The sequence below is a fragment of the Gillisella terrae genome, from assembly GCF_004801395.1.
Taxonomy (GTDB): Bacteria; Pseudomonadota; Alphaproteobacteria; order Rhizobiales; family Rhizobiaceae; genus Allorhizobium; species Allorhizobium terrae.
In genome coordinates this window covers 1-57,671 of sequence record NZ_SSOA01000005.1, presented here as the reverse complement: position 1 = coordinate 57,671, position 57,671 = coordinate 1, and the positions used below count along the sequence as shown (strand labels likewise).

General features: G+C 56.0%; 41 protein-coding genes, 2 pseudogenes and 1 riboswitch (1 of these 44 running past the window's edge). Of the genes and pseudogenes, 20 read left to right on the top strand and 23 right to left on the bottom strand.

Going from position 1 to position 57,671, the window contains the following annotated elements:
• The 7 genes from E6C51_RS11770 to E6C51_RS11740 all read left to right on the top strand — a co-directional run.
• On the top strand, positions 1 to 155 hold the 3' end of the coding sequence (locus tag E6C51_RS11770) for an ANTAR domain-containing response regulator (protein ID WP_190236080.1). 436 nt of this gene lie to the left of the window's left edge; 155 of the gene's 591 nt are visible here — the last part of the coding sequence; its start codon lies off the left edge, out of view; it ends in the stop codon at positions 153 to 155.
• A 39-nt stretch (positions 156 to 194) separates the two neighbouring features.
• Complete coding sequence (locus E6C51_RS11765) at positions 195 to 1,088, top strand: proline iminopeptidase-family hydrolase (protein ID WP_190236079.1); 894 nt, start codon at positions 195 to 197, stop codon at positions 1,086 to 1,088.
• A gap of 55 nt (positions 1,089 to 1,143) precedes the next feature.
• Complete coding sequence (locus tag E6C51_RS11760; RefSeq protein WP_190236078.1) at positions 1,144 to 2,841, top strand: ABC transporter substrate-binding protein; 1,698 nt, start codon at positions 1,144 to 1,146, stop codon at positions 2,839 to 2,841.
• Between the two features lie 237 nt (positions 2,842 to 3,078).
• Positions 3,079 to 4,116 (top strand): ABC transporter permease, encoded by a 1,038-nt coding sequence (locus E6C51_RS11755; protein WP_190236077.1) that lies wholly within the window; start codon positions 3,079 to 3,081, stop codon positions 4,114 to 4,116.
• A 10-nt stretch (positions 4,117 to 4,126) separates the two neighbouring features.
• Complete coding sequence (locus E6C51_RS11750) at positions 4,127 to 5,098, top strand: ABC transporter permease (protein WP_190236076.1); 972 nt, start codon at positions 4,127 to 4,129, stop codon at positions 5,096 to 5,098.
• 3 nt (positions 5,099 to 5,101) lie between these two features.
• The gene (locus E6C51_RS11745; protein WP_190236075.1) at positions 5,102 to 6,127 is read left to right on the top strand and encodes an ABC transporter ATP-binding protein; all 1,026 of its coding nucleotides are present in this window, start codon (positions 5,102 to 5,104) and stop codon (positions 6,125 to 6,127) included.
• Positions 6,124 to 7,116: an ABC transporter ATP-binding protein gene (locus E6C51_RS11740; protein ID WP_146935418.1), complete on the top strand. Its 993-nt coding sequence runs from the start codon at positions 6,124 to 6,126 to the stop codon at positions 7,114 to 7,116. The genes E6C51_RS11745 and E6C51_RS11740 overlap by 4 nt, the downstream gene beginning before the upstream one ends.
• A 372-nt stretch (positions 7,117 to 7,488) precedes the next feature.
• On the opposite strand, the gene E6C51_RS11735 is transcribed toward E6C51_RS11740, so the two are convergent.
• Positions 7,489 to 9,102: a sulfatase-like hydrolase/transferase gene (locus tag E6C51_RS11735; protein WP_190236074.1), complete on the bottom strand. Its 1,614-nt coding sequence runs from the start codon at positions 9,100 to 9,102 to the stop codon at positions 7,489 to 7,491.
• Between the two features lie 62 nt (positions 9,103 to 9,164).
• Between E6C51_RS11735 and E6C51_RS11730 the strand changes: the two genes are divergently transcribed.
• Entirely contained in the window at positions 9,165 to 10,091 is a 927-nt protein-coding gene (locus E6C51_RS11730) for a lysylphosphatidylglycerol synthase transmembrane domain-containing protein (protein WP_230987231.1), read from the top strand.
• Between the two features lie 53 nt (positions 10,092 to 10,144).
• On the opposite strand, the gene E6C51_RS11725 is transcribed toward E6C51_RS11730, so the two are convergent.
• Positions 10,145 to 10,888: a CDP-alcohol phosphatidyltransferase family protein gene (locus tag E6C51_RS11725; RefSeq protein WP_190236072.1), complete on the bottom strand. Its 744-nt coding sequence runs from the start codon at positions 10,886 to 10,888 to the stop codon at positions 10,145 to 10,147.
• A gap of 406 nt (positions 10,889 to 11,294) precedes the next feature.
• On the opposite strand from E6C51_RS11725, the gene E6C51_RS11720 reads away from it, so the two are divergent.
• From E6C51_RS11720 to E6C51_RS11705, 4 genes are read left to right on the top strand one after another with little or no spacing between them, the layout of a single operon-like run.
• On the top strand, positions 11,295 to 12,326 hold the full coding sequence (locus E6C51_RS11720; protein ID WP_230987229.1) for a zinc-dependent alcohol dehydrogenase: 1,032 nt from the start codon (positions 11,295 to 11,297) through the stop codon (positions 12,324 to 12,326).
• Between the two features lie 12 nt (positions 12,327 to 12,338).
• Positions 12,339 to 12,737: a 6-pyruvoyl trahydropterin synthase family protein gene (locus E6C51_RS11715; RefSeq protein ID WP_190236071.1), complete on the top strand. Its 399-nt coding sequence runs from the start codon at positions 12,339 to 12,341 to the stop codon at positions 12,735 to 12,737.
• A complete protein-coding gene (locus E6C51_RS11710; RefSeq protein ID WP_190236070.1) occupies positions 12,734 to 13,786 on the top strand; it encodes a glycosyltransferase family 4 protein in 1,053 nt (350 codons plus the stop codon). Before E6C51_RS11715 ends, E6C51_RS11710 begins: the two co-directional genes overlap by 4 nt.
• Positions 13,783 to 14,592 carry a class I SAM-dependent methyltransferase gene (locus E6C51_RS11705; protein ID WP_190236069.1) on the top strand — a complete coding sequence of 270 codons (810 nt, stop codon included), beginning with the start codon at positions 13,783 to 13,785 and terminating at the stop codon, positions 14,590 to 14,592. The genes E6C51_RS11710 and E6C51_RS11705 overlap by 4 nt, the downstream gene beginning before the upstream one ends.
• On the opposite strand, the gene E6C51_RS11700 is transcribed toward E6C51_RS11705, so the two are convergent.
• The 16 genes and pseudogenes from E6C51_RS11700 to E6C51_RS11625 form a co-directional block, all read right to left on the bottom strand.
• Positions 14,533 to 15,354, bottom strand: coding sequence for a RibD family protein (locus tag E6C51_RS11700; protein ID WP_190236193.1), 822 nt, complete (start codon positions 15,352 to 15,354; stop codon positions 14,533 to 14,535). The genes E6C51_RS11705 and E6C51_RS11700 overlap by 60 nt on opposite strands.
• Positions 15,355 to 15,361: 7 nt before the next feature.
• Positions 15,362 to 15,898 (bottom strand): cytochrome b, encoded by a 537-nt coding sequence (locus tag E6C51_RS11695; RefSeq protein ID WP_407920805.1) that lies wholly within the window; start codon positions 15,896 to 15,898, stop codon positions 15,362 to 15,364.
• Between the two features lie 158 nt (positions 15,899 to 16,056).
• On the bottom strand, positions 16,057 to 19,131 hold the full coding sequence (locus tag E6C51_RS11690; RefSeq protein ID WP_190236067.1) for an AAA family ATPase: 3,075 nt from the start codon (positions 19,129 to 19,131) through the stop codon (positions 16,057 to 16,059).
• On the bottom strand, positions 19,128 to 20,276 hold the full coding sequence (locus E6C51_RS11685) for an exonuclease SbcCD subunit D (RefSeq protein WP_230987227.1): 1,149 nt from the start codon (positions 20,274 to 20,276) through the stop codon (positions 19,128 to 19,130). The genes E6C51_RS11690 and E6C51_RS11685 overlap by 4 nt, the downstream gene beginning before the upstream one ends.
• 155 nt (positions 20,277 to 20,431) lie before the next feature.
• Entirely contained in the window at positions 20,432 to 21,676 is a 1,245-nt protein-coding gene (gene repC, locus E6C51_RS11680) for a plasmid replication protein RepC (protein ID WP_190236066.1), read from the bottom strand.
• A 153-nt stretch (positions 21,677 to 21,829) separates the two neighbouring features.
• Entirely contained in the window at positions 21,830 to 22,816 is a 987-nt protein-coding gene (gene repB / locus E6C51_RS11675; protein WP_190236065.1) for a plasmid partitioning protein RepB, read from the bottom strand.
• Positions 22,813 to 23,982: a plasmid partitioning protein RepA gene (gene repA, locus E6C51_RS11670; protein ID WP_146938029.1), complete on the bottom strand. Its 1,170-nt coding sequence runs from the start codon at positions 23,980 to 23,982 to the stop codon at positions 22,813 to 22,815. The genes repB and repA overlap by 4 nt, the downstream gene beginning before the upstream one ends.
• A 298-nt stretch (positions 23,983 to 24,280) precedes the next feature.
• A pseudogene (locus tag E6C51_RS11665) lies at positions 24,281 to 24,807 on the bottom strand (IS6 family transposase).
• A gap of 105 nt (positions 24,808 to 24,912) precedes the next feature.
• Complete coding sequence (atzF, locus tag E6C51_RS11660; protein ID WP_190236064.1) at positions 24,913 to 26,715, bottom strand: allophanate hydrolase; 1,803 nt, start codon at positions 26,713 to 26,715, stop codon at positions 24,913 to 24,915.
• Positions 26,715 to 30,251, bottom strand: a complete 3,537-nt coding sequence (gene uca, locus E6C51_RS11655) for an urea carboxylase (protein ID WP_190236063.1) — start codon at positions 30,249 to 30,251, stop codon at positions 26,715 to 26,717. Before uca ends, atzF begins: the two co-directional genes overlap by 1 nt.
• Positions 30,252 to 30,254: 3 nt before the next feature.
• Complete coding sequence (locus E6C51_RS11650; protein ID WP_190236062.1) at positions 30,255 to 30,905, bottom strand: urea amidolyase associated protein UAAP2; 651 nt, start codon at positions 30,903 to 30,905, stop codon at positions 30,255 to 30,257.
• 12 nt (positions 30,906 to 30,917) lie between these two features.
• Complete coding sequence (locus tag E6C51_RS11645) at positions 30,918 to 31,736, bottom strand: urea amidolyase associated protein UAAP1 (protein ID WP_190236061.1); 819 nt, start codon at positions 31,734 to 31,736, stop codon at positions 30,918 to 30,920.
• Between the two features lie 39 nt (positions 31,737 to 31,775).
• Positions 31,776 to 32,561 (bottom strand): ABC transporter ATP-binding protein, encoded by a 786-nt coding sequence (locus tag E6C51_RS11640; RefSeq protein ID WP_190236060.1) that lies wholly within the window; start codon positions 32,559 to 32,561, stop codon positions 31,776 to 31,778.
• Complete coding sequence (locus tag E6C51_RS11635; RefSeq protein ID WP_190236059.1) at positions 32,558 to 33,376, bottom strand: ABC transporter permease; 819 nt, start codon at positions 33,374 to 33,376, stop codon at positions 32,558 to 32,560. Before E6C51_RS11635 ends, E6C51_RS11640 begins: the two co-directional genes overlap by 4 nt.
• A 66-nt stretch (positions 33,377 to 33,442) precedes the next feature.
• Complete coding sequence (locus tag E6C51_RS11630) at positions 33,443 to 34,516, bottom strand: putative urea ABC transporter substrate-binding protein (RefSeq protein WP_146938009.1); 1,074 nt, start codon at positions 34,514 to 34,516, stop codon at positions 33,443 to 33,445.
• A gap of 72 nt (positions 34,517 to 34,588) precedes the next feature.
• Positions 34,589 to 34,698, bottom strand: a riboswitch (guanidine-I (ykkC/yxkD leader).
• Positions 34,699 to 35,262: 564 nt separating this feature from the next.
• Positions 35,263 to 35,976, bottom strand: coding sequence for a GntR family transcriptional regulator (locus tag E6C51_RS11625; protein ID WP_190236058.1), 714 nt, complete (start codon positions 35,974 to 35,976; stop codon positions 35,263 to 35,265).
• 125 nt (positions 35,977 to 36,101) lie between these two features.
• Here E6C51_RS11625 and E6C51_RS11620 point away from each other — a divergent pair, with 125 nt between their 5' ends.
• The 5 genes from E6C51_RS11620 to E6C51_RS11600 are packed head-to-tail and all read left to right on the top strand — an operon-like array spanning position 36,102 to position 41,879.
• The gene (locus E6C51_RS11620) at positions 36,102 to 37,157 is read left to right on the top strand and encodes an amidohydrolase family protein (RefSeq protein WP_210234997.1); all 1,056 of its coding nucleotides are present in this window, start codon (positions 36,102 to 36,104) and stop codon (positions 37,155 to 37,157) included.
• The gene (locus E6C51_RS11615) at positions 37,150 to 38,043 is read left to right on the top strand and encodes a VOC family protein (RefSeq protein ID WP_190236057.1); all 894 of its coding nucleotides are present in this window, start codon (positions 37,150 to 37,152) and stop codon (positions 38,041 to 38,043) included. Before E6C51_RS11620 ends, E6C51_RS11615 begins: the two co-directional genes overlap by 8 nt.
• A gap of 27 nt (positions 38,044 to 38,070) precedes the next feature.
• Positions 38,071 to 39,648, top strand: coding sequence for a bifunctional 3-(3-hydroxy-phenyl)propionate/3-hydroxycinnamic acid hydroxylase (locus E6C51_RS11610; RefSeq protein WP_190236056.1), 1,578 nt, complete (start codon positions 38,071 to 38,073; stop codon positions 39,646 to 39,648).
• Between the two features lie 50 nt (positions 39,649 to 39,698).
• Positions 39,699 to 40,997 carry an MFS transporter gene (locus tag E6C51_RS11605; protein ID WP_190236055.1) on the top strand — a complete coding sequence of 433 codons (1,299 nt, stop codon included), beginning with the start codon at positions 39,699 to 39,701 and terminating at the stop codon, positions 40,995 to 40,997.
• A 33-nt stretch (positions 40,998 to 41,030) separates the two neighbouring features.
• Entirely contained in the window at positions 41,031 to 41,879 is an 849-nt protein-coding gene (locus E6C51_RS11600) for a fumarylacetoacetate hydrolase family protein (protein ID WP_190236054.1), read from the top strand.
• Positions 41,880 to 42,020: 141 nt separating this feature from the next.
• Here the strand turns inward: E6C51_RS11600 and E6C51_RS11595 are convergent.
• Positions 42,021 to 42,548 (bottom strand): annotated as a pseudogene (locus tag E6C51_RS11595) (DDE-type integrase/transposase/recombinase).
• Positions 42,549 to 42,907: 359 nt separating this feature from the next.
• Positions 42,908 to 43,111, bottom strand: a complete 204-nt coding sequence (locus tag E6C51_RS11590; RefSeq protein WP_146938025.1) for a cold-shock protein — start codon at positions 43,109 to 43,111, stop codon at positions 42,908 to 42,910.
• A gap of 449 nt (positions 43,112 to 43,560) precedes the next feature.
• On the opposite strand from E6C51_RS11590, the gene E6C51_RS11585 reads away from it, so the two are divergent.
• Positions 43,561 to 44,664, top strand: coding sequence for a capsular biosynthesis protein (locus tag E6C51_RS11585; protein ID WP_190236053.1), 1,104 nt, complete (start codon positions 43,561 to 43,563; stop codon positions 44,662 to 44,664).
• 10 nt (positions 44,665 to 44,674) lie between these two features.
• Here E6C51_RS11585 and E6C51_RS11580 read toward each other — a convergent pair whose 3' ends face one another.
• A complete protein-coding gene (locus E6C51_RS11580) occupies positions 44,675 to 45,832 on the bottom strand; it encodes an aromatic ring-hydroxylating oxygenase subunit alpha (RefSeq protein ID WP_146937997.1) in 1,158 nt (385 codons plus the stop codon).
• A 274-nt stretch (positions 45,833 to 46,106) separates the two neighbouring features.
• Here E6C51_RS11580 and E6C51_RS11575 point away from each other — a divergent pair, with 274 nt between their 5' ends.
• Together E6C51_RS11575 and E6C51_RS11570 are read left to right on the top strand one after the other, a co-directional pair.
• Positions 46,107 to 47,513: a cytochrome P450 gene (locus E6C51_RS11575; RefSeq protein WP_190236052.1), complete on the top strand. Its 1,407-nt coding sequence runs from the start codon at positions 46,107 to 46,109 to the stop codon at positions 47,511 to 47,513.
• Positions 47,514 to 47,627: 114 nt separating this feature from the next.
• Positions 47,628 to 48,503 (top strand): lysophospholipid acyltransferase family protein, encoded by an 876-nt coding sequence (locus E6C51_RS11570; RefSeq protein WP_190236051.1) that lies wholly within the window; start codon positions 47,628 to 47,630, stop codon positions 48,501 to 48,503.
• 19 nt (positions 48,504 to 48,522) lie between these two features.
• On the opposite strand, the gene E6C51_RS11565 is transcribed toward E6C51_RS11570, so the two are convergent.
• Positions 48,523 to 49,842, bottom strand: coding sequence for an aminotransferase class I/II-fold pyridoxal phosphate-dependent enzyme (locus E6C51_RS11565; protein WP_190236050.1), 1,320 nt, complete (start codon positions 49,840 to 49,842; stop codon positions 48,523 to 48,525).
• Positions 49,839 to 57,293: a type I polyketide synthase gene (locus tag E6C51_RS11560; protein WP_190236049.1), complete on the bottom strand. Its 7,455-nt coding sequence runs from the start codon at positions 57,291 to 57,293 to the stop codon at positions 49,839 to 49,841. The genes E6C51_RS11565 and E6C51_RS11560 overlap by 4 nt, the downstream gene beginning before the upstream one ends.
• Positions 57,294 to 57,671: the final 378 nt, after the last annotated feature.

Here is a 57,671-nt window from a genome sequence, read left to right as displayed (position 1 = left end):
TGCACGCCATCTTAGAACTGCTGCAACGCGGATGCGAAAGCGAGGCTGCCGCCTGGCAGCAATTGCGCCGGGTGGCGATGGACTGGGGCATGACCCTTGAAGACGCGGCAGAGGCCATCTGTCGGCAGGACCGGGCATTTTCGAGAAAAGCATAAACCTTTGCCGAACATCATAAAAACGGGAGATTAAAAGACGTGTCTATTGTTGAAGGCTTTGCACCCTATGGCGAATATCAAACATGGTATCGCATCACCGGTGATCTGACATCGGGCAAGGCGCCGCTGATTGTTGCCCATGGCGGCCCCGGCTGCACCCATGATTATGTCGATAGTTTCAAGGATATGGCCTCTACCGGTCGCGCGGTCATTCACTATGATCAGGTTGGCAATGGCAAATCCACCCACTTGCCCGAAAAGGGCGGTGATTTCTGGACGGTCGATTTCTTCAAAGCCGAGCTGCACAATCTGATCGACCATCTCGGTATTCGCGGTGGCTATTGCCTGCTGGGCCAATCCTGGGGCGGCATGCTGGGGGCTGAATTCTCGGTTGATCAGCCCGAAGGCTTGAAAGCGCTGGTGATTGCCAATTCGCCCGCCTCACTGAAAACCTGGGTGGCAGAAGCAAATCGCCTGCGCGAAGCCTTGCCGCCAGAGGTGCAAGCCACACTGTTGAAACACGAAGAGGCAGGCACAACCGATAGCGCCGAATATGTCGAAGCCAGCGATGTTTTCAACCAGCGCCATGTGTGCCGCATTGTGCCCATGCCGCCCGAAGTGCAGCGCACCTTTGACGCCATTGCCGCCGATCCGACGGTTTATCACACCATGAATGGTCCCAACGAATTCCACGTGATTGGCACCATGAAGGATTGGACCATTGAGGGACGTCTTTCCAGCATCAATGTGCCGACGCTTTTGATCTCAGGCCATTTTGACGAGGCCACCAAGGCCTGCGTGCAGCCCTATGCCGATGAAATTCCGGATGTGCGCTGGCACATTTTTGAGCACTCCAGCCACATGCCGCATGTTGAAGAAAGAGAAGCCTGCATGGCTGTTGTGCAGGCGTTTTTGGATAGCAAAGCGGCCTGAAAGCTCTTTGAAGACCACTGAACTGCCCAACAATAACAACGGGAACAACACGATCATGACAATGGGTTTGACGACTTTCTCAAGAAAGAAGGCATCATGGCTTGCGGGCTGTGTGCTGGCCTTTACCGCATTGGGCGGCATGGCCCATGCCGATGAGCGCGCCGATCTGATGGCCAAACATCGCGGCGGCACCATGGTGCTTTCCGCGGTTGCCGCCGCAGGCACGCTGGACACGGCCATCAACTACACCGGCCAGTTCTGGCAGATTTTCCAGATGACCAATGATGGTCTGGTCAAGTTCAAACAGGCCGCTGGCACCGAAGGTTTCAAGATCGTGCCGGATGTGGCTGAAGCCATTCCCGAGCCGCAGGATGGTGGCAAAACCTATGTGTTCAAAATCCGCAAAGGCATTATGTTTTCCAATGGCAAGGAGCTGAAGCCATCGGATGTGCTGGCCTCGTTTCAGCGCATTTTCAAGGTCAATGGTCCCACCACCGGCAGCTTCTACAACGGCTTTGTTGGTGCGGATAAATGCATTGCCAATGGGGCGACCTGCACACTCGACGGCGGCGTGATTGCCGATGATGCAGCGGGCACGGTTACCATCCATCTGGTGGCCCCGGATTCGGAATTTTTTGACAAGCTGGCTGTGCCCCATGCCAGCATTTTGCCTGCCGATACGCCTGCCAAGGACGCTGGCACAACACCCCTTCCCGCCACCGGCCCCTATATGATTGTCAGCTATAACCCCAATGAACAGATGGTGCTGAAGCGCAATCCGCATTTCAAGGAATGGAGTGTAGATGCCCAACCCGATGGTTATGTCGATGAGATCGACTACAAGTTCGGCATGACGGAAGAGGCCACCATCAACGCGATACAAAATGGTCAGGTGGATTGGATGTTTGACCCACCACCCACGGACCGGCTGCCGGAACTCGGCTCGAAATATGCCAAGCAGATGCATATCGATCCGCTGGCGGCTTTCTGGTATGCGCCAATGAACACCAATCTGCCGCCATTCAACAACGTTAAAGTGCGTCAGGCCGTAAACTATGCGCTGGACCGTGATGCCCTTGTGGGCCTTTATGGCGGTGACGTGTTGGCCACGCCAACCTGCCAGATCCTGCCACCAGACTTTCCCGGCTTCGCACCAAGCTGCATTTATACCAAAGACCCCGGCGAGAGCTGGAGCGAACCCGATATGGACAAGGCCAAGGCGCTGATCAAGGAAAGTGGCACCGCGGGCCAAAAGGTAACGGTCATTGTCGAAGACACCGCCGTAAGCCGTGGTATTGGCACCTATCTGCAAAGTCTGCTCACCGAGCTTGGCTTTGATGCCTCAATGAAGGCTATCTCGACCAATATCCAGTTCACCTATATCCAGAACACCAACAACAATGTGCAGATCAGCGTGTCGCAATGGTTCATGGATTATCCCGCAGCCTCGGACTTTATCAACGTGCTGCTCTCTTGCGATAGCATCCATCCCGGCAGCGATTCCTCAATCAACATCTCAGGCTATTGCAACAAGGATCTGGACAAGCAGATGCAGGACACCATGGCGCTGGCCGTGACCAACCCGGATGCTGCCAATGCCAATTGGGCCAAGATTGACAAGGCCTTTATGGAGCAGGCTCCGCTGGCCCCGCTGTTTACGCCCAAAAGCGTCAACTTCACCTCAGCCCGGCTTGGCAATTACCTGTTCAACAAACAGAACCGCTGGGTGATGTCGCAGGCTTGGGTAAAATAAGCGTCTTTGCCAAAAGGACGGGCTTTCCCAACGCTCCGACGTCATGCTCGGCCTTGTGCCGAGCATCCAATCACATTCATTTTCGTCAATGATGTCAATTGCTTATTCATATGCGATCGATCCTCGGGACAGGCCCGAGGATGACGAAATGTCGAGAGTGAGGCTTGTCAATGCGCTGAGGTGGCGTTCCTACGCCACCCTTTTCAAAAGACAAACGCGGCTATTGAAGGATATCACATGACTGACCTGTCCGAAGGTGTCGCCACATCGACGATGCCCGCAGAGGCACCAAAACGAATGGCAGGTTCCAGCCCATGGCAACGGGCCTGGCGGATCTTGCGCCGCGATCGCTCGGCGATTGCCGCAACACTCATGCTTTTGTTCATCGTATGTTCCAGTTTAGCAGCCCCGCTTTATGCCAGTTATATCGCGCAGACCGATCCCTTTCGCTCCAACCTGAGCGGTAAAATCACGGTCGATGGCAAGCGCATCAAGGTCATGCAGCCATCCACCGAAGGGTTGGGCTTGGGGGTTACGCCCATCGGCCCCACCTGGGAGCGGCAGTATGTTCTGGGGGCCGATAGCCAGGGGCGCGATGTGGCGGCGCGGCTGTTGTATGGTGGGCGAAACTCGTTGATTATCTCGGCCTCTGCCACCGTCATCTGTTTAGGTCTGGCCGCCTTGATCGGCATCTGTGCCGGCTTCTTCGGCGGGGTGACCGATATGATCCTGTCGCGCATTCTCGATATTCTCTGGGCTTTTCCGGTCTATCTTCTGGCCATTTCGCTCTCCATTGTGCTGATCTCGCAAGGCATCACGATTGGTCCGGTTGAGATCAATGCCAATAGCCTGCTGCTGCCCATTGGCATTATTGGCATCATCTACGTTCCCTACGTGGCTCGCCCGGTGCGGGGCAGAGTTTTGGCGCTGAAAAACAGTGAGTTCGTGCTGGCGGCCATTGGCCTTGGCATTCCACGCTGGCGCATTCTGCTGAAAGATATTCTGCCCAATATTTCTACGCTGCTGATTGTGTTTGTTCCGCTGATGATGGCGCTCAACATCATCACGGAATCCTCGCTGTCCTTTCTCTCCATTGGTGTTCAGGCACCGGATGCCAGCTGGGGCACAATCATTCAGGATGGGCAAGGCCTGCTTTATACCCGCCCCATCGTGGCACTCGCACCCGGCATTGCCATTGTGCTCACCGTTCTGGCCTTGAATGTGCTGGGCGACAGCGTGCGTGATGCGCTTGATCCGCGCACAAAAATCATCTGAGGAGCCTGCTATGAGTGTCGCGATTGTTCAGCGTTTTGCCCAGATGATTTTCGTTCTGTTTGGCATTTCCGCTCTGGTGTTTCTGATTTTCTTTGCCACGCCGGGGGCCGATCCTGCCGCCCGCATTGCCGGGCGCAATGCATCGCCAGAAACCATTGAAACCGTCCGCAAGGAATTCGGCTTTGATCGCCCGCTTCCAGTGCAATACGCCCTGATGATGAAGCGGTTGTTTGTGACGCAAGATCTTGCATCCTATGTCAATCGTGGCATGCGCGTGGTGCCGCAGGTGATGGAGGCGGCACCTGTTACTCTGTCACTGGTGACGGGGGCTGCGGTGCTGTGGGTGCTGGGTTCCGTCTTTGTGGGTGTGGTGGCTGCCATGACCCGTGACACAGTGATTGACCGGGGCCTGATGGTGCTGGCACTGATTGGGGTTTCCATGCCGGTCTATTGGCTGGGCGAGGTGATGAACCTGATATCGCAAAGCCGGTTTCACGACACCTGGCTGTTTTCCTGGGTGCCATCGCTAGGCTACAAGCCGCTGCTGTCAGACCCGATTGGCTGGTTCAAAACTCTCATCATCCCATGGATTACGCTGGCAGCCCTCTATATTGGCATTTATGGCCGGGTGCTGCGCGCCAATCTGGTAGAAGCCTATCAGGAAGATTTCATCCGCACCGCCCGCGCCAAGGGGCTGAGCCCGGCCCGTGTGATGCTGCGCCATGCGCTGCGCACCTCGCTGATAGCCTTCGTGACCATGTTCGGCCTTGATTTTGGCGCGCTGGTTGGCGGCTCGGCCCTGCTGACGGAAGTGGTTTTCGGCCTGAACGGTGTTGGCCGCCTGACCTATCAGGCACTTTTGAACCTCGACCTTCCAATGATCCTTGGCACGGTGATCTATGCCTCATTTTTCGTGGTGCTGGCCAATGCGGTTGTCGATGTTGTCTACGTGCTGATTGATCCGCGTGTGAGGGGGAACTGAGTCATGGAAATGATCGAAAAGCCCGTCCTGCTTGATGTGAACGGACTGTCCGTTTCCTTTGCCACCGATCGTGGCATGGTCAAATCGGTCCGGGATGTATCGTTTACGGTACGCGAGGGTGAGATTTTGTCGATTGTCGGTGAATCCGGCTCAGGCAAATCCGTCACGCTGTTGTCTTTGTTGGGACTGCATGATCCCAAAACGACAAGAGTGGATGGCGCTGTTGCCTTTAAGGGCAAGCGCATCATGGATATGTCGGCCCAGCAGATGCGCCGCATCCGTGGCAAAGACATCGGTTTGATCTCCCAAGACCCGATGACGGCTCTCACGCCCGTCTACACCATTGGCTGGCAGATTGCCGAGCAAATTCAGGCGCATGAGAATATCTCTGCCCGCGCAGCCCGCCTGCGGGCCATCGAACTTTTGGGCGAAGTTGGCCTTTCAAATCCCGGTGAAGCGGTGGATCGCTATCCGCATCAACTTTCCGGTGGCATGCGCCAAAGGGCCGTGATTGCCATGGCGCTGTCGTGCAATCCGGCTCTGCTGGTGGCTGATGAACCAACAACCGCTTTGGATGTGACCGTGCAGGCGCAGGTGCTGGATCTGCTATTGCGCTTGCGCAAGGATTTTGGCTCGGCCATCATTCTTATCACCCATGATATGGGCGTGGTCGCCGAAGTGGCAGATCAGGTGGCGGTGATGTATGCGGGCCGCATTGTCGAGCGCGGCCCGACCGATCAGATCTTCACCAATCCCATGCATCCCTACACATGGGGTTTGATGGGTTCCATTCCGCCGCTGACCGGCCCGCGCCTCTCGAGGCTGAAATCCATTCCCGGCATGCCCCCTACCCCGGATATGATGACGGAGGCTTGCGGCTTTGCGCCACGCTGTCGCTTTGCAAGTGCCGCTTGTAACACCCATCCGCCGCTACGCCGCTACCAAGAACAAGCCTGCCTCTGTGTTCTCGATGCGCCAGAACGAGACCTGCTGCGCTCAACCGTTTTGCCCTTGGAGGAGCTTGCATGAGCACGCCTGCAACACGAACCCCACTTCTCACGGCCCGTGAACTGACCAAAAATTTCACCGTTGGCAAAACCATCCGTCCCGGCTCCGGCCGCACATTGCATGCTGTCGACAAGATCAGCCTTGAGGTTTTCGCAGGCGAAACCCTGGGACTGGTGGGTGAATCCGGCTCTGGAAAATCCACCCTCGGCCGATGCCTCACGCGGCTTTACGATATTACCGATGGCGCGCTGGATTTTGATGGCGAGACCATCACCAAGGCAGAGGGAACTGATCTTTTGCGGGTTCGTCGCAAGATGCAGATGATTTTTCAAGATCCTTCCGCCTCGCTCAACCCGCGCCGCAAAATCCGCGATGTGCTGGGCGAGGTGCTGAAAGTCCATAAAATCCGCGAGGGAGCAGCCATCGAAGACCGCCTCGTGGAATTGATGGATCTTGTCGGTTTGCGGCGCGAATATCTCGACCGTTACCCCCATGAGTTCTCCGGCGGCCAGCGCCAGCGCATTGGCATTGCCCGCGCCTTGGCCATTGAGCCAAAGGTGATTGTGGCGGATGAGCCGGTGTCTGCATTGGACGTCTCGGTTCAGGCGCAGATTGTCAATCTGTTCAGCGATTTGCGCGAAAAGCTCAATCTCACTTACGTGTTTATCGCCCATGATCTGGCCGTGGTGCGGCAAGTTTCTACCCGAGTGGCGGTGATGTATCTCGGCTCCATTGTCGAGATTGGCGAAACCGATGAACTCTACGCCAACCCCAGCCATCCCTATACGCAAGCGCTGCTGTCTGCCATTCCGCAGCCGCACAGGCGGGGACGGCAGGAGCGCATTTTGCTGAAAGGTGAAATTCCAAGCCCGCTCAATCCGCCGAAGGGCTGTAAATTTTCGACCCGCTGCCCGATCGCTCAAGACATCTGTGGTCAGGTACGACCACCCCTCGCCCCAATCTCCACTGCACGCAGCGTCGCTTGTCACTTTCCAAGGTCTGAAATCTAACCCCATCGTCCGGGCAGCAACGGCGTGACATGCCGGAGCAGCTTCGCTCGCTCTCTTCTACAGCGCCGTGCGCCAAATATGGCGCACAAAGGACGCTGTAACACTTTTAAGCTGCTGCATAATTTCCACCTTAAATCGACTCCGATTTAAGGTGGAAATTATGCAGCAGAGTTTGTCAGAGAAAAGTGGAATCCGGTTTTCCTGAATAGACAAACGAAAACAAGGGAATCCAGAGTCTGTCAGGTTCAATTTGAACCTGACAGACTCTAAGGATGTAGGTTAAACGCAGACCAAAACCCTGACAGCTGTCAGGGTTTTGGTCATCCAAGCACGGCACCTCCAAGTCGTGCAGAACACCTGCCCTGCTCCATCCTACTGTGTGGAGAACAGTCGCACCAAAAGACCGCGCAGCTTGTCCATTGGTTCCTCGCGCGCATCAGCGTGCGGCGTCATTCCCATGCTGAAACCTTCTGCTAAAAAGCGCTCTATCAACTTTTGGTCCCGGCTGATGATATGCACAGGCACCGAGCGAGAGGCGTTGGATCCGGTGATCAGCGATGCTGGCTGATGATCTCCTAAAAGAATAAACACCGCGTCATCACCGAAACGAGCGATGTAATCTCCGACAGTGTGCAGCGAATAGTCGATGGTCTGGATGTAGTGACGCCGCACCCGGTCGGGATCGGCCCAGACCATGGCCGGACTATCCCCCTCTTCAGCTTGTGCGTTAAAGACCGATCCATCACCGATACCGTCCCAGCCAATCAGCCGTGGTATCGGTGTCCATGGCGCATGGCTGGAAATCAGCGCAATTTCAGCCATCACTGGCTTTGCCGCGCGCCGGGAGGGCTGGCGAACCAGGCGATCAAGAGCATGTAGCGTATATTGATCCGGCATTGTCACCCAGTTGAAGGACTTGCCTCGATAACCAAGCTCTTTGGACGCAAAAACCTGATCATAACCAAAATAAGCAGCCTCAGGCCAATCCATGGTAATGGCTGGCATTACGGCCACTGTGCGCCAGCCTGCCTGCCGGAACAAACGGTTCAGGCTTGGCCTATCACTCCTCATCAGGCGATCATAGCGGGCCTGACTATCGATCCAAAGTCCGGATAAAACAGTGCCATGGGCAAGCCAGCTAAGACCGCCGACTGTGGGCGAGACGCTCCAACCACTTGCCGATCCATAACCAGCAGCTTTCAGCGCGCCCTCCATGCTTGCCTGCCGGGCGCGGATGAGAGCGCGGTAGCGCGGATCATCAACGGCGCTTCGTCCATAGGACTCAATGAAGATCAACAGGACATCACGACCGCGCACCGCTCGCAACAAATCCGGTTGCGATGCCTCGGACGGGGATGCTGCCAGCGCCTGCTCAAAGCGGCGCATATCTGCCACCGAATCCACCACGAGGGCGAGGCGGGCGCTGAAATAGCGAAGGGCGCGCCCATCCACGACGTTTTTGAGGCCCACCAATGGAGCCATTGCCGAAATTATCGCACCAAGAAGCAAAACACCGGCATAAGCCCCGCCGATTTTCAAGCTACGCCTTTCGCTTGACGCGAGCTGTGTGGCCGACCAGTGAAACAGATAAACGACGCCAGAAAATGCGCTGGTCAGCGCCGCAATCGTCAGCACAGCGGCAGGGGTTCCAATGGTGCTGCGCATCAAGCGCCAGCCGTCAACCAGCATCTTGGCATCGAGATAGGGATTAAATGGTCGCTGAAATGCAGATTGAACGCCAATATCGACCATTTTCAAAAAAAGCATAATGCCAATTGCGCACACAAACATGGGTTTGAGTAAAGCCGTCAGCCGTTTCGGCAAAACCAACAGGGCAAGGCCGAGCAAGGGAACTTCCACGGGAAGCCGCAGAAATGCACGTGCAGAGAAAGCATCCGGATGATCTGGCAATGTCAGGACAACAAAAGCGATCAGAAAAAAGACAAAGGCGGCGACAATGTTCTTGTCAAATCTGTATCGTCGCATCATGACATCTCTCTGCTCACCCAAAAGCGGCTCGCACGGATGGCGCTTTGGAAGGATTGATCTTGCCCGCACCCGGAATTTTGACAATCGCTTTTTGCTTCGCTTTGGTCGCCGGCCTCATTCTTGCTGTTGATCCAGCGAAGATTGTCGCAGCCTTTGCCAATGTTCCGCCCGGTCATATCCTGGCAGGGCTGCTGATCGTGCAACTCCAGGTGATTTTGTCGGCTGTACGTTGGCGTTTTACGGCCCAGCGCCTCGGCCATGACATGCCCCTCGGCCTTGCCGTGCGTGAATATTACCTCGGCAGCTTTCTCAACCAGATCCTCCCCGGAGGCATGGCAGGAGACGCAGTGCGCGCCTATCGTGCGACCGAAGAAGGCGAGGGGGGATGGAAACGGCCCGCCGCTGCCGTCGTTTTGGAAAGACTGTCTGGCCAGATCGCCTTCTTTGCGCTGACCGGGATCGGTCTTGTGGTTTGGCCTTTTGTGGCGCGGGATCACCTGCCCAAGGAATTCGCAAGCCTGGTATGGATCTGTCTGAGCCTTGCCCTGGTTGTCGCAGGACTGGCTGTCGGATTTGGCAAGGCGCGCCTGCCCGCGCGGCTGAGAGGTTTGAAACCGGACTTGATGGCGGCCTTTTGGCAGGACCGGGCTTTTGCTGTTCAGACAAGTTTGAGTGTGACCATTGTGGCAAGCTACGTTGCCACATTTTTTATCGCAGCCAGTGCGGTGGGAACACCGCTGCCCGCCATTGCGGCGGTTACCGTCATTCCCCTGTGTCTTTTGACCATGCTGATACCGGTTAGCGTCGGTGGCTGGGGCACACGTGAAGCTGCCGCAGCCAGCCTTTGGCCCTTGCTGGGCTTCACCAGTGCTCAGGGCTTTTCGGCCAGTGTGCTCTATGGCCTGTTTTCGGTCATCGGCGTGGCTCCGGTGGGTATTGCGCTTGTTTTGAAAGGACTTTGGGCGCGCAAACACAAGGGGAGGTGAGGCCATATCGCAGCCGCTCAATGGTGCCCGCTTGAAAGGCGAGGAGGCACCGCTCATTTCGCCTCGTCTGCGTGACGCAACAAATAAAGCACATCAGCGGCGAAGGAATAGGAAAGCAGCAGCAATGCCACTGCGGCAATGACAGTGGAGACTGGTGGCGTGATAAAAGGAAGCATGATGATGCACAGTGCTCCGACCTGAACCACACAGATCAATTTCCGGCGAAACGAGTCTTGAAGCGGCACGCGCAGCCACGAAAACGGATATTGTGCGAGCACAAAGCCGTAGCGCATCAAGCCAATCAGCAGCACCCATAGACCTGCTTTCTCAAGCAACAGCGCGGTGACTGAAAGCACCAGAATGAATAGAGCATCGATCTCCATATCAAAGCGCGCGCCAAGGGGTGAGGCAAGGCGAGAACGCCTTGCAAGATAGCCATCAACCCAATCCAACGCCAAGGCAGAGATGGCAAGCGCGATCAAGGCTGGCAATGCTGGCTCAAGAAGCAAACGCTCCCCCGAAAACAACACCGTTGTTCCGACAAGACAGACAATAGCCGCCCGGATCGCCGTCACGACATTGGCAGGGCCAAAACGCCGATGGTTGTGGCTTGGCAAAGCGTAAATGACCCACACAAATATAAATAAAAGCAGGGAGGCTGCCGATATGATGGTGCCATTCCCGATCAACAGAGGCGAGCGCAACAAAGAATAACCGAAGACAGAGGCCATGAACACAACGCAAAGCGCCATCAGCGTGCTGCGCAGCAGCGGTTTTGAAATCGTATCGATCGACATTTGGCCTCCTCCCCTGATTTCAAGGTGAATGCTCTGTTTCGCATGGGAGCGCACGGAGTCTTCAAGATGAAAATTATACAGAAGATTAAACGTGTTACAGCCTATTTTAAGTATCATTACGCGGGAATCTGCCACTGGTTCACTTTTTGGTGCGGCGCTATCGGCTTTTTAAAAACGGCAGAGCAAACGCAAAACTCTTGGGTTCTGATTCTGTGTGCCATAAACGGTTGCCGTAAAGTCGTGATAACCATAGAGTGTCATGGAACAATGTCAGCGTCCGTCGAGCAGAGGCTGTTGCTTTGTTACCGTTGAGAGCGCGCCTTGCGCCTTATAAAGACACGGCGTTGCCGTGGAACATCAAACGCCTGATTGCGTTATCGCTGCTTGATGGACATGAGGAGACGATTTGAGTGAGACTATTTTGCCCGCCACACAATGCTCCATAGCCAGTGCCAGCATGACCAGTCCCACCATGATCATCGCCCGTGCGCTCTGGTTTTCGTCCCAAGGCCAATGCGAGATCCGGCCCGAGGTTCTACCAGCTCTTGAAGAAGGACAGGCGCGGGTCCGCACCCTTTTCAGCGGCATCAGTCGCGGCACGGAATCGCTGGTGTTTCAGGGCAGGGTTCCTGAAAGCGAGTTTGCGCGGATGCGCGGTCCCAACATGGCCGGTGATTTCCCATTCCCGGTCAAATACGGCTATGCAGCGGTGGGCAGGGTAGAGGAGGGGCCAAAACAATGGCTTGGCAAAACAGTGTTTTGCCTGCACCCGCATCAAGACATCTTTACCGTGCCGGTCGACAGGCTGACCATTTTGCCAGAAGCTTTACCGGCACAGCGGGCCGTGCTGGCCGCCAATATGGAAACAGCCCTCAATATCGTCTGGGATGCCGGTATTTTACCCGGTGACAACGTCGCCGTGTTTGGCGCAGGCGTTGTGGGCGTTCTGGTCTCGTTTCTTGCGTCACAGATTCCGGGAACGCGCGTCGATTTGCTCGATCCAAACCCGTCGCGCGCTTTGCTGGCTGCGCAGTTTGGCTTGAATTTTTACCCTGACGATCCACCGTCCGAGACCTATGATGTGCTGATCAATGCCAGCGGCGCGCCAGAGGCACTGACTATGGCGCTGAACCATGCCGGACAGGAGGCCCGCATTGTTGAAGCAAGCTGGTATGGTGATACCATTCTAAAGCTTGCGCTCGGTGGTCCTTTCCACGCCCGTCGCCTGTCCCTTCTCAGCTCACAGGTCGGCACCATACCGCCCACGCAGCGCGCCCGCTGGACCTTTGCCAGACGGCTGAAAAAGGCGCTTGATCTGCTGCTGGATGATCGGCTGGATGCTCTAATTTCAGCGCAAACCGCCTTTGATCATATTGCCGAAGCCTATCCCGAGATCATCTCGGACCCGCAAACCCTTTGTCATCGCATTTGCTACTGAAGAGAGAGACCTATGTTCGCCGTTGAAGTTCGTGATCACATCATGATTGCCCACAGTCTCCCTCGTCCGGTTTTTGGCCCGGCACAAGGCATGCACGGTGCCACCTTTGTGGTCGATGCGGCCTTTTTCACCCACGGTCTTGATGAGGATGGCCTGGCCGTGGATATTGGTGCGGCGACCACCGTTTTGGGTGAGGTGCTCAAGCCGCTGAATTATCAAAACCTTGATGATCTGGCCGTCTTCAAGGGCAAAGTGACCACCACAGAAGTGATTGCAAAATATATTTTTGATCAACTGGCTGATGCAGTCGCCGCCAAACGGCTTGGCCCGGGTAGCCATCGCATTATCCGGCTTAAAGTCATGTTGCACGAGTCCCATGCGGCAAGGGCATGGTACGAGGCCGATCTGTGAGCAGAGATCTGACCTTCGCTTTTCCCGGCAGGCTGGAGCTCAACACCGGCGGCTATATCTATGATCGCCGCGTCATTGCCGGACTATCAAAACAGGGGTGGGCTGTGCAGCCCATGGCCTTGGGCGAGGGCTTTCCTTTTCCAACTGCGGCGGTAAAAGCCAATGCCGAGCAGAGGCTATCAGCCTTGCCAGATGGCTCAATCGTGCTCGTGGACGGCCTGGCGTTCGGCGTCCTGGATGACTGGGCCAAACGAGAAGCAAAGCGGCTTAAAATTGTGGCACTGGTGCACCATCCTCTCGCTTTGGAAACCGGCCTGAGCGCGCACGAGAAAGCAGCATTTCACCACACAGAAATGCAGGCTTTGCAATGGGCCAGACATGTTATCGTTACATCGCCGGTCACTGCGCGTGAGCTGACAGCGCATTTCAAGGTCAATGCCGACACAATAACGGTGGCCATTCCCGGTGTTGATGCTGTTTCGAGTGAAGCGTCTCCGTCTTCTTCCAACACTGTGCCCCACATCTTGTCCGTCGGCACTTTGACGCCGCGCAAAGGTCATGACATCTTACTGGCCGCCCTCAAACAGATTGAGGACCTGCCCTGGCAAGCCACCATTATCGGCAGTCGTAATCTCCATCCACAAACGGTGGCACAATTGGAGGCACAGCAGCACGCACTCGGCCTTGGTGAGCGGGTGGTTTTGGCAGGTGAAGTTGAATTTATCGCGCCTGCCTTTGAAAAAGCGGATATTTTCGCACTCGCCAGCCGGTATGAAGGCTATGGCATGGTGTTTGCCGAGGCTTTGGCGCACGGCCTGCCCGTTATTGCCTGCCATGCGGGTGCCGTTTCGCAAGTGGTACCCGAAGATGCGGGCATTCTTGTGCCGGTCGATGATGTTGGTGCCTTTGCAAAGGCTCTTCGCAACCTGCTTCAAGATACAAGACTTCGACAGGAAAAAGCTGAGGGAGCGAGACGGGCAGGGGCACAACTGCCAACTTGGGATCAGACAAGCCAAATCCTGTCCAATGCCTTGGAGAGTGTGACGTGAGCGGGTTTGACAGCACTTGGCTAGCGCTTCGCGAGCCTGCGGATCGGGCAGCGCGCGCTCCTGCTATGGTGGCTCGGCTCTCCAGCCATCTTGCGACTGTCAACACGCCGCGCGTGCTGGATATTGGCTGCGGCACGGGGTCAACCTGGCGCAGCTTAGCAAACGCGCTGCCCGACAGCGTGTGTTGGACCTTGCTCGATCACGACAGCACCTTGCTGGATGAAGCAAAGAAACGGATCGGAGAGCGAGAAAATGTTCAATTTTATCAGCATGATCTGACGGATATTGACGGACTTCCCCTGAAAGATGTTGCCATTGTCACCGCCTCTGCACTGTTTGATCTCTGTTCTGAAACATTTTGCGCAGCACTCAGCGCCAGATTGGCAGCGCAATCCTGCGGGCTTTATGCCGCTTTGAATTACAATGGTGTGATGACGTGGACATTGCCCCTTCCGCTGGATGCGCAAGTGCTGGCAAACTTCAACCAACATCAGCGCACAGACAAGGGCTTTGGGGCGGCGCTCGGCCCGGATGCGACAGACTGCCTGCACCACCATCTTGTCGCCCACGGGTTCGAACTGAGCTGCGCATCCAGCCCGTGGCGCATGGATGCAGGGATGAAGGATCTTCAAATCGCCTTCCTCACAGGCCTGCGCCTTCCCTTGGTAGAGATCGGCAATCTTTCGCCAGCACAGATCGATCAATGGATTTCGGAGCGCATCTCCTTGATCGACGCGCCCGATAGTCTATGCGAGGTCGGCCACACGGACCTTATCGCATTGCCCGCCATCGCCTTGCAGGCTTGAGAACGGCTTGCGCTCAAAACAACAATCAAAAAGAACGTCACTGCCCAGGCTATAGACGGTCGTGGCCGGTCGCTGCGCCTCGCAAAGCCGCTGAATCGGCGATAGATTGATACCGCTTGGCCCTGATCCAATAATGATCGGCGATATGGACACATGGAGGCGATCCACATGGCCTGCTTCAAGGAAGCGCGCGATTGTTCGGGCACCACCCTCGACCAAAATGCGATGAAGCCCTCTTTCCGCGAGCGCTTGCAACATCATGCCGGTATTCAACCCACAGGCCTCTGACGGCAGGCGGATCACAGTGGCATTTGCCAGTGTTTTTTGAGGCGCATCGGTGCTTTGAAAGACAAGAACAGGCGCACCGTGATCGTGAAACAGGCTTTCATTGCCGTCTAACTGGCCATGGCAATCCACAATAACCCGGACGGGATCATCGCCTTTTACCAGGCGCACGGACAAGCGTGGATCATCGGCGATTACGGTGCTCACGCCAACAATCACAGCATCCACCAGCGCCCGACAGCGATGCAGATGTGTAAGTCCGTCCGGGCCGGATACATCACGGGCGTCGCCGGCGAGGGTGGCAATTCTACCATCCAGCGATTGGCCCACCTGAGCAAGCACAAAGGAGCCCTTGGCGGCGGCAATCGGCGCGTAAATTGCGCCCATGGTGGCAAAATCCGCCACAAGATTTTTGCCACCATGGGCAACCGCCAGCAGCCTGTCCCATGTTTCCTCGGTGACCTCAGTCGTCTGCATTGCCAATCTAGAGCATCCTGTAGAGTGTATGATCGCGCTTTATAATATGATGAAGTAAGACTGCACCAATATGCAACGCAAAAAGCGCCAATAAGATCCAAGCGCTCCAAAAATGAATGGCGGAAAAGGCACCAGCAAGAGCCGGTGCCTTGGCAATAGGGCTCCAGATCGGCAAAATCCCAAACCAGACCAATGGAAAACCATGGGCATTGGTGGCCAGAAAACCGCTCACAGGCATGGCGATCAAAAACACGTAGAGCAAAGTGTGCACACAGGCGGCAGCCCTGCGCTCCAACGCCGATCCCTCAGCGCGGGGATGGCGGGCAATCAACCGATTGCCGACCCGAACCAGCATCAGCCATAACACTAAAAAGCCAAAGCTTTCATGGAGAAGATAGAAATTGAGAGAGACTTCGCCTTTCACAAACTGAATGACGAAGCCCAGCGGCCATGTTGCAAGAACCACAACAGCGATAAGCCAATGCAAAAGCCGCGAAGTGGCCGCAAATCGCTGCACTTTAATGTCAACGAGCGATGGCGTGATCGCCTTCGTCAAGGCCGGAGGTTTGGTTCTATCGGGCACGGTCACCTCCCATGGTGTTCGCTCGCGCATCGGACCGAAAACCGGTTCACATTTTTCGGACAGAAGCTGCATTATCTCGAAATACTGTTACATTCGAGGTTGAGGCTATTGCCGCTCCCTTACAAGGCATTTCTTGTCTGGATTGTACTGCCAGAGAGGCCACGATCAACATAAAAGCCATTTGGGATGGCCTCTTGCACTTCGCGCACATGGGAAATCAAGCCCACCGCCCGGCGGTTGCTGACCAATGTATTGAGCACATCAAGCACTTGATCCAGCGTTCCTGTGCCGCTTTCAGCGTCAAGACTGCCAAACCCCTCATCGATAAAAATGGTATCAAGCTGCACTTTGCCGCTTGAGCTTTCCACAACATCGGCCAAACCCAGCGCAAGGGCCAGAGCCGCAATAAAGCTCTCGCCGCCTGAAAGGGTCGATGTTGGACGGGATTTTCCCGTATAAACATCGCTCACCCGAATGCCCAACCCGCGACGGCCACGCCCGCTCAATTCGATTTCGCGTTCAAGATGATAGCGATGACCCGTCATTGGTCCGAGCCGCAGGTTGGCTGCATTGAGAACCTGATCAAACATCGCTCCAATTGCAAAGGTTTCAAGGTCGAGATTTTGTCCGTTCTTACCGTCAAACAGCGCTGCTAAACGCCGAAGAGGGCCGGAGCTTTGCTCAAGACGGTCGAGACGCTCCAGTGTTGTTTCGATTTTCTCGCGCAAGCGACATAGCTGGTTCCATTGCGCTTCCGCCTTCAGGCGCCGTTCCTGCGCGGCTTCGTGCTCTTTGGCGACAATGACGCAATGGTCTTCAAGAGGGGTCAAATCCTGCCGCGTCAGGCCAAGGGTTTTCTCTCGACAATTGGCAACAGCCTGCTGGGCCGCCATCCATTGCTGTCGATGCTGCTCCACCCGGTCCCGATCGCGTTGAATGTCAACGATCCCCGGCTTCAGGGCCTGAAAATCCTCCTCGCGCATTTGCACCTCGCGCAAGCGCGATGCAAATGTCTGCTGCGATTTGTCCAGTCGCCTGCGCTGGAGCGTAACGGCGTCCGTTGCGGCTTGCATGTCGCGCTCTGCTGCAATCAGGGCTTCACGCGCCGCTGTCGCCTGCTCTTTCGCCTTGTCAATGGCCGTTTGGCGCGCCAGCAAAGCCTTTTGCTTCGAAGCCACGCTGGCATCCAACGCGCTCAGTGTTCTCAGATTTTCAGGAATATCCGCCAACATCTCGATGTGGCGCGATTGCGCCACGGCCATGGCCGTTTTCGCATCATGGGCGGCGCTTTGAAGCTGCGTCAACATCCGCTGCTCCGCTTCCATCTGCTGGCCAAGCTGCTGTAACTGCCTATCGAGATTTGCGACATCCACCGCCTCGCCGAGGGCCTTGATTGCCGCCTTGCATGTCTCAATCTCGGCCCCAATCTCAAGCGACGATTGCTCCGGCAGCTCCACGTTTGCCCATTGGCTCTGACGTTCGCTCAAAATCTCCCGTGCCGAGATACTTTTACGATCCCACTCGCGCTCCGCGAGCTGTGCTTGCTCATAATGCTGACGTGCTTGCCGAAACGCCGCATCCAGACCGGTATTCTCAACATGCCCCGTGGCGGGGGAGGGGTGGTGAGGTGCCCCACAGACAGGGCAGGGGGCTCCATCCACCAGCTTTTGCGCCAGATGCAGCGCCTGCGCGTCTGCCAATTGCTGTTCTGCCGCCTGCAAGGCCACCTTCGCCGTCTGCAACTGGGCTCTGGACTCATCATGCCGGGTTTGCGCATCACGGGCGTGCTCGGCGGCGGCCTCAATTCCGGCCATGCCTTTTTCATAGGCCATGGCCGCATGAAACGCGGCCGTCAACAGCGTCAAGCTGTGCGACATCACCTGACGCTGTTCTTCATTGATGCGCGCAGTCTGCAATTCTGCAACCAGTCGATCACGCTCCGTTATCCGTTTGGCAAGATCGCGTTCCGCTTTGGCAACCGCTGCTTCCTGTGTTTTAAAGGCCAGGTTGCATTTTTGCGCTTGCTCTTCCGCCAAAGCAGATTTTTCAAGAATTGTCCGCAACCGTGACAGCGCTTCAAGCTCATTTTGGAGCCGGACAATTTCGCCACTCAATGCGGTCTCATTCGCCAGTGTTTCTGTTGCCTGTCGGGATCTGTCTTGCGCATTGATGACAGTGGCCTCGCACTGGACATGTTTTTCCAGCGCTTCTTTCAGACCCGCTTGTGCTTCTCGAACATGGCTTTCAACATCCAGAAGGCTGCGGGCGCGCTCCAGTGCGGCGACGCGCTGCGCGATTTGCTCGATCTCTGGTGCAGTGGCCGCAAACACGGCCACATCCGCCTGTGCGGCTTCGAGCGCAGCAAACAGTTTTTCCACATCGCGCGCCTGTTCCAAGGCATTGCGCGCCTGCGAAAGCACGTTGAGGGCAGTGCTTTCCTCGTTTACTGCCTCATTGCGGGTCTCACCTGCAAGCTCAATGCCGGCAGTCAGCGCCTCAGCACTTTCAAACCCCTCGGTGGAGAGCAGACGGCTGCAAATCTCGCGTTCCGTGCGCACCTCGCGCTCGGCCTCTTCTGCTGTCGCTTTCATCTTCGCGGTAAGGCGGCGATAGAGCGAAACATCGAAAAGGCTGCGCAAAATGGCCAATCGATCCTTGGTATTTGCAGCAAGAAAAGCCTCAAAGCGCCCTTGTGGCAAAAGAACAATCTGGCGAAATTGCTCAACCCCATAGCCAAGCAGATTTTTAATCTCGGCCTCGACCACACCCGTCTTTCGTTCCGCAATGATTTTTCCGCAGTTTCCGCCAGAAATCTCCTCCAGCGTCAGCCCGGTGGCGTCAAACAGCCAGGCCTCATGCGGGCTTCGCGTTTCGCCTGTTCCGCGCTGCTTGGGTCGGCTTTGCTCTGGCCGTCTGCGAACAACATAGCGGCGTTCGCCAATGTCGAACACAAACTCCACCTCGGTCAACATCTCAATATTGGCGTGGTCTGACCGAAGGGAGCCAGGATCTTGCTCTGGCCTTGCTGGCTCACCAAACAAGGCAAAGGTCATACCGCTGAAAATGCTGGATTTTCCAGCTCCCGTCTTGCCATAAATGCCAAAAAGGCCAACCTCTATGGCATCGCGAAAATCGACAATCTCGGTGCCTGCGAAAGGACCAAAAGCCTGAAGCGTTAACCTGACGGGTCTCATACGGCAGTCTCCTCGCACTGCATATCGTGAAGTGCGCTCTGTAAGAGCACCTGTTCGGCTTCTGTCATGCTCTCACCGCTGACCTGCTCAAGAAAGGCATTGACCAGTTCATCGGGCGTGATCATCTGCGCCGTGACGGGCACCAAATCGTTTGGGGCCATAACCCGCTCATCACGGGCGTAGCTGAGATGGCACACATGAGGAAACACCTCACGCAGGCGTTTCATGGGCTCGATCAGTGGCATGTCGTCGGTCAAAATCACCTTGATAAAATCCGAAGACGGCACGCCCGCGATAATCTCGCTATATTTGCCCCGCAGAACCCGCATGCCCCGCAAGGGTTTAAACGGAATTGTTTCGAGCTTGATTTTGCCATCCCGATCCATATCAACCAGGCTCATCGATTTTTCATGATCTACTTCATCAAAACCAAAGGCCAAAGGCGATCCTGAATAACGGATATGGTCTGCTCCCACCTGCTGCGGCCGGTGCAGGTGACCGAGGGCGACATAATGGGCCCCCGCAAACACCTCGCTCGACACGGTTTCAACGCCACCGACCCGCGCCAAAGGCCGCTCCACATCGCCAGCCATGGCACCCGCCACAAAGGCATGGGCAACAACCACCCATCGCGCATCGTCCTGCACACTGGACCGCGCGCTTGCCACCTGTGCACGCAGCACATGTTCGGGCGTGGCAATCGTCTCATCCGCGAAACTGGCGCGTGCCGCATATTCATAAGAGAAGGGCAGGGCGGAAAAGGCAATCGGCCCATGTTCGTCTCTCAGCACCAGCGGAGGTTCATCGGCTGAAATAACCCCACGAACGAGCGCCCGCTTCTTTTCATTGAAAACCGACATGGCATCAATTTTGTCGCCGGAATCATGATTACCAGCGATAACCACCACGGCGGCATCTGTGTCTTGAACAATGCGAGTCACAAAACGATTGAACTGACGAATTGCGGAAGAGGGCGGGGCGGCCCGATCAAAAACATCCCCGGCAATGATCAGAACATCGACACCTTTATCGCGAACAGCACAGAAAATCTGATCAAGAACAACCTCCTGATCCTCCTCAAGAGCAATACCATTAAACTGACGACCAAGATGCAGGTCGGCGGTGTGGAGGATGCGCATGGTCATACCTGTCTGGATTTGCTGCCCCATTGCCCGAACCGGCTTTGATGAAGCAAGGATTCAAAGAGCTGTATATAGACAAAACCTACCGGGTCACAACGGTGCCAGACCTCTTATCGCGCACTCTTCAAGAGCACGCGCAATGGGCCGACCGCGTATGTTCACCCTGTTTTTTGGCTCTGTCCCTCGTTTGCGCGGATCAGGGCCATCAGCACCGGCCCGAGCGAGAACTCGCCCCTTTGCGCGCGCCGGGTCAGATCGCGCAGGTAACCGCCGGGCGAATTGATATGTCCGCCGCGCTCCAGAATGCAGGCAATGGCCACCGCCGCACCTTCCGCTCCCATGATCTCGCAGGCATCCTCATAGGCAGAAGGACTGATGCCCAGCATCGATCGCACCAGCACCGCCGTTGCCATCAACTCGCGCCAATTGGCGATGGTCGCATCTTTGGCGTAGTCGCGCATGGTCGGGCAAGCCCGCAGCACCATGCTGAGCGGAAACGCCTTGATTGGATCTACCGGTTTTGGATGAGCCGGTTTTAGATCCGTGCGGGGTGTCGGTTTGGGCACATCGGCCGCGTCCTGCTTCATTTCGAAGCGAGGTGCAGATTCATTAAGGAGATCGGTATTTGAATTCTGTATGTGGCAGCCGTTTTGGTCGTCATTGCCATCGTTTTTCTGGCTTTTTAGCTGTATTTCCAAAATGTTGAGGATTTCAGAGCGCAGCATTTCAAGCTCTTCGAGAATGGGGGCAATATCCGACTGAGTTGGATTGCGCGGAATGCGGCCAACAAGGCCGATATAATGACCTTCAATCATGCCCCAATCGCCAGCGGCACCCTCTTCCATCGCAGCCGAGATCAGCTTGCGCACATCGCGGCGGCAGAGTGTCAGGCGTTCTTTCATCTGGCGAAGCGCTTTTTTGTCCCTTTCCACCTGCTGGGCGAGATGGGCCAATTCTTCAGCCCGCGCCAGCATGGGTGCCAGGCTGAAACCAAACGCCGTCTCAATGGTGCCAGAGCGATCTTTTCGCGCATAGCGCTTGCCGTTCGGGCTGTCTTTGCGAATGATCAGCCCCGCATCCACCAGCGCTGCCAAATGCCGACGCAGTGTGGTTCCGCTCATGCCATGGGCGCGCACCGAGAGCTGGACATTGGAGGGAAAAACCACCAGGCCAAACTCTTCCGACAGCTCGGTTTCGGGATAAAAGGACAAAAGCGCATTGAGCACCGACAGCGCCGGCTGGGCAATGCCCAACAGTTCGCGCGCTTCACAGGCGTTGCGAAAGGCTTTCCATTTGTCCACGGCTTTGGCGGGCCTCGCCTCGGCTGTGTCCAGCTGATTTTTGACCAGAGCAAGCGTCATGGAGCGCCGCCCAAAGGGCGTCGTCACATTTCCTATCTGCATTTTCTCTCACCTTTCAAAAGGCAAAGGAAAAACGCTCACCAAAACGGTGCCAAAACTCTTGACTATGATTCGAGGAAATGCGATTCTCAACTTGCTACAGTTCGAGAAGGGCTTCCACGACGGAAACGTTTGGGGGCCTTTTTCTTTTGCGGTTCAATCTCCTTTTTTACGACAATATTCGTCGTAAAGTTCATCGAGTTTTTCGGACAAAAACTGCCCAAAGCGCCCCGCTTCCTGATCGGACAGCGTAAGCGAGAATTTTTTAGGCGTGGTTTTGATACTTCCCGTCAGTCTGCCACCAAGATGCGGCATCCAGTTCTGAACATTGGCCTTGGGTGCCTCGGCCAGAACCGCAGAGACCGCTTCAAATCGCGTATCGGAAGAGGCGTTGTGCATCGCTTCAGAGCGCAAAACGCTCTCCACGTCTCGCAGTCGAGCAGCACTGAAGGCGCTGGCCAGTCCCAGCCATTTCCGCCGCCCAATACCTTTGGCGCTGCCAATGGCCTGAATAACAGAGAGTGGAATCGTCGAGGGAACGGATATCAGTTTCGACAGTTCGGTTTTGTCAGTTGATAGCGCATTCATAATGTCACTGCGCTTAAAACCTTTTTGCTCCAGCTGATAGGCAAAAACCGCACGCTCAATGAACGAAAGGCTTTCCCGGCCGCTGTTTTCAAGCCCTTGCGCCACGACAAGGGCGGTATCATCAAAGGCGCGGACGATGGCTTTGACCTTGATGCCAAGCTGGGCTGCTGCCTTTAAACGCCGATGCCCATAGGCCGCCTGATAGCGGTCTTCGTGCTCTGGATGAGGGCGAACGAGAATAGGAACTTCCTGCCCATTTTCGGCAATCGAGCGCAAAAATGGATCATCATCCTCAAACGCAATGTCATCCATGCGATCGCGCATGAAAGATGGATCGATCAGATCGGGCTCCAACATCTGCACATAAAGCCCGGAGCCGAGGGCTTGTTTGAGCTCGCGCGCTTCGTCTTCCATCTTGCCAAGGGTAAGCGCCATCGACTTGATGGGGCCTGCCAGCGCACGGGTCTCCGTGTGATCACCCGAAAAGTTGGCCGCGGCCAACTCCTGTGCTGCCGCCTGAAATATCGTGTTAAGGTTCTTGCCGCGTTTGCTCATTTCCGGCCCCAAACCTTTTTCAGATTGTCCAGAACTTCGGCATTGGCAGCATTGACCGATTCCATCGCCCGATCAAAGGTTGATTTTCGAACCTGTCCCTTTTCCATCTCATAAAGCGTCTGTTTTGACAGGCCCGCATCTGAAATGGCGGTGGATTTCAAAATGGTTGCGGTTAAAACGTCATCGGCAAACAGGCCGCGCAACAGCGCAACGATTTGCGATTGCGGACCATCAAAAGGCTCATGCCTGGTCACGACATATTTGATGAAATCATGGGCAAGATCGCCACCCGCCTTGCGCACAACGGCGAGAAGATCGGATGTCATCAGCAAAAACTGACTCATCGAAGCCACGTCCACCATCTGCGGATGAACGGTGATCAACAAGGATGTGGCGGCGCAAACGGCGCCCAGGGTCAAATAACCAAGCTGCGGCGGGCAATCGATCACCACAATATCATAGCTGTCTTCGACCTCGGCAATCGCCACACCCACCCGGCGAAAAAACGGCTCGCCCTGACTTGCCCGCTTTTCGGCAAGGGCGCGGGGCGTGTCATGCTCAAACTCCATGAGTTCAAGATTTCCCGGAACCAGATCCAGCCCTGCGAAATAGGTTTTACGAATAATGTCTTTGAGAGGTTTGCGCTCCTCATCATAGCGGATCGCACCATAGAGCGTATCGCCTGTGCCCACCTCAAACTCCGGCTGAACGCCAAGCATGGCAGACATGGACGCCTGCGGATCAAGATCAATGGCCAAGACGCGATACCCTTGCAGGGCCAGATATTGCGCCAGATAAAGCGCGGTGGTCGTCTTGGCCGAACCACCTTTGAAATTGGTCACCGCAATGGTTTGCAGCTTTTCCCCAGGCTGACGATGCGGTAAATAGGTTATCGCGTCTTTGGGTTTGGTGGTGGCGATCAAGGCACGAAGCTCGTTGATCTGCTGCAACGTATAGGAGCGGCGCCCGCTCTCGGAAATTTGCGGGGAGGGGCCGCGCCCATCCAGAGACAGCTGTCGAAGATAACCATCAGACACGCCAATCAATTGCGCCACATCACCAGACGAAAAGGTGCGCAAGGCTTTGGCGGAATGCGCGGGGAAAAGATGCTCTGACAACAGCTTCAACTGGCGCGAGAGCTGCATAGCATGCCGCTCAATGCGCATATCTGTTGAAGAAACGATGTTGTCAAGCACTGCGCTTTTTCCCCGTAAAACGATTTGCTTTTTAATGCGAAATATCAGCGTATTTTCTCAAAGAACCGTATCACGGTATTGCATGATTCGCAGGGATTGCCGAGTCCTTTTCGATTCCGTATCTTGGGGCTTGTGAAATTGCCACTTCGTTCGCTTCAGACAGCCAGAAAGCCCCCGAAGGAAGGTGCCTGATTCCGACGCAAATTTTTGAAATGATCGCCGGTGTGGCTATCGCCGGGCGCAGTTATGCAGCGAGTGCACCAAATTGCTAAAAGGCGGAAGGGCCTGCTGTTTGGAATTGGCCCTTTCTGATTATATCGGCGACCTCAATTCCATCCAATCTAGCCGATGCTGATAAAAGGATTTGAAGCCCCTCATCGGTCGCGTCAGCTTCTTGATAAATCGATGATCCTGCTCAATGATGTTGTTGAGATATTTGATCTGGACAATCTTGATCAGCCGGAACCATCCGTGGAACAGCAACAACCAGTTCATGTTTTGCAATCCGGCAAGGTTGGCACCGTTCTGTAGAGATAGGTCCACTTACCCTTGATCTTGATGCACGTCGCGTCCATTCGCCACGCGCTGTTGGTCGTTGATTTCCGCCGATGGGCATCACGGGCTATCAGGGTGCATATTTCACACCCCATCTGCTCAATGTCGCATGATCGACTTTGAGGCCACGTTCCGTCATAATCTCTTCCAGATCACGATACGAAACGGCATATCGGATGTAGAAAAACACCGCGTAGAAAATCACGTCTTCGGGTAATGGCTGCCTTTGAAACTGATCATACGCGCAAAGCTCGGTCTGTAATCTGGAAATCTGATGACGCCTATGACGCCATCAGATGAATAGAAAGTTTGCGACGGAACCCGCGCATCTATCTCAGGCGGATTTCATTGCCGTGAGGCTATATAGGCCCGCCAGCCGCCAAGGGCGGTGACTTCCAGAGCGCCCTCGACCGCATAGGGTTCGCAGAGGAAGCCCGACACCTGCGAGCCGTCATCCAGCGTCACTTTGCCGATGCCAAGCGGGGCGGGGATGTTGTTGACGAAATTGCCGAAGGCTGACGGCGGCAGCTTCCAGACCTCAACCTCAAGTCCCTTGCCTGCAAGACCCGGTTCGCGGATGAGACCCGGCTTTGGCGGCGTGGTGTTGGGCAGAACGAACAGCCGATAATCGCCAGCCGTCCGGCAGGTTTTCACAAGCCTGCCGCCGGGGCCTGTCAGTTCATGGTTGAGGGGCATGCCGGTCAGATGCGCGCCAACCACCATGATCGAAATCATCCCGTCATCACCGTCCGCGACACGGCTTGCTTCCGGGATTGCGGCCTCCTTCGCCTTGCCCATGCCTGCCCCCAGTGAGCGGTGCATGGCGTCTGCAAAGGGAGCCAACGCCTCGTCGCTGAAGCCAGGGCCAATCAGCGTCACGCCAGCAGGCAGATGACCTTCCGTGTCAAAGCCTGCAGGTATCGCAATCGCCGCATAGCCAAACAGGTTGGCGAAGTTCGTGTAGCGCCCGAAATGGCCGTTCTTGACGATGGGGTCCGCCATCATTGCCTCGACCGTGTAGGTGGTTGGCGAGGTCGGCAGCATCAGCATGTCGACCTTTTCCCATTCGGCTTTCGTCAGTTGGCGGAGCGCTTCGAGCTTGTATTTGCCCTCGAATGCACCCACGGCGTCATAGGCTTTCGCCCCTTCGATGATGGTACGCACGGCAGGGTCGAAATCATCGGCGTTGGTGGCGATAAAATCCTTGACGGCTGCGAGCCGCTCGGCAACCCAGGGGCCGTTATAGAGCAGTTCGGCGGCTTGCCGGAATGGCGCATAGTCGAAGGGAACGATGGTTGCGCCGAGCGACTTTGCCCGTTCGATGGCCGCATCATAAAGGGCCTCATAGGCGGCGTTGCCATAAAATTCGCGCTCGGCACCCTCCAGAACCCCGATCCGCAAACCGCTCGAAGGCAGCTTGACCGGAACGGCGACGCAGGAAAACGGGTCTGCCGCATCATAGCCTTCCATCACCTTGCGCGCGGCAATGCCATCGCCAACGGTCGCGGCAAAGACGGTCACGACATCGACGCTGCGGCAGGCAGGCACGACGCCGACATTCGGCACCAGTCCCGGCGTTGGCTTGATGCCGACGAGATTGTTGAAGGCTGCGGGCACACGGCCCGACCCTGCCGTATCGGTGCCAAGCGAAAAGGCCGCAAGGCCGGAGGCAACGGCAATCGCCGAACCGGAGCTCGAGCCGCCCGACACATAGGCGCTGTCAAACACCGAGCGCGGCGCGCCATAGGGCGAGCGTGTGCCGTTGAGGCCGGTGGCAAACTGGTCAAGATTGGTCTTGCCGATAACCAGCGCACCTGCGGCCTTCAACCGGGCAATCAGCGTTGCATCCTTGTCAGGATGATATTTGAAAGCCGGGCAGGCGGCTGTCACCGGCAGGCCCGCAACATCGATATTGTCCTTCACGGCAAAGGGAATGCCCCAGAGCGGCAGGGAATTGGCTTCCGGTGCGCGCGCCATCAGTTCTTGCGCCGCCGCCCGCAGCTGATCTTCGGGCGTGCGGGTGATGAAGATGGCGGGATCAGCGGAGGCGTTGCAGCGCGCAATCACCTCCTCGACCAGATCAAGCGGCGTGAAGCCTTTCGAATAGGCGTCGCGGATGGATGAAAAATCAAGGATTTCAGGGAGCATCAGAGGTCCTCAAGCACGGCCAGCACATCGCCAGCTTTAACATTTCGGCCAGGGCCAGCGCGGAGTTCCCGCACGCGGCCACCGGCATGGGCGGTGATGGCGATTTCCATTTTCATGGATTCGATGATGGCAAGCGTATCGCCCGCCGCAACAGTCTGGCCTTCTTCGACCAGAATTTTCCAGACATTTCCGGGCACAGCGCTTTCAATCCCGAAACAACCTGCCGGAATATCGCCGCCGATTTGGGAGCCTGCGCCCTCATCGACGGTGAAACTATCAAGCCCCTGTTCCTTCCAGCGGCGGCGTTCGGCCTCAAAAGAGGCTTGCTGGGTAGATTTGAAGGCAGAGATGGCGCTGGCATTGGCTTTGAGCGAGGCCTCGTAGTCGGCATAGGAAAACTCTCCTTCCTCAATGTGCACCGGATAACCGCCATGCGGGAAGGCCGCACGCGCGTCAGTCAGTTCTTCATGGCTGACGGGGAAGAAGCGGACCTGATCGAAGAAATCGAGCAGCCAGGGCTTGTCCTTCTTGAACACTGGCGTCTGCCGCCATGTGTTCCACATCTGGATCGTGCGCCCAAACAGCTGATAGCCGCCCGGTCCCTCCATGCCATAGATACACATATAGGCCCCGCCAATGCCGACGGCATTTTCCGGCGTCCAGGTGCGGGCCGGATTATATTTCGTCGTCACCAGCCGCTGGCGCGGATCAAGAGGGGTGGCGACCGGCGCGCCGAGATAGACATCGCCAAGGCCCAGAACCAGATAGGAGGCGTTGAAGATCGTATCCTTCACCGCCTGCTCATCGGCAAGACCATTGATGCGGCGGATGAACTCGATGTTGGACGGGCACCAGGGCGCATTGGGTCGCACCAGTTCCTGATATTTCTGCATCGCAAGGGCTGCCTGCGGGTCGTTCCAGGAAAGCGGCAGATAAACGGTGCGGCTCGGCACCTTGACGGCCGCAACGGGCGGCAGCGACGCTTCGATTTCATTGAGAAGACCAAGCAGATGCGAGCGTTTGAGCGTCGTTCCGTCATAATGAACCTGCAACGAGCGGATGCCCGGCGTCAGATCGATCAGGCCGGGCAGTTTCGCACTTTTCAGCGCCTGCATGAGCAGGTGAGCTCTGAGCCGGAGGCCGATATCCAGCTGCATCGAACCATATTCAATCAGCAGATTGTCATCGCCCTGACGGCGATAGCAGACCGGGATCTCGCCCTTGTCATTGTATCCAACAATCGGAGATCCGGCTTTTTCGCCAATGCCGATTATTGTTGGCCCCGCCGATGCGTCGTCTTCGCGGGCAACGGGATGGAAGCGGATCTTGTCGCCCGGTTTGAACTGGCCCATTTTCCACTGCTCGTTTCGGGCAATGACCGCCGGGCAGACAAAACCGCCTAGGCTTGGTCCATCGGGACCGAGAATGATCGGCATGTCGCCGGTAAAGTCGATGGCCCCGATGGCATAGGCATTGTCATGGAGGTTGGAGGGGTGAAGGCCCGCTTCGCCGCCATCCTCGCGCGCCCATTTGGGCGCTGGCCCCATCAGGCGAACGCCGGTGCGGGCGGAGTTGAAATGAACCTCATAGTCGGTCGAAAACAGGTTTTCGATATCCTCTTTCAGGAAAAAATCCGGTGCGCCATGCGGGCCATAGACAACGCCGACCGACCAATTCCGCGTCAACGGAGCCGGTTCGCCAGCGGCCACGACGCCGGTTTGCGCCGCCCGCGCCAGCCGCAGGACGTGACCGGCTCTCAGCGTGCCCGTGGCATTGCCACCAAACTGGCCAAGCCCGAATGTTGCCCGTGAGCCCAGAACGACAGGCGCCGAAAAGCCACCGGCAACGGCGAGATAGGCGCGCTGGCCGGGGCCTTGAATGGCGCCAATCGTCAAGGTCTGTCCGGCTTTGATGAAAATAGCCGCATTGTGCGCCACCGGTTCGCCATCGAGCGCCATTGGCATCATCGCGCCGGACAATGCCACCGTGACATCGGAGAAGAATTTCAGCACCGGGCCAGACACCGTCAGCTCAAGGGCTGCCGTTTCCCCCGCATTGCCGACCAGCTGGTTGGCATGGCGGAAAGAATAGTCATCCATCGGGCCCGATGGCGGCACACCGACATGCCAGAGGCCGATGCGGCCCGGCAATTCCTGCAGGCTCGATTGGGCACCGGGCGCAATCACCTCGACCACATCGGGCACAAAGTTGAAATCCTTCAGTGCCGTGGTGGCGACATCGCCGCTGGCAAAGAGGTCAGAGGCGGCAATCGCCTTGAGATAATCGAGATTGGTTTCAATGCCAGCTATGGATGTGCCATCCAAGGCCTCTGAAAGAGCCTTGATCGCCGCCTCGCGGCTTTCGGCGGAGACAATCACCTTGGCAAGCATCGGGTCGTAATAGGGCGTGACTTCGGTGCCGGTTTCAATCCAGCCATCGACGCGCGCAGTCTCTGGAAAAATAACCTCCGTCAAAAGACCAGCGCTCGGGCGAAAGCCTGCATGGGGCATTTCGGCATAGACGCGGGCTTCAATGGCAGCACCCTTGGGGACAAGGTTTTCAGCCCCCGAAAGCACATCCTCACCGGCTGCCTGCCTTATCATCCATTCGACAAGATCGATCCCGAACACAGCTTCGGTGACCGGATGTTCCACCTGAAGGCGCGTATTGACCTCAAGGAAATAAAACTCCTCGCGCGCCGGATCATAGATGAACTCAACCGTTCCAGCGGAGGCATATTTGACCTTCCGGCCAAGCGCCACGGCGGCGGCATGAAGGCGCTGTCGCACGCTCTGCGAAAGTCCGGGTGCTGGCGTTTCCTCGATGACCTTCTGGTTGCGGCGTTGCAGCGAGCAATCGCGTTCGCCAAGCGCCACGACGCGGCCCTGGCCATCGCCAAAGATCTGCACCTCGACATGGCGGGCCTTGGCCACGAACCGTTCGAGAAACACGCGCGCATCGCCAAAGCTTGACCGCGCGGTGCGTTGCACTGTCTCAAAAGCTGCTGACAGGCTTGCGGCATCCTCGCAAAGCTGCATGCCAATGCCGCCGCCGCCCGCAGTCGATTTCAGCATCACGGGATAGCCGATGTCGGAGGCCGCTTGCAGCGCTGCCTCCAGTGTGTCCAGCAAGCCACTGCCCGGAAGCAGCGGCACGCCGCTGTCGCGCGCCAGATCGCGGGCCGTATGTTTCAGCCCGAAATCCTTGATATTGTCGGGCGATGGCCCGATGAAGGCGATGCCCTCCGCCTTCAAACGCTCGGCAAAGCCGATATTTTCAGATAAAAACCCATAGCCCGGATGCACGGCCTCCGCGCCCGCCGCTTTGCAGGCGGCGACCACGGCATCGACATTGAGATAGCTTTCGGTGGCGGGCGATGGCCCCAGCCGCACGGCTTCATCAGCCATCAACACGGCTTTCGAAAAACGGTCGGCATCGGAATAGACCGCAACAGATGCGATCCCGAGTTTTTTCAGCGTACGGATGACGCGCACGGCGATTTCGCCGCGATTGGCAATCAGAACTTTTTTGAACATCGATTACGCCTCATCATCCCAGACCAGCACCCGGATCGGGGTCGGATCGAAGCCGTTGCAGGGATTGTTGATTTGCGGGCAATTGGAAATGACCAAGAGAACATCCATCTCGGCCTTCATTTCCACATAGTCGCCGGGCGCTGAAATGCCGTCGACAATGGTCATCTTGCCGGTCGGCTCAATGGGTACATTCATGAAGAAATTGATGTTGGGCGCAACGTCACGCTTGCTCATGCCATGTTTGGAAACCTCGATCACGAAATTGTCGCGGCAGGCATGGAGATATTTAGTGCCATGGCCAAAGCGCACGGTGTTGCTCTCGCAGGAGCAGGCACCCGCCGATGTGTCATGACGGCCACAGCTATCAGCCGTCATGGTCAGCATCACCCGGCTTTCGCTCGACATGATCTTCGTGCCGGTGGAAATATAGGCGGCCCCCTGAACACGCATCGTATCCTGATTGGAATAGCGCTCTGAAAAATCATCGGCATTGTAGAACAGCGTGTCGATGGCCTGCTGGCCATAGCTGTCTTCGATCCGCAGGATCTGGCCCTTTTTAACGATGGTCGAGAAAGGCTTTTCTGCCGGGATATAATGGTCTTGGCTTGCATTTTTGAGCGTGCGGGCAGGTGATGTCGCGATAAAATTGCTCATGGTCTTCCTCCCTCACGCTTGCGCAAATGCATTATTTTCAAAGCCGCGCACGGCTTCCGCCGTTGCCGTGCGGCAAAGGTCGTCTGCTGCAGGCGTTTCAGCTTTGAGCCGCGTCACCGTCACGGGATTGGGGGCGTAGCTTGGGCTTGGATCAAGCGGATGAGGGCAGTTGGAGAAGGCGACGATCATGTCCATCTCGGCGCGAAGCTCGATATAGTCGGCCCCACTCAAAAGCGCCGGGTTCCAGAAGAATTTGCCATCGGCATCAACCCGCACCGGCGCAAACAGCGACAGTGCGGCTGGAAGATCGCGCTTGTCGAGACCAAGCTTGGTCGCCGCAATCACGAAATTATCGCGGGCATTGCGGGTGATGATGTCACCATATTTTGCCGTGTTGGAAGCCTCGGTGGAGCCGCCCATCAGACAATCATGCGCGCCGGAGCTATCCTCGACAATCGAGAACATCACCTTACCCATGTCGGAGAAGATCACCCGACCTTTGCCAAGCCCGGTCGTCCATTGCAGCTTCACGGTATCGGGCAGGTTCAGCCGTTCCGAAGTGTCGGCGGCGTTCCAGGCGACAAGCGCCAGCGTTGAAAAACCCTGATCAAGGCTGATGCGCAGGGTCTCGTTGGTCTTGACGCGCGTCCACCAATACCATCCGCCCGGGATGATTTCGCGGTGGAGGATTGTGTCTGCGGCGATTTCTGGCGCAGGCATGGGGCTTTTGCCGGGCAGTGCCTTGGGTGCAAATTCCAAGCCTTTTTTCTGGTGCTCTTCATAGCGCGCGCGGTTGGCGGCGATTTCTTCCGGAGAACGTTTGATATGCACGGTTCTTCTCCTTCGTTTCAGTTGGCCGGGCCGTCCCAGCTATTGACCTTGTGTAACCGGGCCGTCCCGGTCTGGCCGAATGAGGGAAGCCATGCCCGCAATGCGGGGTGGCCAGATGGGAATGTCGCGGCTGATGGTGGCGCCGTAGCGGATCTTTTCTTCCGGCCGGTCGCGCAAACGCTCAAAGGCAATGACGCGGGTGGCAAGCGTGAAGGCTTCGCGCATGTCATGCGTCACCATCACCACCGTCATCGGGTTTTCATGCCAAAGCCGTTTCATCAGCGTGTGGATTTCAGCCCGGATGCCCGGATCAAGCGCCCCAAAGGGCTCATCCAGCAACAGCACTTTCGGCTTCATGATCAGCGCCTGGGCAAGCGCCAGCCGCTGTTGCATGCCGCCTGAAAGCTGGGCTGGATATTTGTCCAGCGCATGTTCAAGACCCACCTCGGCAATCAGCGCACGCGCCTCTTCGGCGGCTTGCTTTCGGGCCGCGCCAAACAGGCGTCCCGAATAAGGCGAAGCCAGCATTTCCTTGCCGATCAGCACATTGCCGAGAACTGTCAGATGCGGGAACACCGAATAGCGCTGGAAAACAACGCCGCGATCTGGTCCCGGCTCGCGGGGCAAGGGCGTGCCATCGATAAGGATGGTGCCGCGAGTTTGCTGTTCCTGACCGAGCAGCATCCGCAGGAATGTCGTCTTGCCGCAACCCGACGGGCCGACGAGGGCGACAAAGGCGCGGGATTCGATCTCGATGGAAATATCCTCAAGCACGATCTGGTCGCCATATTCCTTCCACACATTTTCTATTGTCAGCGCGCTCATGCGTTCTTCTCCAGTTCGGACCAGGGGAAGATGGCAATGCGCAGCCGATCAAGCAGAAAGTCGGTGGTCACGGCCAGAAGCGTGATCCAGATGACGTAAGGAAAGATGACATCCATGGCGAGATAACGGCGAACGAGAAAGATGCGATAGCCAAGACCGGCATCAGAGGAAATGGCCTCCGCTGCAATCAGAAACAGCCAGGCCGGGCCGATCTGCAGACGCAGGCAATTGAACAGGCGCGGCAGGATTTGCGGCAGCACGACGCGCAGCCCAATCTGCCAGGAATTGCCGCCGAGCGTTTCGGCCTTGATGATCTGTTCGCGCGGCAGCGATATGGCGGTGAGTGCCAGATCACGTACCATGATCGGCGTCACTCCAATGACAATCAGCGCCACCTTGGAGGCTTCGCCAAGCCCCATAATGATGAAGAGAATGGGCAGAAGCGCCAGCGGCGGCACCATGGAAATGGTTGCAACAAAGGGCGCTAGAAATGCCCGCATGGCCGGCAACATGCCAATGAGCATACCAATCACGAGAGCAATGGCGACCGCAATGCCAAGGCCCGAGAACAGCCGGGTGAGGCTTGCACCCGTATCCAGCCACAAGAGATACTCGCCTGAACGGGCATCCGGCAGAAAGGCCATGCGATTGATGGCGTCGGCAAAGCCTGCAAAGCTTGGCAGCAATTTATCCTGCGGATTGACGGCCAGCCGTTCTGCCGAGCCGATGACATAGGCCACCAGCACGGCTGCAAACGGCAATACTGCCAAGGCAAGCCGCGCGCCGCTGCTTGGCCGCGTATTGATCCAGCGCATGTTCTTCCCCTGTCTTTGATTTGGCGGGACCGGGCGACAATCGCCCGGCCAGAACCGTTTTCAGGATCAGAGCGTGCCCTTGGCGGCAGCGTCCATGTAGGTGGTGGTGAAGCGGAACTTCACATTGGCCTTGTCACCGAGCACCGAGCCGTCCGGCATTTCAATGCCGATGGCATCGGCTGACTTCGCGCCATTGCCAAGCAGGCCCTTTTCGAACAGGAAGTTGCGAACAAGATCCATGGTCTTCGGCAGTTGCGGCGACGCGGTGAAGGCTTCGGCGTCTGCCGCCTTGTCGAAGAGCTTGGTGGCGGCAAGCTGCGCATCAAAGCCTGCGAGATCGGTGCCGGAGGCCTTGCCCATTTCGGTGCGGGCCGTCTTTGCAGCCTCATCACCAGCCATCATCGCCTTCATCGTGTCATACCAGATGCCAGCCAGCGCCTTGCCGAAATCCGGATTGTCCTTCAGCACGGCCGTATTGGCAGCCATCAGATCGAGGATTTCACCGGGGATTTGCGAGCTATCGAAAACCTTATGGGCTGTCGGTTCTTCCAGAATGGAGGACACGAGCGGGTTCCAGGTGACGACTGAGGTTACATCCGGGGTCTTGTAGGCAGCGACCATATCGGCGTCGGAGGTGTTGACGACCTTCACGTCCTTTTCGGTCATGCCGATGCTTTCGAGTGCGCGGACCAGAAGATATTCCGAGACCGAGAACTCGACCAGATTGACATTCTGTCCCTTGATATCGGCAAGCTTGTCCTTGTCTTTGAGGATCACGGCATCATTGCCGTTGGAAAAGTCGCCAACGATGACGGCAGTCGTGTCGACGCCACCGGCGGCAGGGATGGAAAGACCATCCATGTTGGTCAGCGTTACGGCATCATAGGCACCAGCGGTAAACTGGTTCATGGATTCGACATAGTCGTTGAACTGGGTGACATCGATCTTGATACCGTATTTGTCAGCCCATTTTTTCACAATGCCATGGTCGTTTGCATAGCCCCAGGGCATCCAGCCGACATAGATCGACCAGGCGACCTTGAACTCTTTCTTTGCGGCGGCATCTGCAGGGCCGAAGGCGGCCAGTGCGAGCGATGCGGAAAGAGCGGTGATGGACAAGAATTTTTTGAAAGTCTGCATTGGTATTCCCCTTTTGTCATTTCCAAAAAGGGATCGGCATAGACCAACGCCGCCAATCCCTTGGCTAACGAGGTCTCCCGGGCTTTTGTCCCGCCGTGCACTCACCAGGATGCGTCCCTGGCGGTGGCAGCTCTCGGACCAGCATGTTCATGATGAACACCGGAACCCTAGCCGCCAACTCTGAAACAATCAAAGCAATATGCGTGCCAGATGATAATATGATTTAGAATCAATGATTTGAATTTTTCAGCGTTACAGGTGGAATCTCCGGTTTGCCCGTCTGTTGTGCGGAACGCCCATTTTTTGCTCTGCAGCACCCGCTTATTTGACCGGACGATCCGGGAGCGAATTCGGTGAAATGACGGCCTGTTGCGTGGTCAAGCAGGTCCGATGATCGGCAAGGGCGCTGTAACATTACAGCGCCGTGCGTTTTATAAAACGCGCAAAGCTCGGTCTGTAATCTGGAAATCTGATGACGCCTATGACGCCTATGACGCCATCAGGTGAGCAGAAAGTTTGCAGCGGAACCACCACAAGCAACAGTTTTCCACCAGGGGTCAACCAGCATTTCAACAATTCGCCGCATAAATGTGTCTAGCGATAGCCTTGCCTGCAAATGGTCCGAAAATTTGCGACAAAACCGAGTTTGCCGGGTATTTCCGCCCGGGCATGAATCAGTCAGAAGATGCAGTCATCACGATCCGAGGCCCTTAACCGGCAAATTTTTAGCAAGAAACCCATCACTCTCACTCTTGAACAAGAGTGGCGTCCGTGTGTTGAAGATCATTCTCTATGATAATGGCAGTGCGCTCATAATGTTGTTGAAGCAGGTCAACAGCATTCATCACATCGCGATCCAGAACAGCTTTCAGGATACGCGTGTGCTCATCACTGACCTTGCGCTCGCGAAAAGCCTTGCGGATGGACAGAGCACGATAGCGAAACAGCCGATCGGCAAGCTGTTCGCAAAAGCCGATCAGCGGGCGTGAGCCGCATCGGCCAATCAATAGCGCATGAAAAGCCCGGTGCCGCCGCTCCCATTCCGGGTTATCCTCGAAATGGTCGGGGTTGAGAGAGCGCGGCGTGCGCTCCAGCCGGTGATGGGCCACCAGCAATTCCTCTTCCCAATTGGGCGTGGTGTTGGCCATGGATTCGCGCAGTGCCAACCCCTCGACCCAACAGCGGGTCTTGGTCAGTTCGCGCAACTCTTCCAGACTAATCGGTTTGACAAAGAAGCCACGCTGTTCCTTGCCGATCACCAGTTCTTCCGTGGACAGCCGATTAAGCGCCTCCCGCAACGGGGTCTGACCTGCCTCATATTGCTGCATCAGAAAGCGCAATTGCAACTTGCGACCCGGCTCAAGCACCGTGGACAGGATATCCGCTTTCAGCCGCTCATAGATGCTGGTTGCCAGCGTTGCCGGGCTTTCCGCCCCTTTGTTGATGAGTTCGACGTCCATGAAAATCCCGCTGATCACACTTGGTTATTTATATACACAATCGCCGAACAAATAAAATTTATAAATTTTATCTTTACGAGCGAAATTTTGTATATTACCACTATCCCCAAGTGATGGAGGATAGGATGGCTGAAACAGGGAGGATGCCGCGACTGTACCGGCGCGGCTGCGGATGTACGGGCATTGATGTTCACTGCCATGTGGTGCCGTCCAGCTTTCCAGCGGCACCCGGCGGCAAAGCGTTAAAAGGCTGGCCGTCCATGACCGAAGTGGTGGACTGCCACGCAACCGTGGTGATCGATGACAAGCCATACCGCACCATCAGTGACGCCTGCTGGGTGGCAGAGCGCCGCATTGAAGAGATGGATAAGGCTGGCATTCAGATTCAGGCGCTGTCGCCCATGCCAGAGCTGTTTGGCTATTGGATCGAGGCAGAAGCCGCCGACCATTTGACCCGCCATGTCAATGACGTGATTGCCGCTTTGGTCAATGAGGGTCGTGGACGCTTTATCGGCCTCGGCGGTGTGCCGCTTCAGGATATCGACCGCTCCATTGCAGAACTGCACCGCATTATGCAGCTTGGCTTTCGAGGTGTGGAAATCGGCAGCAATATCAATGGTGTTGCCATCGGCGATCCGCGCTTTCATCCGTTCTTTGCAGAGGCTGAAAAGCTGGGGGCTGCCGTTTTTGTTCATGCCGTGCGGCCTGCGGGCATGGACCGGCTGGTTGGCCCTGCGCCTTTGCAGCAGGTTTTGGCCTACCCAACCGATGTCGGACTTGCAGCAGCATCCGTGATTACCGGCAATCTTTTGTCGCTGTTTCCAGCATTGCGGATTGCCTTCAGCCATGGCGGCGGCACGCTGGCATCGCTTCTGCCTCGGCTGGAGCAGGGATATTCAACATTTCCGGCCCTCAAGGAGGCGCTGGTTGAGCCGCCATCCGTGCAGGCACGCCGTCTCTATGCCGATACGCTGGTGTTTGATGTCGAGACTTTGAAAAGAGTTGTCTCGGTCTTCGGCACCGACAAGGTGATGATCGGCACCGATTACCCCTTCAATTTTCGAGATAAAACACCCTTGTCCAGTATCGAGGCCGCCTTTGCCGATGCGGACATACGGGAGCGTCTGACCTTTGCCAATGCGCTGACGTTCCTGGCTCTTGAGGAGACGACAAATGCGTGAATTCCCCATTACTGCCCTGCGCAGCGTAGAGCTGTCCACGCCCGATCTTGCCGGATCTGTTGCATTTTACACTGAGGTCTGGGGCCTCACCGTTGCGGCGGAAAGCGACGGCAAGGTCTATCTCGCCGCCACCGGCGATGATTTTCATGTGCTGGAGCTGAAGGCTGGCGACAAGGCGGAGCTTCGCAAGGTCACCTTCCGAGCTGCTTCTTCAGAGCATCTGGCAGCTCTTTTCGACAAATGCCAGGCCGCTGGCTGCACCGTGATGCGCCCGCTTGGCCCAGCCGACGCCCCCTCGGGCGGGCAACGGTTTGTGGTGCGTGAACCGCAAGGCTGCGTGATCGAATTTGTGCATGGCGACCTGCGCAAAGAAGGCAAGGCTGTTGCCAATCAGGTGCAGCGATTGGCGCATGTGAATATCAACAGCAGCCAGATTGAGGCGCTCTCCACCTTCTATCAGGATGCGCTCGGTTTTCAGTTGACCGACCGCTCAAAAATGATGGCCTTCCTGCGCTGCAATGATGACCACCATGCCGTGGTGCTGGCCGAAGCCTCGGTGAATGGCCTCAACCACATTGCCTTTTTGATGCCGGATCTCGAATCCGTCATGCGTGGCTCGGGCCGCGTGGTGGATCATGGTCATTCAATTGGCTGGGGTGTTGGGCGACATGGTCCCGGCGACAATGTCTTTGCCTATTTTGTCGACCCCACCGGCGTGGTGGTGGAATACACCGCCGAGGTCTTGCAGGTGGATGACACTTACCGCTTCAAAGGCCCGGATGAATGGGTCTGGCCCCCCGGTCGCACCGATCACTGGGGCATTGCGCCGCCCAAGAGCGAGGCTTGCAAAAAAGCCCAGCTTTCCGTCGGCTTTGCCGGTGTCTGATCCTTATCCTTTGCAGAGGCATTTTCCGTGAACACGAAACACGAAATTACAAACCGTTATGATGTCCTGATTGTGGGATTTGGTCCGGCTGGTGCTGTGGCAGCAAGCATGTTCGGGCAACGCGGCCATTCCGTGCTGGTCATTGACCGCATGACCGGCATTTATGAAAAGCCCCGCGCCATTGCCATTGACCACGAAATCCTGCGGCATTTTGACAATATGGGCATTGCCGAGGATGTGCTGCCCTTTGTGGCACCCTTCACGGCGTCCCAGCATTATGGCGCGCAAGGCCAGCTCATTCGCCGAATTGATATGGTGCCTGAGCCTTATCCGCTCGGCTACACGCCAAGCATGGTCTTTACCCAGCCGCCGGTAGAGCAGGTGCTGCGCCGTCATGCGGACAGTCTGGACACGGTGACCATTGAACTTGGCACAGAACTGATTGACCTCACCGACACCGGCCATGAGGTAGTTGCAACGCTACGCAGCAGCGAGGGCGAAGTGCGCAATGTGGCGGCAAAATACGCCATCGGCTGTGATGGTGCTTCCAGCACCGTGCGCCAGCTTGCTGGTATCGTGCTGGAAGATCTGGTGTTTGACGAGCCATGGCTGGTGGTGGATGTGCAGGTGCACGATGCAGCGCTTGAAAAACTGCCGCAAACCTCGGCGCAATTTTGCAATCCGGCCCGCCCGACCAGCTTTATCATTGGCCCAAAAAACCACCGCCGCTGGGAAATCATGCTGCTGCCGGGCGAAGACGGTCGCGAGATGGAAAATCCGGAGAATGTCTGGCAGCTTCTCTCCCCCTGGCTGGCACCCGAAGATGGCGATTTGTGGCGCGCGGCGTCCTATCGCTTCCACGCGCTTGTCGCCCACGACTGGCGGCGCGGGCGGGTGATCATTGCAGGCGATGCGGCCCATCAGCAACCGCCTTTCATTGGGCAGGGCATGTGTCAGGGCCTTCGCGATGTGTCCAACCTCGTCTGGCGACTGGACCGCATTCTCAAAGGTCAGTCCTCGGATGCCCTGCTGGAAAGCTATACCACGGAGCGCAAGCGTCATGTCCGCACCCTGACCGGCAAGATCAAGGCCATTGGGCAGATGATTTGTGAGCGCGACCCGAGTGTTGCTGCCGAGCGCGATGCCCGCATTCTGAGCGAAGGCGGCGGCCAGCCGCCGACCATCACCCGCCAGGAAATCGTGCCGCCGATCGAGGAAGGCCTGATTGGTGCAGAAGGCGCGCCGGGCCGTGGCCTGCTATTTCCGCAACCAGCCATTCTTGCCTATGGAGAAACGGTGCTGCTCGACCGCGTGATCGGCCATGACTGGCGGCTGCTACTGGATGGTCGAAAAGTGTCTTCGGACGACGCGCAAGCACTGGCGCAAACCGCTCAAGGCATCACAGTCTGCACGATTGCTGCTGCTGGTTCAGCCGATGTCAGCGACGGCGTGATGCATGAAAAGGACGGCGTACTCGCCAACTGGTTTGATCGCCACGGCACCATCGCAGCTCTTGTGCGGCCCGATCACTATGTCTTTGCCGGAGCTGCGGACATCCCAACCCTTCGTCAACATTTAGACGACCTGCAAACGCGCCTCGCTTGAGAGGCGTGACACCACTTCACCTTGTCATCCATCGGTTCTGGGAGGAAATCATGACCGAAACAACACCGGGCACTTTAAGACCTTATATGGTCCTGCTGATGCTTTTTCTGTTCCAGACGTTGAATTTCTTCGACAAGCTCGTCTTTGGTCTTTCTGCCGTGCCGATGATGAAGGAACTGGGCATTACCCCCCAGCAATTCGGTCTGATCGGCAGCAGTTTCTTCCTGTTGTTCTCCATTTCCGGCGTGCTTGTCGGGCTATTTGTGATTGGTCGCATTCCCGTCAAATGGATTTTGGTCATCCTCGCCCTGATCTGGTCGGTGTCACAGATTCCGATCTTCTTCAGCAGCTCCATCACCGTTCTGATCGGTTGCCGTATTCTGCTCGGTCTTGGTGAAGGCCCCGGCCTGCCAACGGCGTTGCATGCCTGCCAAAACTGGTTTCACCCACAAAAGCGCAGCGTGCCGAGCGCCATTGTCGTGCAAGGCATCAGCGTTGGCCTTTTGGCGGGTGGCCCGATCCTCACCTATATCATCGTCAACCACGGCTGGCGCTCTGGCTTCCTGTTTTGTGGCGTGATTGGTCTGGTGTGGATTGCCTGCTGGTTGATGGTGGGTGGCGAAGGCCCCTATGCCAAGGAAAGCCACAAAGAGACAGGTCTGAGCGATCAAGCGCCTGTGCCTGCCCGCAATCTCTGGCTCGACCCGACTGTCATCGGTGTGATCATCATGTCCACCATGTCCTATTGGATTGTCGGCATGTCGGCCACATGGCTTCCGCCCTTCCTGCAACAGGGGCTTGGCTATTCGCAGAGCCAGACCGGCTCGATCATTTCGGCGGTCTATATCTTCCAATCGCCGCTTCTGCTGCTTGGCTCCTGGGTTGCCCAACGCATGCTGCAAAAAGGCGTCAGCAAACGCACAGCCCTTGGCAGTGCCTCCGGCTATGCCCTGTTGTTCGCTGGACTGGCACTGGTTGGCTCGGTCTACACCAGCGGTCCCTTGCAGCTGGCGCTGGTGGCCATTGCCTTTGCAGCACCGAGCCTGACGACGATTTATGGCCCGATCACGCTGGGTGCCGTTGCACCTGCGGTTCAGCGCGGACGTCTGATTGTGGTGATCTATTCTGCCAACGCCATTTCGGGCCTCGCCTCCAATGCCGTCACTGGCATGATTGTACAGGCCGCAGGCCCGGAGCACCTCACTCAAGGCTATGACAATGCCATGCTGTTTACTGCTGGCATTCTGCTGATCGGCGCGGTCTCTGCCTTCGCCCTGATTTTCCCGGAACGCACCATCGCGCGCTTTGGCCAACTCACCCGTTTTTCCACACGCACACAGGAAGCCTGAAGGCTTCTTCCTTCTCATGACAGGAGACGCATAATGAGATTATCCACCGTCAGCATTGCCGGAAAAACCACTTGGGGCATCGTTAAAGGCGATGAATTTCTGGATGTCGGCACCGTTCTCAAAACCCGTTACGCCGACCTCAAAGCCGCTGTGACCGCAGGTCTTGATGGCGTGGCCGAGGCTGCGGCCTCCGCTGTCGCCACACCGCTGGATGCCGTCACATGGTTGCCGGTGATTGGCAATCCAGACAAAATCCTCTGCGTCGGGCTGAACTATGAAATGCACCGCAAGGAAACCGGGCGTTCCGAGGTGGAAAACCCCACCATTTTTGCCCGTTATGCCAATAGCCAAACCGGCCATCTTCAGCCCATCATCCGGCCCAAAGTGTCCACAGACCTCGATTACGAAGGCGAACTGGCGGTGATCATCGGCAAGCCAGGTCGCTATATCTCACAAGAAGATGCCATGAGCCATGTGGCCGGCTATGCTTGCTACAATGATGGCAGCATACGCGACTTTCAGCGCCACACCCACCAGTTCACACCGGGCAAGAACTTCCCCGATACGGGTGCATTCGGACCATGGATGATGACACCGGACGAATTGGGACCGCTTGACGATCTGCGTCTGCAAACGCGCCTGAACGGCACGGTCGTGCAAGAAGCCACCTTTGGGCAGATGATTTTCGATATTGCCCGCCAGATCGAATATTGCTCGACCTTCACCCGGCTCGAAGCTGGCGACGTGATCGTCAGCGGAACCCCCGGTGGCGTTGGCGCAAAGCGCACTCCGCCACTGTGGATGAAACCCGGCGATATCGTTGAAGTGGAAATCGACAAGCTCGGCATCCTGCGTAATCCAATTGAGGATGAGGCCGCTTAACGCGGCTCTACGCCCTCCGTCCGTTAAGAGTTCGGGTTTCAGTTTTTGACTGGAACCCGATATGGATCCGTCGCAAATTTTTGAAATGATCGCCGGTGTGGCTATCGCCGGGCGCAGTTATGCAGCGAGTGCAGCAAATTGCTAAAAGGCGGAGGGGTCTACTGTTTGGAATTTGCCCTTTCTGATCATATCGGCGACCTCGATTCCATCCAATCTAGCCGATGCTGATAAAAGCATTTGAAGCCCCTCATCGGTAGCGTCAGCTTCTTGATAAATCGATGATCCTGCTCAATGATGTTGTTGAGATATTTGATCTGGATAATCTCGATCAGCCGGAACCAGGCGTGGAACAGCAACAACCAGTTCATGTTTTGCAATCCGGCAAGGTTGGCACCGTTCTGTAGAGATAGGTCTACTTAACCTTGATCTTGATGCACGTCGCGTCCATTCGCCACGCGCTGTTGGTCGTTGATTTCCGCCAATGGGCATCACGGGCTATCAGGGGTGAATATTTCACACCCCATCTGTTCAATGTCGCATGATCGACTTTGAGGCCGCGCTCCGTCATAATCTCTTCCAGCTCACGATACGAAACGGCATATCGGATGTAGAAAAACACCGCGTACAAAATCACGTCTTCGGGTAATGGCTGCCTTTGAAACTGATCATACGCGCAAAGCTCGGTCTGTAATCTGGAAATCTGATGACACCTATGACGCCCTCAGGTGAGCAGAAGGATTGCAGAGGAACCTTTATGAAATGATGGCCAATCCGCACTGACCTGCTATCGGCTTTCGCTCAACAATCTTGGCAAGGAGCTTGCCGAGACTTTGCTGGCCTTTGGAGCTTGCTCCCGGCGAAAGCGACAGTTTTCGCGTGGAGCCACAACGCACGTTTTAGATATTTTCAGCGGTGAAAGACACCGCAAACTTAAAAGCTGAGGCGGCAGATTCATTGATAAAATCTGCCAGCCTCGAAACACTACTAACCTGCCCGAATTCACAAACAAACTAGCACATGTTCTATGCTTAGAGGATGCTTACGTTCTCGGCCTTGGACTTGCCGGTTTTACGGTCTTGGCCGATTTCGAAGCTAACCTTGTCGCCATCTCTGAGCGAAGAACCCTGCGGCAAAGCAGAGATGTGAACGAACACATCCGTGCCGCCATTTTCGGGGGTGATGAAGCCAAAGCCCTTTTCATCATTGAAAAACTTAACCGTACCGGTCGCCATTTTAGTTCCTTTTAGATCTCGCGGCATGTTCGCGCGCGGCGGCAACCTACAACGAGAGTCGCCACCAATCAACGTATGCGATGCCATTTCCCTCAATCCGGGCCTTCTAAATCAGATTATGGCCGTAAAAATTGTTGGTGTTGCTCTATAGCTCTTCGCTTTTTTTCAGACTCGGGTATCAGGTTGGTGCAAAGAACACGCTCTTTTTCAAATGATCGAACAGATCGATCTCAATGACAGCGAATGACATGGCATCGACACGCAGAGTTCTATTTTTACAAGGGCCAACCAGTGCGTTCTGGCGCGATCTGGCCAATGCACTTGAAAAAAACGGACACAGCACTTTCAAAATTCATGTCGCTTTGGGAGATCAGCTCTGGTGGTTTCGAAGGGGAGGAGTCAGTTATCGCGGTCGCTTTTCACGCTGGGCCGCGTTCCTGAGAAATTTCATGCTCAAGAACAAGATCACCGATGTCCTGTATTATGCAGACCGTCAGCCCTATCACGTTGTGGCTCAGGATGTGTGTCGCGAGCTTGGCGTGAATGCCATCGCCATCGAAAATGGCTATTTGCGGCCCGACTGGATCACCTTTGAACGATGGGGCATGGGCGTCTTCTCCTTCTTCCCGGCCAGGCCCGACGATATTCGCGCATTGGCCAAAACCTGCCCGGACGTTGATCTGGAAACCCGCTATCGCCATGGGTTTGCATGGGAAATATTCAATGAAATCATGTATCATGGTTTCAACTATCTCTACCGACCGCTATTTCCCTTCTACAAATCCGGCCGCTATTACGATCTTTTTGCCGAAAACTTCACGGGGCTTTACCACCTGTTTGGCAAGGCAGAACGCAATGCGCAGGCAAATGCCATCACTGACGATTTGATCCGCGAAGGTCACGATTTTTTTGTCGTCGCGTTGCAGCTTCAGGGCGACAAACAAATAAAAGACAATTCGCCCTTTCGCCACCTTGGCGAAATGATTGATCTCGTTGTTGCCTCTTTTGCGACCCATGCGGCGACTGAAGCAAAGCTGGTTTTCAAGCAGCACCCGCATGACAATGGCGGGGAGAATTGGCCTGCACGGATTGCAAAAGCCGCCCAAACCCATGGTATCGGTGATCGGGTTGTCTGCATCGATGGTGGCGATCTCTATGCCATGTTGAGAGTGGCCAAAGGCTGTGTGACAGTCAACTCGACTGTTGGTCTTCACGCTCTTCGCGTCGATTGTCCCATGAAAGTGTTGGGAATCGCAATTTACGACATTCCCGGCATGACCCATCAGGCAGGTCTCGACACGTTCTGGCAAGCGCCGGAGGCAATCGATACCAGCCTGCGTGATGATTTTATCAAGCTTCTGGCCGCAACAATCCAGATAAAAGGCAGTTTTTACGACAAGCAGGGCAGGGAGGCTGCCATCAAAACCATCATTCAAAGACTGGAAGATGATCTGATTGCCCTGCCAGATGCGGAATCTGCCGCTCGAGCCCGCATGAAAAAGGCAAAGGACATCGGCGTGTTCGACAAGACACGGCGAGATAAGCGCTTCTGAGCCTCAGGCTTTATTCGTGGCTGGGCGGCGCTTCATGGCCAAGCAGATCCGCATAGGCCTCCTCAAACCAGCCAATTCTGTGCTCAAAAGCGCCCAGAAGTTGCTCCTCGCGAATTTGATGAGCCGTTGCTTGCAGGCCGGCACAGATTTCATTGTCTTCCCGCATGATTTTTTTGGCGAAAAAGGCAACAATAGGCGGCATGAAGCGATCGACCATCGGGCGCAAAGCAATGCTCATGCGCGTCTTGGCCTCATCAAAAAGGGTGGGGTATAGCCAGCTTTCCACCATGGTTCTGCTGGGCGAGAGCGCTCTATAGCGTATTGCGCTGGCATACCAATGGTTGACGCCAAATATATCCTTGGCATCATAGCAGGAAATCAAGAAATTCGGGAAAATATTGACGATCATATAGTGCCTTGGCTGAAACGTCTTGTCGGCGCAGGCTGCCGAGACTTCAGAAAGCGAGACCGTCTCAGAGGTGTGAAAAAACGCACTGTGGCGCCCAAACCGGAAATACTGCACGGTTTCCGGCTTGAGATAACCATTTTTACCAAATGTATCGGGATGGACGGCCACCGGATGGTAATCGTCAAGGCTGATGTGATGCAGAAATTTCCAATGGGTTGGCACATCCTGCTCAAAGCGGTAAGGCTTGATGCGTGGTGAGCCAAGGGCGGCAATCAACCCATAACCGTCGCCAAGAAATTCCGCCAATGTTTCCTGATGGGTGGGATTGGGAAAACGCGCGAAAATCAACTCGCCGCAGGTTTCGACCTCCAGCGTGGTGAGCCTTTTGCAAACCTCGCGCGGTTTGCCGCCAAACAGAGCAATACTCTTGGGGATGCCGATGGCCTCGCCGCTCATATTGAAGCGCCAATGATGGAAACCACAGACGATAGGACCATTGCCTTTTTTGGCATTGCGCAGGGGATAAAATCGATGGGCGCATTTGTTCTCAAAGGCAACAATACGGTCCTCATCGCGCTGGACGAAGATTGAATATTGTCCAAGCGTGGTGGTGAACCAGTCGCCGGTCTTTGGAATGTCGGACAGATACCCAACCAGGTTCCAGACTTTTGAAATCTGCTCCTGCTCATGATCGAACGCTTGCTTGGAAACAGCGGCGGCGACCCAGGTGGCGGTATTTCCGTGAGAGTGTTGCTGCAAATGAAACCGCCTGCCTATTGCTTACCGCATCGCGGTAAATTGCTTGAATATAAGATTTATATTCCACCAAAAGAACACCAATTTCCAGAGACAAGTTCCATCGAAGTGTGATTGTCCAGCCGTGTATTGTTCGCGCCACGGTCCCAACCGGTTTATCAGTAAAAGTTGATCAAGATTGATGTTCTGAAATGACAATGCCCATTGATCCCATTATAGAGAGCATGAATTGGTCCTGGCGCAAATGGGCGCGGCAAAGCATTTGTTCGGTGTCTCAATGTATTTTGGCTTATACAATCCCGCTCCGGTCATTGAAAATCGGGGTGACGATTTTTTCGAAGCGGCGCATCCGCTGCCTTTGAAAAAAGACCCCAATATCATGAAGATTGTGCTGGGCGCACGCTATAGCCTGATTGGCAATTGGGTTGAGGAATATTATCAGTCAGGCCTCGACACCTTCAAGATTCTCGGACGGCAAGTGGTATTTGCCAATACGCCCGAGAGCGTCAAATATGTCTTTGCCACAAAGCACGACAATTATGAGCGAAAGAGCCCGCAGATGCGGCGGGCTCTGGAGTTGCTTCTGGGCGATGGGCTTTTCATCAGCGATGGCGCAACGTGGCAAAGGCGGCGGCCTTTGGTGGCCGATATTGTCGCAAAGAAGCGCCTGCCTGAATTTGCCCCCAGCATGGAAGCGGTTGCACTTGCGCTGGCCGAGCGCTGGCGGGCGTTGCCCGATGGTCATGAATTTGAGATGGTTGGCGAAATGGCAGAATTGACGGCTGAAATCATCAGCCGTGCGGTGTTTGGCCGCAATCTGGGTGCCGCCGCCGCACGCCAGGTCATTGATGGCTTTACCCTTTATCAAAAGACAATCGACAGCTTCAATCTGGGATATTTCCTCGGCAACGACGAGGGGAGCGCGCTGCGTCTGACACCCGCCCGCCGCACAGCTATTCATCAGGTGCATAAGGTGATTGAGGATGTGGTCAACGCCCACCTCGAAGGAAGCGGCGATGCGGGCTCGATGGTTGACCTGTTGGTGAAGCGCAATAAGCGCAACCCCGAACTTGGGCTTGATGTGACGGCACTGCGCAATGAGGCGGCAACCATTTTCATGGCCGGTCATGAAACAACGGCCACCACGCTGACCTGGATATGGTATCTTCTGGCCAATTCACCTTGGGTCGAAGAGGCGCTGCACGAAGAATTGCACCGCGTGTGTGGTGATCGGCCCGCAACCTTGGCTGATCTCGATCAGCTTGACTGGTGTCAGGCCATTGTCATGGAAGCCATGCGGCTTTATCCGCCAGTGCCCTTACTGCCCCGGCAGGCAAAAGAGGCGGATATGATCGAGGATATCCCGGTTGAAAAGGGGGCTTTGATCATGATTGCGCCCTGGCTGCTTCATCGGGCCAAAGATCTTTGGGATCGGCCGACCCATTTCATGCCTGAGCGCTTTTTAAACGGCGCCAAGCCTGAGCCTTACTCCTATATCCCCTTTTCTGCGGGGCCACGCATTTGCCCCGGCATGAATTTCGGACTGGCGGAAGCCGTCTTGTGCCTTGCCATTCTGGCGCAAAATTTCAAAGTGCGTATCCGTAAGGGCTATAAAGTGACACCCGTTTGCAGATTGACCTTGCGGCCCGAGGGCGGCCTGCCTGTGACCGTCGTGCGGCGTTAGACGCTGTCAGGTTCAGATTGAACCTGACAGCGTCTAACATTCTTTGTTTTCGTTTGTCTCTTCGGGAAAACCGGATTCCACTTTTCCCTGACAAACTCTAAAAAGAGAGATTTCATGAAGAGTTTCGCGCAAAAAGCAACGGAAGCGTGGGAGCGGGGTGCCTATAATCTGATGCGCCGCCTGCCCGTCGATATGAGTTCGGATCTTGGCAGTTTTCTGGTGCGCACCAATGTGCGTTTCAATCGGCCAGAAATTCTTGCCGGTGCCCGTCGCAATCTCGCCATCCATCGGCCCGATTGGACACCTGAGCAGATCGAGGCTGGCGTTCAAACCTTTCTCGATAATGTCGGCAGATTCATGGGGGAATTTGCCGCTCTCCCCCGAATTAAAAGTATGGGACGCGCCTCTGTCGAGGGTGTCGATCATATTTTGCCCTATTTTGGCAAAAGGCCGCTTCTTGCACTGCCACTGCACATCAGCAATTGGGAGGCGTCGGGTGCCTGTCTGCAAACTGTCGGCTTGAAATTTGCCACCTTCTATGACCCGCCAGCCAGTGCGGTGCAGAGGGAAATCGCCATCAACACGCGTGAAACGCTGGGCTTTCAATTGCTGACACCGGATCGCAAAGGGCTTCAAGAAGCGATGCGGCTGTTGGAGGACAATAAAGCGGTCGCCATTTTCCCCGATGAGGCACGGCAGGGCCGTTCCATGGCTCCCCTGTTCGGGCGCGCCCCTCACACCAAGGGAAACCTTGCCATCGCCGCCAAACTGGCACGCAAATACAATTGCGCCATTTCAGTTACCTATATTGAGCGCAAAGAAAAATGCCGCTTCGTGATGCATTGGTGCCCCGTGCACGAAATGCCGGACGCATCAACGTCCACCCCGCTCGATGATGTGGCCTTTCTCAACGGACTGATTGAGCCTGTTATTAAAGCCAATATCGAGCGGTGGTATTTTCTGGACGACGCAATCGATCCGATTGAGTGAGTCTTATAAATTTTCAGTGTCAGGCGCGCTTTATCGCGTCCACACACGCATCGACAGCCGCATCGATCTGCTCTTCCGTGTGGGTCTGATTGATAAAGAAACGAAGTCTTGCCGATTTTTCGGGTACACCCGGCGGCAAGACAGGGAAGGCGTTGAAGCCGTTTTGCAACAGACGCTCAGCGCAGCGCAATGTTTTGACGGTATCACCGATCAAAACCGGGATAATGCCGATGCCCCAGCTTTTGCCGAGATCCAGACCGCTTGCTTCGGCGCGATCAAAAAAGCGGCGCGAGAGACTTGCAAGCCGTTGCACACGCTGCGGCTCTCTCAACATAATGTCGATTGCCACTTTTGACGCAACAGCGGCACCTGCCGGCATGCCCACACTGTAAACGAAGCCAGGCGCATTGTGCTTGAGAATGTCGATGATCAAGCTGTTCGCGGCAACATAGCCGCCGCAACTCACCAGACTTTTTGACAATGTTCCCAACCACATATCGACGCCTTTGGGCGACACATTCTGATGTTCAAAAATGCCGCGGCCGGTTGCGCCGAGCACGCCGAGCCCATGGGCATCATCAATCATCAAAATCGCATCATATCGGGTCTTGATGTCAATGAGCTTTTGAAGATCGGGGCCATCGCCATCCATGGAGAACAGGCCCTCACTGACAATAAGCACACGTTCGAAACTGTCCCGTTCATCTTCGAGAATACGCTCAAGCGCTGCAAGATCGTTGTGCGGAAAGAAGCGCCGAACCGCACCAGAAAGCTGCGCGCCAACCACAATACAATTGTGAATGAGCGCATCATGAATGATGATGTCTTTCGGCCCCATCAGCGTCGCGAGGGTGGAAACAGCCGTCGCATGGCCGGACACATAGGCAATACAATCATCCGTCTCATAAATGCGAGCCAGCGAAAGCTCCAGATCGCGGTGAACATCGCGCTCGCCAGCGCTAATTCTGCTGGCAGAAACGGATGTGCCGAGACGCTGGTTGGCTTCGGCCACAGCCTCCAGAATCTCGGGATGACCATTGAGACCGAGGTAATCATAGGAGGCAAAATTGACGAGATCCTTGCCTTCGATTTTTGATGTTGCACCCGCTTTTTGCTGGTGCTGATGATAATAGGGATCCTTGATCTGCAACAAAGCGGCAAATTCTCGCTGCATTTTCATCTGCTGGAACAGAGGATGGGTTTCAAAACCGCTGCTGCGAGGTTTCGCGACCTTCTTTGCAACAGCCCCGGTTTTTGCTTCGGGCTTGTGCGTCCGCATGGAGTTCATGATCTGGTCAAAAGCCTGATCGCTGATCGGCGCATCGTATTCTGAACTCATTCCGCTGCTCCCAGACGTGATGTCGATTTGATATGGGCTTTGATCCTGGCAATCTCTTCGGTGCTTGCGCTGTCGGTCACATGCATTTCCGTCATGCGCATGGCATCATCAAGTTCAAGGTCTTCATCTTCGCTGCTGCCAAGATCGACCCCCATATGATGCAAGACCATGGCCGCCACATCACTAAGGCGGCGATTGTTAATGCCCACGAGCGGAACCTGCACACCCGCCAGCCGTTCAATGCCGAGCTGAAGTTCGAGCGCCATCAGCGAATCCAGACCCAATTCACCCATCTGCCTGTCGCTATCAATCTGGCTTTCCGGCATGCGCAGAATTTGAGCGACCTCACGACGCATGATCTTGATCACGATCCCCAGCGCCTTTTCGGGCGTCTCACCGGCAATGGCGGTTGCGATATCGTCTCCCGATTCAACACCTTCTTGCGCGCGAACCAGACCAAGACCCGCATAGGTCGGGCTGTTGATCAAGGCGAGCTTTCCGGCAGCCTCGCTTGGCGAGATATTGCTGTAGAACTGGATCGGTGCCGCAGCGTTGCCAAGAGCCAAAAGGCGGCCAAGCTGCGCCAGCGCTTCCGATGCGCGAATGCCCACAACGCCGGTGGTCCGACGAAGGCGATCGGCAAGGCTCTTGTCGCGCGCGATAATGCCCGCATCGGAAATTGCACCCCAGCCAATGGCAAGGCCAGGCTTTCCAAGTGCGCGGCGCTTTTCCATGAACCCTTCAAGGAAAGCATTGGCGGCCACATAGGCACCTTGGCCCGGACTGCCAATCACGGTGGTTGCCGACGAATAGACCACGAAGAAATCGAGATCGACATCGGAAAGAGCAGCATCCAGATTAAGCACGCCATCAACCTTGGCACCCAGCACACCGCGCAACCGCTCGGATGTCAGGCCCGAGATCAGACCATCATCAAGCGCAACAGCAGTGTGAATCACACCACGGATTTCGCCGTGCCGGGAGCGTACCGTGTTGACAAATGCATTGACGGCACCTGCATCGCGAACATCAAGCGCCATGGTGATGACTTCAACGCCCTGGGCGCGCATATCATTTACTTGCGGCAGCAACTCAGGCTCGACCACGCCGCGCCGCGAGGCCAGCACGAGTTTGGTTGCACCCTTTTTGGCCAGCCAGCGGGCCGTGGCAAAGCCAAAGCCGCCAGCACCGCCAATCACCACATAGGTTCCCGGCTTTACTGTGAACACCAGTTGATCAACATCGTCACGCGCCGCCGCAGGTGGGCGCACAACAATTTTACCAATATGTTCGGAGCCTTGAAGGGCACGGAATGCACGGCCCACTTCAAAGCCTTCAAGCACCTGATAGGTGAGGGGCACCAGTTCACGACGGCTGAAGGCCTCAGAAATCTTCGCCAGCATGGACTCAACCAGACCGCGATCGTGGCCAAGCAATTCATCCAGATCGACGCCTGAATATTGCAGATTGCGAACAAATGGCCGCAGCCCAAGCGGGGTATTTTCAAGGAAGTCGCGCTTGCCGAGTTCAATAAAGCGGCCAAACGGCTTCATCAGCTTGAAGCTTTCAAGCATGCCCTTGCCCGCCAAAGAGTTGAGCACGACATCCACACCGCCATATTCAGAGCGAATGGCGTCTGCAAACCGCTCCTGACGGCTATCAAACAACAGGTCAGCACCCGCCACACGCGCAATGCGCTGGCGCATCGGGCTGGACGCGGTTGTGAAAATGCGAGCGCCAATGTTGCGGGCAATCTGGATGGCCGCCTGACCAACACCGCCAGCCCCGCCATGGATCAGAACATCTTCGCCTTTCTTCAAATGCGCGCGCTCGACCAATGCATACCAGGCCGTCACGAACGCAACCGGAATGGTGGCGGCGGCTTCGAGACTGATGCCCTCAGGTGCCTGATGGAAATACCATGCAGGCGTAATGACATGAGAGGTAAATGCATCTTTGGCAAAGCCCATCACAGGATCGCCAACCTTGAAGCGCGAGACACCGGGGCCAATGCGCGACACTCTTCCAGAGCACTCAAAGCCAAGCGACGCTGCGGTCAGACCGGCACCAAGCAGATCGTCATCCAAAATGCCCAGACCAACCAGCACGTCACGGAAATTCAAACCAACGGCAGCAACCTGAACCTCGATTTCGCCAACCGCCAGTTCGCGCCGTTCCGCAACCGTCCAGACAAAACTGTCTAGGCGACCGGGATATTCAAAGCGCAGAACACTGCGATTGTTCTCTTGCAACGCCTTCGGCGGCATGATCCCTCGGCGCACACGCAAGACGGATGCACCGTTTCCATCAATCTGCCACTCCCTCTCGGGTCCGGGTACAGCGATCACCTTGGCAATGACCTCGATATCCGCGCCGGGCAACAGGTGAATGAGGCGCAAGTCGATATTTGGATATTCATTGATTGCGACGCGAACGAAGCCTTGGATGGCGCGTTCCAGCCCGGATTTTGTCTGCGTATCGGCGGTCATTGCCTCTGTCAGCACAAAAAGCCGAACGGTTTTGCCAGACGCTTCGATACATTCCAAAATCGCGCGCAGGTATTCGATGCGATGCGCCAATTCATCGAGAGCATTATGTTCGGTAGCGTGCGGCGCAAGAATCAAGGTCAAGGCTTCATCGGCGCCAGTCTGATCCAGCCAGCCAAGCAGTGCCTCTTGCGGCTCCGACCCAGTTGCAATGGTTTCGATGAATTGCAGGAAGTCTGCCGCAAGAGAGGCCTGCCCCTGATCGACAACCAGAGCAATTCTGCCGACATCAGAGAGATTTTCGAGAACCGCCTTGTCAAATTCACGAACGGGTGCGCGGCCAAACACGATATTGCCCTGGCCATCATCCGTTGCGCAGCTATCGATATTTTCAACGCCGATTTTGCGCAGCTGGCGTTTCACCGCCTCCACCGACGGCGTGCGCCCGGCAACCTCGCCGCTCGACATTGGCTCAAGCCACGGGCTCCACAAACCACGAAGCATGTCGAGAGTGGAATCTGTTCCCGGTGCGGCAATGACGATGGGGGCCGCGGTTTTCATCAGGCCAAGGGCCTGCGTGAACAGGCCACGATCATCACCAGCAACCAGCGAGGCGGCAAAGCTGACAAGAACGTCGAATGCCACCGGCTGCTCTTCGATTTCATCCTTCAAAACAAGACGGTTGATCAACGAATCCGCGCGGAATTCCTGCCGTTGTGCATCAATGTCGGCGGCCGTCTTGCTACAGAATGTCACTTCAATCCGGCCAGCATCTGCAAGCTCGGCAAGCGCCTTGGCAAGGCCCGGACCAAAAGGCTCCAGAGCCAACACACGCAAGGGCTGGCTGCTTGCGCCAGCAAGTTGCGTCAAAACATCCGCAAGCGCACGCACTGCCGGTGCGGCGAGGCATGTCTCGGATTCAAACCGCTGAAGCAGCCATGAGGTGGCTGCTGGCTGTTGACCCGTGCGGATAAATCGCTCGGCATGTTCCAGCGCATCGGCAGCAAGCCGGATTTCCATATTGGCAGCCGGAAAGCGATTGATAAGCGTGGCAAGCAAAGCATGGGGCGATGGTAGCCCCATTGCCAGAGCCATATCTTTGCCATCCTCAGAATCGGAGGTTGTGACGAATTCGGACAGAACCTGATTAAGCGCGGTCAGATAATGCACCGCTTCTGGCACGATATGACCCGATTTTACAAAATCTTCAGGAGAGCCTTCCGCACCATCCTGGGCCAGATTGCGCAAAATGGTTTGGGCCAGAGACACACAGAACGCGCGGGTGAGCAGCCAAGGTGCTGCCTCTGTCACAGGCCGCGCTTTCATGCTGGCCTGAACGGCTGCAAATGACGCGGACAGATCGGGGCGCTGAAGAGCGACAATTTCCGTGCGGAAAGTGCGATCCGGTATGGTCGCCCGCGACAGATAGACAGCGCGCAACACCACCGCATCAACAGAAGCAACCAGCGCACCTGTGGCGCTGAACAAGGACACCGCCACCGTCTTGAAACGTTCGGTCTCGTTGGTCAAAAGAGTAATCGAGCGGCAGATGGCAACACCCGGCTCCCAAACCCGAACATTGCGGATGCGAACCGGCATGTAAGCCTTGGTTTCACCGTCTTTTTGCGGACGCGAGATGAACAAGCCATGCAGGGCGGCATCAAAAGAAATTGGATGCAGCATATAATCAAGGCTGTGTTCCGGCACAGCATCCGGCGTTGACAGGCGTGAATCCGTGGTCACGTCATCGCGCTCAATGCTTTCAACCCGGCGGAATTTGGGTCCATATTCCAATCCGGCGCGGGTGGCTTCTTCATAGACCTCCGCGTGGGAATTGCGGATGATCTGATCGGCCACGGGTGGCAGAAGTGCTTCCGCCTTGCGCGACGACAGCGTTGCGATGGTGCCGCGCGCGTGCAAAATCCAATCTTCGCTGTTGGTGGAAAACCGCTTGCGGCTCCAGATCTCAACACCCTGAGATTGATCTGCCCAGATGGTCGACACTTCACGGATTTCGCCCGGCATGATGGCCAGCGCCTTGAAAACGTCGAGCTCGCTCACCTCAAACGGCTTGTCGCCATAGATCTCGCGCCCGACCTGCAAGGCCATTTCAACAAGGCCGGAGGCTGGAACAACCACCGCGCCATCGACCTGATGATCCTCGAGAAACGGCAGAATTGCCGGATCAAGCAGGCTCCGCCATTCTGGCGAACCCGACGCCATGCGATCGCCCAAAAGGGCATGGCGTTTGGGTGCCTTGGTCATTTTGCCAAACGCCAGCAAACCTTCCGACGTGCCACCCAGCGTGAAGTCGTTGCGCTGCATCGGATAGGGCGGGATTGAAACCCGGCTTGGGCGCTTTGTGCCAAAGGCCGCTTCCATTGAAAAGCTCATGCCCATGGCGATAAAACGGGAAATCAATTGCATGATCGGATCAGCGTCGGCCTGATCCTTGTCAGACAGCGTGCTCATGAACTGGCTGTCGGTGGCGTGAGCGCGCAGGGTGTCCTTGATCGGACCGGAGAGAATAGGCTTTGGTCCAATTTCCACGAAGCAATGGATATGCCGCTCCAAAGCCTTTTCCGTGGCGAGACGGAACTGCACAGGATTGCGAATGTTCTGCCACCAATAATGGCCGGTCAGTTGTTCGCCGTCGATTTCCGCGCCAACAACCGTGGACAGGAAGGGAATGGATGACGGGCCTGCCACAATGCCCGTGAGATCCTTGACAAGATCGTCTTGATACGGATCCAGCGCTGAGGAGTGGAATGGATATTGAATATCCAGTTTTACCGTGGCGATTTTGTTTTTGCTGCATTCCTTGGCAAGACGCAAAAGCGCCTCGCTCGGCCCAGAAACCGTGAGCGAATTTGGACCGTTGATCGCAGCAATCTCGACGCCGTTGATCGCCGATTGCTCCAGCAGGTCGGCAACTCGTGTCTCCGTTGTCGCCACCACCAGCATGGTGCCGTGGCCACGCACATGCTCCTGATGGTGACTGCGCAGATAGATAACCTTGACAGCCTCTTTGCGGCTCAGCGCGCCGCAGGCTTCGGCGGCGGCAACTTCGCCCATGCTGTGGCCAAACACCACGTCCGGCTTTATGCCAAAGCGCGCCAAAGTCGTCACCAACGCCGACTGGATAGCGTAAATCAGCGGCTGGCTGATTGATGTCAGGGCCAGCCGCTCCGGCTCCACGCCATGTTCAATGGTTTCCGCAATGGACCAGCCGGACAATGGTTTGAAAATCTGATCGATCTCCAGAATTTCCTCGCGAAAGATCCTGGATTTTTTATAGGCCAGCTGGCCCATTTCCCGAAACTGACAGCCATTGCCGGTAAAGACGAAAGCAGCCGGCGATTTTTCCCACGTCGCAGCGGTAGCAACTCCACGCTGAACGGGCATATCTTCGGCAACAGCCTGGAGGCTTGCAGAGACCGCAGCCGGGGTCGAAATCGGCACCACAAGACGATGAGGCAGAAGATCGCGCCTGTGGCCAAGGGCACTGGCAACATCTTCAACCCTCGCACCATTGGCCAGAACCTGCGAAATTTGAGCGGATCTGATTTTAAGTGCTTCTTTGGTGGCCGCCGAAATCGCAATCACCTGCGGCGCATCTGCCTTGGAATGCTCCATCCTGGCGTGGTCAGCAACCGATACGTCCTTCAAGGCAGGATCACCCTCGGCAACCACCACATGCGCATTGGTGCCGCCGAAGCCATAATTGCAAATCCCGGCAATGAGGCGCTCTTGGCCCGATTGCCGCTCGAGCTTTACGTCTTGCTGGGCGACCGCCAAATTCATATCGGCAAACGGGATTGCATCATTGAGCCGCTCGCTGAACACCGAACGCGGCAGCAAATGGTTTTGCAAAGACAGGCAGGATTTCAACAACCCGACCAGGCCGGACACACATTCCAGATGCCCGACATTTGATTTCGCAGAACCAATTGGCAGGGGACGGCTGCGGTGTATGCCCAGCGCTTCGCCAATGGCACGAGCCTCAATCGGGTCTCCCGCTTTTGTGCCGGTGCCGTGGGCTTCAACAAAGGCCAGCTTGTCTGGATGCAGACCGAGATCCGCATAGAGAGACTGCAAAAGATGCTTCTGACCATCCATGGATGGCAACGAAATGCCGGGCGTGTAGCCGTCCGAATTGGCGCTGGAGCCGAGCAGGATGCCGCGAACCGCATTTCCTTCCGATCGCGCATCCTTCAGGCGGCGCAAAACCACGACCACCGCACCTTCGGAGCGAACATAGCCGTCTGCCTCTTCCGAAAACGGTCGGCAACGCCCGGTTGGCGACAGCATATGCGCTTGAGAAAAGCCAACGAATGGAGCAGGCGACAGCAGCAAATTGACCCCGCCAACAATGGCAAGATCAATCCGTCCATCATTCAGCGCCGCCATCGCTTCGTTCAAGGCAACAAAAGATGATGAACAGGCCGAATCCACTGTAAAGCTGGGACCGCGCAAATCGAAGGCATGCGACAGACGATTGGACAGGATAGACAGGGAATTCCCCGTCATATAGTGACTTTCCATCAAGGATGGATCTTGGGTCGCACTGCTTTGATAGTCAACATTCGAGGCACCGATGTAAACGCCAACATTTTGACCACTGAGGGACGAAACGGGGATATTTGCATCTTCCAGCGCACTCCAGGTCACTTCCAGCAGCATGCGCTGCTGAGGATCCATCTGGCGGGCTTCCCGGTGGGAAATGCCAAAAAGGGCAGGGTCAAATGCAAAGGGATCGGCCAGGTAGCCACCGGCAAAGGTATAGGCAAATCCGGGTTGCGGCTCTCCCGGCCTGAGAAAGCGCCCCACACTCCAGCGGCCTTTTGGCGTATCACTGACCGTGTTACGGCCGCTCTTCAAGACGTTCCAGAAGGATGCGACGTCCGAGGCACCGGGTAATCTTGCGCCCGCTCCAACGACCGCAACCTCACCCACAACGGACATGTTCCCCAAATCCTTCATTATCAAACGCCTTTAACTCGAACTCGATTATTGTGGTGCCACAAACCCACAGGATACACAGCGGTATATAGGCCGCTCCGCAACACAATGAACAGCGTGGTTCCCCCGAGCCAATGTTACAGTGTTGCAAAACAGTATTTTAAGATGTTCAGCCGCAAATGTCACGCAACCACCACCTCACTGCCATATACGTCGCAAGACCACTCATATTAAACCATCAAAAAATAGCAATCACTTCATATTATTTGTGACGGTTGTTGCGGCTGCGACGATACCGACGGGGCTTGCGACGATGTTTATGAACTTTGAGAAGTCGACGGATGGGTGACGGGACGCATAGATGACGTCGCGGTTTTTGAC

What these genes read in the sequence shown, in the direction of transcription:
- E6C51_RS11760 (WP_190236078.1), top strand. Translation starts at nt 1,144, where the DNA reads ATGACAATGGGTTTGACGACTTTCTCAAGAAAGAAGGCATCATGGCTT.
- E6C51_RS11755 (WP_190236077.1), top strand. Translation starts at nt 3,079, where the DNA reads ATGACTGACCTGTCCGAAGGTGTCGCCACATCGACGATGCCCGCAGAG.
- E6C51_RS11750 (WP_190236076.1), top strand. Translation starts at nt 4,127, where the DNA reads ATGAGTGTCGCGATTGTTCAGCGTTTTGCCCAGATGATTTTCGTTCTG.
- E6C51_RS11745 (WP_190236075.1), top strand. Translation starts at nt 5,102, where the DNA reads ATGGAAATGATCGAAAAGCCCGTCCTGCTTGATGTGAACGGACTGTCC.
- E6C51_RS11740 (WP_146935418.1), top strand. Translation starts at nt 6,124, where the DNA reads ATGAGCACGCCTGCAACACGAACCCCACTTCTCACGGCCCGTGAACTG.
- E6C51_RS11735 (WP_190236074.1), bottom strand. Translation starts at nt 9,102, where the DNA reads ATGCGACGATACAGATTTGACAAGAACATTGTCGCCGCCTTTGTCTTT.
- E6C51_RS11725 (WP_190236072.1), bottom strand. Translation starts at nt 10,888, where the DNA reads ATGTCGATCGATACGATTTCAAAACCGCTGCTGCGCAGCACGCTGATG.
- E6C51_RS11715 (WP_190236071.1), top strand. Translation starts at nt 12,339, where the DNA reads ATGTTCGCCGTTGAAGTTCGTGATCACATCATGATTGCCCACAGTCTC.
- E6C51_RS11700 (WP_190236193.1), bottom strand. Translation starts at nt 15,354, where the DNA reads ATGCAGACGACTGAGGTCACCGAGGAAACATGGGACAGGCTGCTGGCG.
- E6C51_RS11690 (WP_190236067.1), bottom strand. Translation starts at nt 19,131, where the DNA reads ATGAGACCCGTCAGGTTAACGCTTCAGGCTTTTGGTCCTTTCGCAGGC.
- E6C51_RS11685 (WP_230987227.1), bottom strand. Translation starts at nt 20,276, where the DNA reads ATGACCATGCGCATCCTCCACACCGCCGACCTGCATCTTGGTCGTCAG.
- repC (WP_190236066.1), bottom strand. Translation starts at nt 21,676, where the DNA reads ATGCAGATAGGAAATGTGACGACGCCCTTTGGGCGGCGCTCCATGACG.
- repB (WP_190236065.1), bottom strand. Translation starts at nt 22,816, where the DNA reads ATGAGCAAACGCGGCAAGAACCTTAACACGATATTTCAGGCGGCAGCA.
- repA (WP_146938029.1), bottom strand. Translation starts at nt 23,982, where the DNA reads ATGCGCATTGAGCGGCATGCTATGCAGCTCTCGCGCCAGTTGAAGCTG.
- atzF (WP_190236064.1), bottom strand. Translation starts at nt 26,715, where the DNA reads ATGCTCCCTGAAATCCTTGATTTTTCATCCATCCGCGACGCCTATTCG.
- uca (WP_190236063.1), bottom strand. Translation starts at nt 30,251, where the DNA reads ATGTTCAAAAAAGTTCTGATTGCCAATCGCGGCGAAATCGCCGTGCGC.
- E6C51_RS11650 (WP_190236062.1), bottom strand. Translation starts at nt 30,905, where the DNA reads ATGAGCAATTTTATCGCGACATCACCTGCCCGCACGCTCAAAAATGCA.
- E6C51_RS11640 (WP_190236060.1), bottom strand. Translation starts at nt 32,561, where the DNA reads ATGAGCGCGCTGACAATAGAAAATGTGTGGAAGGAATATGGCGACCAG.
- E6C51_RS11635 (WP_190236059.1), bottom strand. Translation starts at nt 33,376, where the DNA reads ATGCGCTGGATCAATACGCGGCCAAGCAGCGGCGCGCGGCTTGCCTTG.
- E6C51_RS11630 (WP_146938009.1), bottom strand. Translation starts at nt 34,516, where the DNA reads ATGCAGACTTTCAAAAAATTCTTGTCCATCACCGCTCTTTCCGCATCG.
- E6C51_RS11625 (WP_190236058.1), bottom strand. Translation starts at nt 35,976, where the DNA reads ATGGACGTCGAACTCATCAACAAAGGGGCGGAAAGCCCGGCAACGCTG.
- E6C51_RS11620 (WP_210234997.1), top strand. Translation starts at nt 36,102, where the DNA reads ATGGCTGAAACAGGGAGGATGCCGCGACTGTACCGGCGCGGCTGCGGA.
- E6C51_RS11615 (WP_190236057.1), top strand. Translation starts at nt 37,150, where the DNA reads ATGCGTGAATTCCCCATTACTGCCCTGCGCAGCGTAGAGCTGTCCACG.
- E6C51_RS11605 (WP_190236055.1), top strand. Translation starts at nt 39,699, where the DNA reads ATGACCGAAACAACACCGGGCACTTTAAGACCTTATATGGTCCTGCTG.
- E6C51_RS11600 (WP_190236054.1), top strand. Translation starts at nt 41,031, where the DNA reads ATGAGATTATCCACCGTCAGCATTGCCGGAAAAACCACTTGGGGCATC.
- E6C51_RS11590 (WP_146938025.1), bottom strand. Translation starts at nt 43,111, where the DNA reads ATGGCGACCGGTACGGTTAAGTTTTTCAATGATGAAAAGGGCTTTGGC.
- E6C51_RS11585 (WP_190236053.1), top strand. Translation starts at nt 43,561, where the DNA reads ATGCTCAAGAACAAGATCACCGATGTCCTGTATTATGCAGACCGTCAG.
- E6C51_RS11575 (WP_190236052.1), top strand. Translation starts at nt 46,107, where the DNA reads ATGTATTTTGGCTTATACAATCCCGCTCCGGTCATTGAAAATCGGGGT.
- E6C51_RS11570 (WP_190236051.1), top strand. Translation starts at nt 47,628, where the DNA reads ATGAAGAGTTTCGCGCAAAAAGCAACGGAAGCGTGGGAGCGGGGTGCC.
- E6C51_RS11565 (WP_190236050.1), bottom strand. Translation starts at nt 49,842, where the DNA reads ATGAGTTCAGAATACGATGCGCCGATCAGCGATCAGGCTTTTGACCAG.
- E6C51_RS11560 (WP_190236049.1), bottom strand. Translation starts at nt 57,293, where the DNA reads ATGTCCGTTGTGGGTGAGGTTGCGGTCGTTGGAGCGGGCGCAAGATTA.